We start from the raw sequence: 57,671 nt of genomic DNA on the forward strand, positions 1-57,671 counted from the left end.
AATGGGTTCCGATGGAACAAATACATGATTTTTATTCCCTCCGCTGGCAGATTGAAATTATCTTTAAAACTTGGAAATCCTTATTTCAAATTCATGATTTGCACAATGTCAAACGAGAGCGATTAGAATGCCACATTTATGGAAAACTCATCGCTATTTTTCTATGTTCTTCTACTATGTTTAAGATGCGACAATTGATTTTACAAAAGAAGAAAAGAGAATTAAGCGAATATAAAGCCATTGGAATGATTCAAGACCATCTATACATTCTTTATCAAGCTATACAGCAAAACACCCGAGAAATAACAAAGATTTTAATCCGCCTGTTCCATCTTCTACAGAAGAATGGACGAAAATCTCACAGATATGAGAAGAAGACTGTCTTTGATATTATGGGTGTTGTCTATGAATATAATGAATTGAGAAAACAAAAGAAAATTGCATAATTAAAAAAGTGAAACCCGTTAGGGTTTATTTGGTATGCGCATTTTTAAGAATATACTGCTATTTTAAGAATGTTTTAACCCGGCTGAACAAAAGTTCAGTCTGGTTACACTCTTAAGTTGATGGGCATGACTTTACACCCCTTTAATTGCCTTTTATTAAAAGAATATGATTAGAACGGTTCAATTAGTATCTAATTAGGGACTAGGGACTAGGGACTAGGGACTTGGATACTATTTCTGACTGCGCTGCTTTTCCTGCTTCTCCATATAACTACGCATCCGTCGCATATATTCAGGTGCGTCCATTGGATTCCCTGCGATCATTTCAATTATACAGAGTCTTTTGGTACTTTCCTTTTCAGCATGGATTATAGCCTGATCAAGCTCTCCATAGGTCCGGACCGTAACGGTAAACGCGTTACCTCCAAAAGCTTCGGCCAGCTTGGTGTAAGACCATCGAGGGATTTGGTTGTACTTTTGATCCTCTGTTTTGACATTTAAATATTTCTCGATTGTATAACCATCGTTGTTCAAAACAAAGATTATGGGCTTGCAGCCGTAATAGAGCATAGAACTGATTTCCTGTGCCGTTAGCTGCAGGGCACCGTCACCTGTAAACACCAATACTCGGCGTTCCGGCGCGGCCATAATAGCACCAAACGCCGAAGGGATTGCGTAACCGATGGACTGCCATCCACCTTGTCCAATATATGTTACATTGCCCGGCAGTCTGACCTCTCCCATTCCATAATAAAACGTTCCGGTCTCGGCGATTACAATATCCCCATCTTTCAGCATGCGCTGAAAACGCGGATAATAGCCGTCCGCCAATAGAGGTCCGTCGACATTAGTTGTTAATTGATCGTAAGGAAATGAATTTTTTTCTGTCAAACCTTTGCCCGTATAACTCAATTTCTGAACGGCAAGTAGCATGTCGGCTGCAAGAACATTCGGATATTCCGCCTCAGCGATTTTAACTATATCCGGTTGAATATTGACAGTTATCAGCGGATTCAGCTTTGCGGTAAAACTTGCGGTGTTTGTGTCCGCCCATACCATGCCAATCGCAATGATACAATCTGCATTCTCTACCGTACTTTGGACTTCAGTCCTCCCGAAAGAGCCTTGATACATTCCGATATAATTTGGATGGGTCTCGTCGAATCCTCCCTTCCCGTACATCATCGTTACAACAGGCACATTCATTGCATCGGCTAGCTGCTGAGTCGCTGTCTGAAGGCCGAATCGCATCGTTTTCACATCCACCAAGATAACCGGTCGGTGGGCACGTTCCAAAAGCGGACGGACATGATTCACTGCAGCCTGAAGGGTATTCGGATTGGATGTTGGACGTGGTGTTACCGGTTCTGCCCAGACTTTAATCGGCTTGGTCACTAAATCATTAGCCACAACCAGGTATACCGGCTTTTTCTTTTCCTTAGCAATGCGAATCGCAGTCTGAATTTCAATCTTGGCATTTTCCGGCGTAAGCACCGCGGTATATGCCGTAATCTGCTCATACACCTTGCGAAAAACGTCAAAATTCCCATCCATTAAGGTGTGATGCATAAGCTTATGCTCTTTTTGATCCTTCTCAGGAGGCGCACCCACAATGTGTATAATTGGCACATGCTCGCTGTTGGCTCCCGCTATCGCATTGCATGCGCTGAGCTCCCCGACCCCAAATGTCGTAATAAGAGCCGATATTCCTTTGATTCTTGCATAGCCATCTGCAGCGTAGCCTGAGTTTAGTTCATTTCGTCCTTCTATAAAACGGATGCCGTTATAACACTCCAAAGTATCAAGAAGTGTAAAATTATAGTCCCCTGCGACACCAAAAATTTCGGTAATGCCCTCGAGTTTCAGGCAATCGAACAAATACTGGCCAACCGTTTTTTGAGCAGGTCCCCTTTGTAAACCAAAGTTGGCCGAATTAATAATGTTGTCCATCGCTTGCTCACTCCTTATCTATTTCTTTGGCTTGTTCTATTTTATAGTACCCTTTTTGATAATTCCCTTTAATTAAACCGGTTATCCGTTGTGCAACAATTAATGGGGACGAAATGCTCCTTATCTATGGAGAAAGTCATAAAACAAGAGAAGGAGGAGAAACACTAAAACATTACAAGAATGTATTAATTAATCTTCTAATGTTCTTTTTAAATTGTTTCCCTTTAAAACATCCCATTTATCATGCTCCTCACTCTGTTTTGCAAAAGTCTAGCTTACTTTTTAAAATTTTGTAACAGAACCTTAAAAATAATAAAAACCCACGAAGAAAATGCATTTTCTTCGTGGGTTTAGTTATTTAAATGGACTTTCACCTACTAACTCAAGAAGCATCCGCACCTTCAAACTGACTATTATAAAGCGAAGCATAGAAACCATCAGCTTTCAATAACTCTTCATGATTACCTTGTTCTACAATATCTCCGTCTTTCATGACAAGGATTAAATCTGCATCACGTATTGTTGATAATCTATGAGCGATAATGAAGCTTGTTCTACCTTCCATAAGGTTTTCCATCGCTTTTTGAATCAGTACTTCTGTACGAGTGTCAATGGAGCTTGTTGCTTCATCGAGTATTAATATTTTCGGATCCGCTATAAGGGCACGTGCAATTGTTAGTAGTTGCTTTTGTCCTTGGGATACGTTGCTTGCTTCCTCGTTTAGTTCCATTTGATATTTATTTGGTAATGTTTTTACGAAGTTGTGAACGTGAGCTGCTTTCGCTGCTTCAATTACTTCTTCGTCTGTAGCATCGAGTCTACCGTAACGTATATTTTCCATGATGGAGCCGTTAAATAGCCAAGTGTCTTGAAGTACCATACCAAACATGTTGCGCAGGTCTTCTCGCGTGAAGTCTTTTATATCGTGACCGTCGATACATATTGCACCGCTGTTTATGTCATAGAAACGCATTAACAGTTTTACAATCGTTGTTTTACCAGCTCCGGTTGGTCCGACGATTGCTACCTTTTGTCCAGGTTTAATGTTAGATGAGAAATTATTGATGATGATCTTATCTGGATTGTATCCAAATTGAACATCTTGGAAGGTAACTTCTCCTTGAACTTTTTGCAGCTTCACTGGATTTTCTGCTTCTGGCACTTCCTCTTCTTCTTCTAAAAACTCGAAGACTCTTTCTGCAGCAGCTGCAGTGGATTGAAGTACGTTCGCGATTTGCGCTACTTGAGCTATGGGTTGCGTAAAGCTTCTAACATATTGCACAAAGGCTAAAATGTCTCCAACTGCGATGGTTCTCTTTACCGCAAGCCATCCACCTAAAATAGATACAGCGACGTAACCAATATTACCGATAAATGTCATAATCGGCATCATCATTCCAGATAAAAATTGAGATTTCCATGCGGAATGGTAAAGAGTATCATTTACCTTTTCGAATTTTTTTACTTCTTCTTCTTCTTTGTTGAAGGCTTTTACGATATTGTGACCACTATAAATTTCTTCGACCTGACCGTTTACGTGCCCTAAATATTCTTGCTGGGATTTGAAGTATTTTTGTGATCGTTTTACGACTGCCATGATGAGAATCATCGATACTGGCAATATTAAAAGCGCCACTAATGTCATTTGCCAGCTGATTGATAACATCATGATAAGTACACCTATGATTGTAATAACGGATGTGATGATTTGCGACATACTTTGGTTTAAAGTTTGGCTCACCGTATCTACGTCATTTGTAATTCTCGATAATACTTCGCCGTGCGTTGTTTTATCAAAGTATTTCAGCGGCATACGGTTAATTTTTTCAGCGATTTCTTTTCTGAAGTTATAAGATACTTTTTGAGCTACTCCAGAAATAATGTACCCCTGGATAATACCAAACACAGTGCTCAGTATATATAATCCAAGGAGTAAAATGACAATGTTTCCGATATAGGTAAAGTCAATGGCCGCACCGGGTGCTCCTGATACTTTGCTTACGAGTCCTTCGAAAAGTTTTGTTGTCGCGTTTCCTAAAATTTTTGGACCAACGATTGTAAAGGCCGCACTACCGATTGCGAAAAGGATAACGACTAAGATTGATAATTTATAGGGCTTCAAGTATTGAAGGAGTTTATTCATCGTTCCTTTGAAGTTTTTTGCTTTCTCAATCTTTCTCATGCCGCCGCCCATAGGACCGCCACCGCCAGGACCAGGGCCGCTTTGTTTTCTATTTTCTATTTTTCTATCACTCATGATGACAACTCCTCTCTTGAAAGTTGTGATAAAGCAATTTGCTTATAAACTTCACAGTTTCCCATAAGCTCTTCATGAGTACCAGTTCCAATTATTTTTCCTTCGTCAAGTACAATAATCTTATCGGCATTCATGATTGTACTGATTCTTTGGGCAATAAGTAAAATAGTACTTCCTGTAATCTCATTGTTTAAAGCTCTGCGCAATGCTGCGTCTGTCTTAAAGTCAAGAGCTGAGAAACTATCATCGAATATGAAGATTTCCGATTTTTTCGTAAGAGCACGCGCAATAGAAAGTCTTTGTTTTTGACCACCGGAAACGTTCGTACCACCTTGTGATATTTCTGTGCGGAAGCTTTCAGGCTTCGCGTTAATAAACTCCATAGCTTGCGCGATTTCCGCCGCTTTTTCGAGTTCTTCTTCAGTTGCTTCTTTTTTACCGTATTTCAAATTACTCTCGATTGTACCTGAGAAGAGAACTCCTTTTTGCGGTACATAACCAATTTTCTCTCTTAATTCCTTCTGAGATACTTCTCTAATATCCGTGCCATCTATTAATATTTGGCCGCTTGTGACATCGTAAAAGCGTGGAATTAAGTTGATTAATGTTGATTTACCACTACCTGTACTTCCGATGAAAGCTGTCGTTTCACCAGGTTTTGCAGTAAAGGTGATATTGGAAAGCACATCTTCTTCTGCACCTGGGTATCTAAAGCCAACATTTTTAAATTCAACGTAACCTTTCTTGTCTGAAGCAAATGTTTTCGGCTCTTTTACATCACTAATGGTAATGTCAGTATCTAAAACTTCTGCGATACGTTGTGCGGAAACTGAAGCACGTGGAACCATAATAGATACCATTGAAATCATTAAGAAGGCCATGATGATTTGCATTGTATATTGCATAAATGCCATCAAATCACCAACTTGCATATGTCCCATATCCACTTGGTGTGATCCAACCCAAATAATAAGTACAGTAACCGCATTCATGATAAACATCATCATTGGCATCATAAATGACATTAAACGGCTTACAAATAAATTTGTTTTTGTTAAATCTTGATTTCCTTTTTCAAATTTCTTTTCTTCATGTTTTTGAGTATTAAAAGCACGAATAACGAGCATACCGGTTAAAGATTCACGAGTGATTAAGTTAATTTTATCTACTAACTTTTGGATACGCTTAAACTTAGGAATCGCGATGCTAAATAAACCAATGACTAGGCTTAAAATCGCAATTACCGCAACTGCGATAATCCATCCCATTGAAAGGTCTGTAGTAAGTACTTTAATAATGCCGCCGATACCTAAAATTGGTGCATAGAATACAATGCGAAGCATCATAACCATAAGTGTTTGAACTTGTTGGATATCATTTGTACTTCTTGTGATTAGAGATGCAGTGGAAAACTTATCAAACTCCGCATTCGAGAAGTTTGTAACTTTCCGGAATACTTTCTTTCTAAGGTCTCTGCCGAGTCCTGCAGCTACTTTTGCAGCAAGTAAACTCACGATAACGGTAGCTGCCATACTTACTAAGGATAAAAGCAGCATTTTCCCGCCGGAAGTAAGGATAAAATTAGATTGAAGTTTATCAGTATTGATACCGATTTTCTTATACTCATTCTCAATGTATGAAACAGCTGATTGTGTTACCATGCTGCCTGGCATATTCTTAAACTTTTCATCTGCCTTTTCTTTCATTGCATTGATTTGATCTTGAGGAAGTTTCGCAATGACTGCAAAAGGATCTGTATTTGGCGGAAGTTTCGCTGGTGTGTTGTTGTTACCTGTCGCAGCAGGAGAGAAAGCAGATGAGCCACCTTTTTCAATTCCTTGTGTAATTAACATTGGTTTCCCAAAGATATCGTTAAGTTCGTTAATTATTTTTTTATCTTCTGTATGTAACTTATAAAGTGGCTCTTTATCAAGCTGCGGATAATCTTTTAAGTCATTTTTCAGTTCACTTTGAGAGAAGTCGTTCTTATCTAAAAGCACATAGTTGTCAGTAACTTTTTTCTTCTCGTTTTCATTCATAAAGAGCGTAAGTTTATCCATTTCACTTTTACGAATAACCTCAGGTACTGCATTTTCTACACCTTTTTGTTGAATCCCTACATTGACAATGTTAGACATGTAGTCTGGCAGTGATAGATCGCATACTGCCTGTACAGTTAAAAGACATACAACCGCAATGATGGAAGCAATAAATGGTTTTAAATGTTTGATGATCTTTAACATTTAGTTCATCTCTCCATTTTCTTTGTCTAATTTTTTTAGTTTTTACTCCGCTTCTCTCCTTTATTCTTCGTATTCTCAGTAATTCATTCTAGCAGCTCTTTACGTATTTTCGACTACAGATTAATTTTATGACTATATGAAGATATGATGCATCTTTTAGTGTGTAGATGTTGTTTTATAGGACTTAAATCCAAAAATAGAACGCACATGTTTCTTAATAAAACGATGACCTTGTTCCACTATATAATTAATATATCTAACTAATCTTTTCTGGCGGAAAACCAGAATTTCGTAAACTACCTGAATTGATTGATGAATATCGGATTAATATGTTTCCTGTAGTCTTAGGCAGTGGACTACCTTTATTAAAGAAATTACGGACAAAATCAATCTTAAACTTATAAAAAACAATACATTTAAAACTGGAGCGATTGGTCTTATTCACCAACCGGAGGAAAATGCTTGACTACTCGGCACTTCAACTATCGAGTGCTAATATTCAACAACGTGTACCGAAAATAATCAAACATATTTTATAAAAAGTGATTCTATAAAATATGTTTAGAGCCTATTTTGATAACTCTTTTTTTCAAAAACAGTTTTTTTATATTAGATAAATCAGCAGTAATAGACTTACCTTTGATCAAACATGTTTATAAACCAACATAACGTACAGGAAATTGACTTTTCTCTTACCGAAATTTACTTAGCATACAATGGTCATATATCTTCAAGAATAACGGAAGAATATACAGAAAATGCTACATAAACGTGAAGTTTGATCAACTTAGGGGGGACAACCTTGTTCAATCAAATAGTAAAAGCTGTACCCAATTTATTTACGATTGGAAATTTATTGTGCGGTGTTTTTTCAATTACCATGAATATGAGTGACTATTTGGAAGTAGCCTCCATTTTTATTTTCTTTTCAGCTGTTTTAGATCTCCTTGATGGAAGAATTGCGAGAAAATTAAAAGTGAACAGTGAGTTTGGTGTACAATTGGATTCCTTAGCTGATATTGTTAGTTTCGGAGTTGCTCCTGCACTTTTATTTCATTCGATAGCAACACCATCTATTTTAACTTCTTTGGCATTTATCCTTTTCCCAACGATGGGTGCTTTAAGATTAGCTAAATTTAGTGTAAAACCAACCATTGGATATTTTAAGGGATTACCTATTCCAGCTGCTGGATTACCATTGGCCGGTATGGGATTGTTTTCATATAGCAATGCATGGATTACATTAATCCTCGCTCTCTTAATGGTAAGTCCAATTAGGTTTAAAAAACTTTAATTGGGATCCCGTCTATCGCTTTAATTTCATTTGTGGAACGGTTCGCTAATATCCATCAAGTTGAGGGTTTTGATGTTATTCATCATTTTACGAATGCAGCGATGGGACAGGCTTTAAAGAACTTACCTATTGTAATTGCTCATAATAGATTGTGAAATTGAATAGCCTCCAGTTTTTGGGGCTATTGTTTATATTTCTGATATGTATTTTCGCCTCTATATTGAATGAATGAACGAACGAACGAATCAATCAATCTTTCTTCTCTAGTACCTCAAACGATAAAAATGCACTTCGTTGCTATAAAGGGCAAAAAATTTTCGTTTTGTGGATTATTTATTTTCTTAGCTTGATAGCGGTGTGGTGGTACCCCTTGTTTAAAAGAACTCCTACCGCCTAAATAACATAATAAAAAGATTAGGAAATCACTCCTAATCTTTTTTGTTTATTACTATTCCATTGCCCCAGCAACGTCATAATCATTTAAATCTAATTCAATTGGTTGTCCTAATGCCAGTTTAGCAAGTTGAGATCCTAAGTATGGTCCCGCAGTTAAACCTGAAGCACCTAATCCGTTCGCAATGAGTATGCCTTCAAATTTAGGGAGTGGGCCAATAACAGGTAAGAACCCTGGTGTAAACGGTCTAAAGCCAACTCTAGTTTCAATCATTGTACCATCTTCTAAACCGGGCGCTACTGTTAACGCTTTATGGAATACTTCATGTAAACCACCTGCAGTTACACGGTGATCGAAACCAGTATCATTCTCATGCGTTGCACCAATTACGACATGGCCATTGTCAAATGTTAAAATATATTGATCGTTCGGTGGCATAACAACTGGCATATTTTCTGTTGCTGTATTTTCCATTTGCAAATGAACAATTTGTCCTTTTTGGAACGTAACTAAGAAATTAATTCCTAATGGGTTCAAGATTTCGTTCGCCCATGCGCCTGCAGTTACCATTACCTTTTCCGCTACAATTGTTTCGTCATTTACTTTAACTCCCGTGATATGATTCCCTTCACGGACTAATACTGCATCACCTTTTATGAAAGTTGCACCATGTTTTTTCGCAGCGCTTATTAATGCGTTGCGTAATAATCTTCCATTTACTCGTGCAGCGCCACTAATATGAACAGAACTATATTCTTCCGATAATGCTGGGAATAATTTTTTCGTTTCTTCAGCTGATAAACGAGTGATTTCACCAATCTCCGGTGCATCTTCACGGCGTTTATACGCTCGCTCTTCCATTTGATCTAGTTTTTTCTCATCAGTATGTAAACTAATTGCGCCTACACGGTTGTAACCTGTATCCGTTTCACCGTCTTCTTCTAATTGCTGAATTAACGAAGAATAGTAACGTGCACCGCCTTTAACGATTTTATACCATGCTTTATTACGACGTTGCGACAGCCACGGACAGACAATACCTGCTGCTGCATCAGTTGCTTGACCTAAATCTTGACGATCTACAATAGTAACCTTCGCACCAGCCTTAGCAAGATGATAGGCAGTAGATGCCCCTAAAATTCCAGATCCAACTACAATATACGATTTCATTTCAAACACCTTTTCTCTTTTACTAATTATTTAAATATAAGAACATATTTTAGTATACTGAAAGGAATCCTCTTTTCAATGTACTCTTTGCAATTAATTGTTGCATCATTGTGACGTTCCTAATTATTATTTTTTCTTCTTACGGAATAATTCAATTGTTTTATAGCCTTGTGAAAGTATTTCAATCATTTTCTCAAGACGTTTATCGCGTGTTTTTTCTTGTTTCACTGAAAATAAATTACGTGCCCAATCTTTTTGATAACCAGGAGTTAAACTTTGATAAAACTTAAGTTCAGCTGGATGATTAGCCAATAATGCTTCGACATCTTGAATACGATCTGCATAATCAGCAACACATTGACTCGCTGCAGGTGTTTTCTTCGCTTTTTTCTTTTCACGTTTTAAACCTACAACTGTAAAGACATCATCCATACTTACCATTCGCGCAAATTTAATTTCGCTTTCCCCCACATATCCATCCTCTCCGACGTTTAATGCCGGAAACATCTCATCACGGTGAATAAACGTACTGTAACGAGAATTACCTTTTTTCGGATATGCGAAGAATATATAGCCTTTTTCAATTAGTAATTCTTCATTACTAATAATATAATTCGTTTGTTTCACCATTTCATCAAGTGTTTCAACAAAAATAAAAATGGCATCGTGTTCTTTTGAAAATGCAGTTTCTTTACCCGTAAAAATGTCATAATCACTTGGTTCGTTAATAACGACCATATTTGTATACTTATTTAGTTTCAATTTATCAATAACTGACATTATAATCTTCCTTTGCATCCAATATTCATTTTATATACTTCTTTATACTGTTCTAGTGTATTATATCTATTAAGAAAATTAAACTTGAAATCGTATCATTCTGTTTCAATAGACCATAATTTTTTACTATAAGGAGTGGTTTTATGCCGTATGTAATCCGAGATGAAGGGCTAGTTTTGCAAGGAGATAATGGAAAAGAGCCAGTCATTCATACATATGAAGAAGCTGAGGAAACTTTAAAAACACTAACTATACCGCAGTTTCCAAAACATATTAGAAGAAAACCTTTTAAACCAAAAATCATAAAAATAGCCGATTCTGAATAAGAACCGGCTATTTGTTTAGTCATAACTTAATAGCAAATAAAGTATATAAAAGCTCTTTATATTGATTTTCTGTAATTTCACGCTTCGTTTTTTCTCCATAAATGATTTCAGTTAAACTAGTATCCGTTAAAGAGACATGACCAGAGTTCGTCAACTTTGCTGCAATGGGTCCTTTATTGAAAATAGATTTCTCATCTTCTATCACTCTTTTTTGAACATCATTTACTACTGCCTCATCAATCATACGATTATAAAAAGCATGACAAACTTTCCACTCTCCGTTAGCATCTATTCTTTCTAGAACATAATTTCCTTTACTCGTATCTTTTCGTCTCACTCGATACGAACCATTTTTAGAAGAAACAGATTCACCAGTAAAAGGTACAGGAACGAGAGGTACTAATGAAGCAATACCTACATCAATTAAGTACCTTACGTTTTCGTAATTTAAAATAATTGTTATATGCCCATCTTCAAGTGCCCAAGCGTTTATATCATTTTTATATACGGTACCTAGTGCGAGTTGTACATCATAACCACTATCTTTTAAAAAATAGTAAAAAAGAGTATTTAATTCATAACAAAGCCCACCGCGCGAACTTGTTAATATTTTCTTCTGTAAGTTCTCTTTTGAAATTTCTTTTGCATTCCCTGCTATTACAACTAAATTCTCAAACGGGATTGTGTTGGCAAATGCAAAGAGTATTGTACTTAATTCTTCAAATTTTACTTCAGTACGGTTTTCAAGGTTCAATCTTGTAAAAAGTTGATCTTGTAAACTTGTCATATTCAGCACCCCTTAAAAATTATAAGTTAAACTAATATATGCTGATTGTAAATTTTATGAGGTACTGTATCCATGCACATTTACAATTACTGTACCGGTACAAATTTCAAAAACACATTTGTATCAGAATACAAATAAGAGGCACCATAACGGATGCCTCTTTCGAAATACACTTTATATCATTTACTTCAATGAGCTTAACTTTTCAATTGCTTGTTGTTCAGTTGCTAAGTAAAAAATATCATTTCCTTTATTACACTCATAAATGAAGTCTTTTAAGCTTTCACTAGCGTACATAGAAAAATCCCCAACGATAGCAATTTTCACGCTGTAATTAATAAACTTTTGAAGAATATCACCCGCAAGACGTGTTTTTAAGTCAAAGAAACTTTCACTTATTAATGATTTTTTGATAACAAGCCGCTTTGAATCCGCTTCATATTGAACTGTTGCCATGAGATCTAATGCAGATTGAACGTCGGATATTAATACTGTATCGTTTCTGACGACGGCAATATTTATTCCGCCAATTACTACTTTCTTTATTTCCATAGTCTCACCCCTCTATAATTTATAAAGTATATATTAAACACGCTGTGTAGATCTTCATTAACACACATAAATGATTTGCCCCTGGCTCAATATCCTTTATATCCTCGTAAATAAATATTGTTTTAAAACTTCTCATACGGTCAATGAAATTAAAGGTAATCTATCTTTTTACTATTTTTGAAAATTTATCTCTCCACAATAACTTAATAAATTATCAAAAGAAGTAATCTCGGCATATGGTTTAGTGTCGGTATTATTCTTAATCATATTAGGATTGAACCATATGCCCTTTATATTTGCATTTTGACAACCAGCAATATCCTTTTCTAAGTCATCTCCAACAAATAATACATCTTCTGATTGTACATTTAGCTTATTTAATGCTAGTTCGAATATACGTTTATCAGGTTTACTAAATCCCACTTCTTCAGAAATAATAATCGTATCAAAATACTCATTTAAACCCGTATTCATTATTTTAGCTTTTTGCCTCTGAGTTGAGCCATTTGTAATAATTCCAACTTTAAAGTGCCTCTTTATATGATTTAAGAAAAGAATAGTATTTTGGTCAATTGAAAAACATTTAGGCAAGTTTTCATTCCAAAAATCTTGGATATAATTGCGTGGCAATCTATATTTCGGCGCGAATTCATCAAATAATGATTCTAAAACTATTGTTTTATCACTAATGCCATATTCTCTTTTATCATATTCTTTGAATTTCTGTAACATATTGTTTTTGACTGTATCACTAACATCCTCATAACACTTCTCTAAAACTAATAAAAACAAGTTATCTACTGCCTTATCCCTATCAAGTAACGTATCATCTAAATCAAATAGCATAGATTTATAACTCCTCAAATAATTTCACAACCTTTCTCACATGATTTAAATAATCCCTTGTTCGCACCTTAGGCCTTTACTAAATTAGCAAAAAAACTACAAAGTTTGTGGCGTACGCTCTAGAATTTCGCTGGCTTCTTTTATATTTAAATTTATCTCCCTTTCCCCTTCTAGTAAAGTATCGAAAGTATATTTTCAAACAGTTAAAAAAGCCACATGCATTTTACATTATTATACATTGTTTTTTTGTAAATATTAATCGTTCATCTTTTTATATGATAAGTTTTTTCAAGCACACAAATATTTCTCCATAAAAAAGGAATATGGGTAATAATCCTTTTTTACGGAGAATACACAATCTTGAAAATGGAGTTAATACGTTAAACGTCCTATTAAGTTTCCTACTGTATCTCCACATAAACTCCAGATAGTAAGGCTATAATGACTACCAGAGGTGATATTATGAAAAACTATCATATTCTCGTGGTAGAAGACGATCAAGAAATTCAGGAATTAATTAAACAATTTTTAATGACACAACAGTATACAGTGGTAGTCGCATCAGATGGATTAGAGGGTATGACACAATTTAATAAGCAATCCTTTGATTTAATTCTTCTAGATGTAATGATGCCCAATCTTAATGGATTTGAAGTATCCAAGATGATTCGAAGTCAGTCAAACGTACCAATTATTATGCTAACTGCATTGGAAGAAGAGGAAGATCAAATGAAAGGGTTCGATCTTGGAATCGATGATTATATAACAAAACCCTTTTCGTTTCATGTTTTGATTAGACGAGTCGAAGCTGTACTTAGAAGAAGTTATGATAAAAATGTAAATAATCATTTGGTATTTAAAGAAGTGCGTATCGATGTTGATGCATATAGAGTATATGTAAATGACGTTGAAATTTTATTAACGACAAAAGAGTTTGAAATTCTACAACTACTATTTCAAAATGAGAGAAAAGTACTCACAAGAGAAAATATCGTAGAAAAAGTTTGGGGGTACGATTATTTTGGAGAAACACGAATAATTGATACACACATTAAAAACCTACGTAAAAAGTTAGCTATCCCTTACATTAAAACAATAAAGGGTATTGGTTATAAAATTGATGAATAGTATTGTGAAAATCATGAAGATGAAGCAAATTACTTATAAACTCTTTATGACTACCTCTCTCATTTTGTTATCCTTTGCAGTATTGATTTATTTAACTTTATACTTCTTTCTCCCTACGTTTTATGAGCAATACAAAACAGATCAACTTCAAACAGGGATAAAAGAAATCATTGATAAATCTAAAGATCTTACGTTTCAAGATGCGATACCACTTTTTGATGAATATGCAAAAAAAAATAATGCGATGCTTTATCTTCAAAATAATGAGGGAATAATTAAATACTCTCCTTCATTTTCTTTTACTCAAAATGGTTCGCAAACAACAGTAGTTACTAGAGCCACACGGTTCGAGAATGCAGGTACCCTTAGCAATTCATATAACGTTACGCAACCAATTCAATTCCAAGATGGTAGTTTAACGCTTATAGTCTTTGCTACATTTCAACCCATTGATGAAGCTTCACAGGTTTTAGTACGCTTTCTCCCCTATATTAGTATCATTGTACTCATAATTGGTGTAGGGAGTGCTTATTTCTATTCCAGGTTTATTACAAAACCACTTATTTATATTAATGAGGGTGCACAAAAGATGGCAAATTTAGATTTCTCCGAAAAAATTGAGGTTCGCTCTACAGATGAGTTAGGAGAATTATCTAATAGTTTGAATGACATGTCTATTAACTTACAACAAGCTATGTTTGATTTAAAAAAAGCAAATCAACAATTAAAAAATGATATTGAAAAAGAACGAGAAATAGAAACAAAACGCAGAGAGTTTTTTGCGATTGTAGCACATGAATTAAAGACCCCTCTTACTGTAATGAAAGGATACTTAGAAGGGATGATATACAATATTGGCCCTTATCAAAATCGTGATCAATATTTAAAGAAAAATCATCAAATTATTGAAAGTATGGAACAATTAGTTCGTGAAATTTTAAGCATGTCGAAATTAGAACAACACACCTTTAAACTAAAAGTAGAAGAAGTTAATCTTTCGAAGTTAATAGATACAATCACAAAAGATCTCGAATTTTTCGCTTCTCAAAAAAGCATCCAAATAATAAAAGAAATTGATTCTGATCTTTCTGTTTATACAGATCGTGTTCTTTTTGAAAAAGCATGTAAAAATATTATCCATAATGCAGTTATGTATTCACCACATAATGAAAAAGTCTATATAAAGTTAAGTGAGGATTCTAAACAAGGTCAAATCAAAATGCAAATTATGAATACAGGTGTCAATATTAAAGAAGAGGATATACAACAAATTTTCAAACCATTTTATCGAATTGAAAAATCAAGGAATCGAAATACTGGAGGAAGTGGTTTAGGGCTATATATTGTTAAACAAATTTTCGAAACGCTAGATATAAAATATTCTATAAAAAATATGGAACATAGTGTACAATTTTGCATGAACATTCCATTATCTAAACAAAAAACAAACAAACTCCCCTCTTAGTAGGACGAGTTTGTTTGTTTTTTGTAGTTTTAGTATTGATATTTTTCGAGTTACTTTTTAAGCAATATTGGGATTAGCTTTTTTACCAATCCACATACCTAAGCCCACCATGCCAAGCCAACAGCAAATTGCTAACATAAACATCAATCGTTGTACGGATAACCCTTCAATCTGCATTTGACCCTTCCCAACAATTGTTTGGAAAAGTTGCGACCATTCGACATCGTAAAACACTCCTACTCCCACAATCACAATCAATATAAAAAATTGTAAAAATATATTCCCCATATTTCTCCATGTTGTGTAAATGAGTAAAGAAAGCTCTCTATGTGTAGCATTCACCATATATACTTTCATATTATTTTGAGAAGAAATACTATTAATGGCATAGCTCCCAAATGTAACGCTAAGGACTATAAATATTGGAGAATAAAACCCGAATATCATGATTAAAGTACTTACTAAAAACAAATGGATTGGATTAACTTTCTTAGCAGCTTTGATATCTAAAAATATGGACATCAAAATCCCTAATAGGTATGGTCCAACTACAATGAAAATACAGGTTAACATGTTATAGAAAGTAAAACTATAAAAAATACCCATCAAAAATAAATATCCATTTCCTAATCCAAGTAAAAATGATTCTGCCTTTAAGCGGATTGGTAAAGAAGATGAAAGTTTATGAAAGAACTTTCCTTTCAACAAACTCAAAAACATGAAACAAATAAGCGCTATAGAAAGTAGAAAAAAATAAAAAATATATTGTTCATTATTTATGTTACGACTTGTTCGAATCAAAAGAATAAGCATTGAGACAAAAAGAAACTTTCCTACAACCGATACGATGGAGATAGGTAAAAGCCCTTTGGCTAACTCTGTTCTCGGCATTTTTTTTATAGCAAAAAGGATACTGATTAAACAAATCCCATATATGCATGTTATCAGCGGCGGCGATAAAAAACTAATCGCTAACAATACGATTATTAGTAAAAGAAAAACGATACAAATAATAATCGCTTGTTGATTTTTAGTATAAATCTTTCCCCCGCCTTCCACATGTAGAAACAATAAAGTACTCGTCATGGTAGAAATTGTACTAACTGCAAAACCAGAAAATAACGCACTTATTTCTAGCCATCTTAAACTCCAGCCAAGGAAAGTAACACTAAGTAATGATACTATCAGAATAGAAACAGTCCAATATAAGGAGCGGTGAATCCCAGCCTTATTCACAATAGGTATCCAGATAAACACACCGGTCATATAAGTTGTATAAAACAAGATTGATGGCCAGTATCCCTCAAAGCCTTTCGAAATCTGTAATCCATAAACAATGTAAATAAGCATGGGTGTAAAGATAGTCGTTATTAGTAGACTAAATGTAGTTATACTTTGCACCACAAGTCTTTTTTGCTTTGTCGTATGTATCGTATAACACCTCACTTAAAATGAAATCAGTAGTTGTTATTACTTATTCTGTCCGAAATGAGGTTGTTATATATGCGCAATCCGATTGAAATTCCCATTACGAGGTAAACTCAATCTAAATCCACATTAAATTAAGTGGCGTGCAAAAAAGGTGGATTTTGTGATTCTTATAAATAAAATTAATGGATATATTCAAAACCTTAATCATAAATGGAACAAATGTGTTACTTAGATTGTCTATTACATATAAAAAAGGTGCTTTTGGTAGTTCTCTCATTTTGTAATGCAAGAAACACAAGATGAGTGCTATCTGGTACATTTATTAATTGTATCGGTATGTAAAATACCTATACAAAATCCATAAATTCTTGAAAGAGGTTGAAAATGTATGATAGTTTCAAAGAAGTTTTTTCACATTTCGCATTATAAAAAGATGTTACCTGTAGTATTACTTTCATTTGTAACGCTTATAGGCTGTTCCAATAGTAATATTCAATCCGCACCACCGAAACAAACCAAACAAGAAAATACAAGTAATCATTCTTTTGTAAAGCTGGAAAAAGAATATGATGCTAAGCTTGGTATTTATGCATTGGACACAGGTACGAATCAAACCGTTACTTATCGTTCAGATGAACGGTTTGCATACGCATCTACCCACAAAGCCCTTGCTGTGGGAGCACTGTTACAAAAGAAATCAATAGAAAATTTAGATCAAAAAATTAAGTATACTAGCAAAGATCTTGTGAATTACAATCCAATTACTGAAAAATATGTAGATACAGGTATGACTCTGAAAGAGCTTGCGGATGCTTCCATTCGATATAGCGATAATACTGCACAAAATCTTATTCTTAAGCAATTAGGTGGGCCAAGTGAATTCAAAAAATCACTGAGAGAAATAGGAGATACTGTCACAAATCCTGAACGTTTTGAACCAGAATTAAACGAAGTGCAGCCAGGAGACACTCGTGATACTAGTACCCCAAAGGCATTAGCTACTAGTCTTCAAGCATACGCGCTAGGCGATATACTTTCCATTGAGAAACGGAACTTTTTAATAGATTTGATGAAAAGAAATACTACGGGGGACAACTTAATTCGTGCTGGAGTTCCAGGAGAATGGGAAGTAGCCGATAAGACCGGCTCTGGGTCTTATGGAACAAGGAATGATATTGCAATCATTTGGCCACCAAATAAAAAGCCAATTATTCTTGCGATACTTTCTAATCATGCGAAAGAAGATGCGAAATACGATGATAAACTTATTGCAAATGCAACTAAAATAGTGTTAGACGCTTTAAAAGTAACAAATAAATCATAGTAATGAATTTAAGCTGCTCCTACTTTACGGCACATATAGTTTTAAATACTTGTACTTATCTAAACGCTAAGAAATGTAAGCGTGTTTTCAGGCAAAGAAGGAGGCAAAAGCCTCCCTCTTCTCCTAATCGAACTCTCCTCCCATTCCTAAAGAAGACGACGCCACATCGTAGTGGTCTTTCAAGTTCGAATCTCCTATTTAGAGTTAATATTTTACGTTTCCTTTCATCTTCAACCATTCTAATGCTCAATCATATTACGCATATTTTTAGATTTTCCATTTGTAGCTATATTAATCGAGACATTTAAATCTAATTCTTTATTTTGAAGGGATATCCCCCCCTCTTTTTTATACTGTTTCCACAATTTAGAATTCTGCCGATATAAGGAATGTGATAACTGATACGTGTCAATCCCTCTTTCGATTCCTTTTCGGTACGTTTTTTTAATTTCTTTTTCAACTTGGTCCTCTGCAATTTTTTTAATATCATTTACAGGCATAGAATTTATTAATTGAAAAATATCAGCATCGAAATGGATGTTCATAAGTATACGTAATTTTCCATTTTTAATAACATGCTTTGTATCTATCTTTGGATTTTTTAATACTATATGTCCAATGATTTTCTTGTTAAATTTTAATAGTAATGGAGCTCGTTTGGTATTTTCATCCGTCCATCGAACCCCAGCAATATCATGGCTGTTTAAATGATTTATATAGGATTTATCGTTTATAAAACCATAACCACTAAATTTTAACATTGGAAATGATGTATGTCCTTTTTTCCAATATGTTTTAGTTGTAGCTAAGAATGGAATGCGAGTTGTCATCCCAGGTTCATAATAATTTCTTTGGAATTTATATAAAGGTAAAGGATCTATTATTGTATATTGCTTGGTTATCTCTTTTGGTAAATTAATGATTGTATATAATTGAGAAATATTTAATATATTATTGTTCGCTAATATATTTTCTAAAGGCTCCTTAGTTCCAAATATCCACATAGTATCTCGAAATTGAAAAAACCGAGAAAAAAAATCATTAAATTGATTTAAGTCACCATGTTTTAGAAATCTCTCTGTTACAACAATTGTTTTGAGATGCTCCCATGAGATTTCTTGTTGAGCACCCTTATAAAAATCAAATGCTGCCTCATCTAAAATGGGGCCTTTTCCCTTTCCGATATAGGCCTGGCTATAATTACGGGTAGTGCTCCCTTCTTGTTTAGCTATGTTAGAAAAATTAATAAATTGCGGACGGATGATATAGTTATTATCTTTAAAATCGATACCTAGACTATTTATATACAAAACGTGATGCAACTCTCTTTGATCCCAACACCCTGTTAGAAACGTACACATCATAAAAAGAAATATAACTATTCTTTTATTTTTCTTCATCGGTACTCTCTCTTTTCCTTGTATTATCTTGCGTATGCAATTCTTTAGGTCTTTTTTTCATATACGTGAAAGGAAGTCTAAATGTGGCTGCTAGCATACTTTTAAACACAGGGGGTGAATATGGTGTAAAGAATGGAACTCCAAAAGAGCGTAAATTTACTACATGTATCACCATCACAAGGACACAAAAGATAAATCCTACTATGCCTAATAAAGAAGATACTAAGAATACTACATACCGCAATATACTTATTATTCCTGTTACTGACTGATTAGTTAAAGCAAATGTCGAAACGACCGAGATTGCTATTATAATGACCATAGATGCTGAAACAATTCCTGCACTAATAGCAGCTTGTCCAATAATTAATCCCCCTACAACAGATAATGTTTGACCGAATACGGCAGGAACACGCAATCCTGCTTGTCTCAAAATTTCAAATAAGGTCATCATAATTAGCCCTTCTAAAGGAGCTGGAAAAGGAATCCCTTCTCTTGATAAGCTTAATGTAGCTAGCAACGTATAGGGAATCTGATCTGGATGATATGTAATTAGTGCTATCCAAATTCCTGGAAGAAATATAGAAATTGCTATCCCCAAAAGACTTACAAGTCGTACAAAGCTACCGAATATGTAGAAAAGATCTTGATCTTCAGATGTATTCACAAAAAAAGGAAATGTAACTGGTGCAATTGTCGCTGTTGGTGACCCTTCAACTAGTAAAATAAAACGCCCATATAGCAAACAATTCACAGCATAATCAGGGCGCCCAGTATATTCAACTAAAGGAAATACACTAAATTGATTGTTTGTAATTAATTCTTCAATTTGCGCACTTGAAACAACCCCGTCTATTTTAATTTTTCTTAATTTTAATCGAACTTGAGTAATGATATCTTGGGATGCGACATCTTTTAAATACAAGAGTGCTACTTTAGTTTGTGTTCTTTCTCCAATAATAAATTCTTCATAACTAAGAGAACTCGTTTTTAGTCTTTTTCTAATTAATCCTATGTTTGTGTTTAACTCTTCAACAAATCCATCACGTCCACCACGAATGGTCATCTCTGTATTTGTTTGTTCAACTGATCTGGTAGGTATTTGGGCAATATCAACTATATATCCATGTTTAGATTCTTCAAAAATAATAAGTAGGTTACCTTCAAATATAATCTGAGAGATAGTTTCATTCGAATTTACCATATCTAATTTCTGTACTGATAACTGGGGAATTAATGTTGAGAGGTTAAACTCTTCTATCGAATTACTTGAAAGCTCTTTGCAAACATGGGATGATGTGGCTTGTTTTAATTTTGTATTGTCAATTAAGTTTTGACAATAAATAAACAATACTGAATTCTTTTTTTCTTTCTCATCCAAATCACGCTTTATTACTTTTACATCGTTGCATCCTTCAAACCACTCTAGTGCTATCTTCTCATTTATTTCTAGTCGTTTGTTCATCTACGTTGTCTCCTTCAAACTCAGCAACCTTATATAAAATACATCCTCATACTCTTTTAAGAGCTTTTCTTAAATTTAGCAACCCATACAAACACTATTAGTAAGATAGAAAACAAAAATAGTCCTAATGCTGAAACTGGTAAAATAAATTGAGATACAAACCAATAGAAACTAGAGTCACTGATGGGTAGTATACTTATAAATAAAATACATGAAAGTATTGCAAACATAACCCCATTTCTCGTTTTCCGATTTGTAATTGATAACAAATCTGGAATAAGAAAAACAACAAGTGATAAACGAATAAAGATCCCTACAAGCCACTGATACACGGAGAGAAAGTCTAAATTTTCAATGTACCTTCCTATTGACACAAGTCTCCATTCTTCAAATGCTGGATACCGTTGGTTTGCTGCTACGAAAGGTCCAAATTCTATAATAGCTGCCATAACTGGGCCTATTGTGATACCAATAATAACCATTCCCAAAGCAATCAATTGATATAATTTTACTTTTGAACCAATGTGATGTTGTAAAAAAAGAATAAAAATTAACTCTAAAAATCCTGCTGCAGGATAAACCATCCCCTTAAATACTGGCTTCATTCCATTTTCCATTATTGGCTGAAGTAAAGAATAATCTTTATGCGGAACATTTGCAAACATTACAAAAAAACCAAGTAGGAATACAATAGGTAACAAAACACCTGTTGTAAGTGCAATAGATTGAATTCCTCTTGTAGCATTATAGAGACAAATCATTGAAAAAAGTATTCCTAATACAAAGTGAGGTGTTTCTGGTAAATAAAAAGAGAAAAAGGTTAATGTTTCTTTTAGTGCAACGACACCAATTGTTATTAAATAAATCACAACTATGAATATGATTGGATATACACTGAGTTTCCCAAAATTATTTTTTAACCACGAAAACAAGTGTTCATTTTTTATGTTTCTATATATGATGAATATTAATGAAATCCAACTCAAGTATATAATGCTTACTAATATGATAGAGATCCACGAATCTCTACCTGAGGTATCTAATAACATAGGAATCATAATGACATGATTAATTATCCCAATACTACCAATGAGTATCATAGAAACTTGAAATAAAGTAATTGTTTGCTTAGTCATACATACCACCATATTTTGTAATGAATAAATATTACATAGTATAACTGATACATTGCATCTTTATTCCAAATGGTTAGTGCTTAGAGCCATGGACAATTAAACGCTCTTATTTATAAAATCTATCACATGAGATGTAAGCTAGTTCCTTTTTACAAATAAATAATTAAACGGGACAGTATTTAGATCATACATCTAGATACTGCCCCATTTTTCACATGCAATTCTTCAATGATATAGTAAACCGATCATAACAAAAAGAACCTGTAGAATATACTACAAGTTCTTTTTCAAAAATTGTTAAAAAGGGATTAACAAACTATCTTAACATTCAATACAGGGAGACCATTTTGATTATGGCTTGGTTATATTGTATATCAAATATAAATATTTGAAGAAACTGATTTCGGAAATTATGTGAATTAAAAAACTAGGGTGTTTATATTAAATTTCGTTTACTACCAACTTCTTCTTACTTAAATAGACTGCACGGTCTGATTTTTTAGCAACTTCCTGTGAGTGCGTCACAACAATAATACATTTATTTTCTTTATGTGCAAGTTCTTGAAACAGTTCTATTATATCCATTGCCGTTTCTTCGTCGAGGTTTCCTGTCGGCTCATCCGCAATCAGTAAATCAACATTACAAGATAACGCTCGAGCGATTGCAACACGCTGCTGTTGCCCGCCACTTAGTTGCAGAACATTTCGTTTCGCTTCTACTTCTGTAAGTCCTACTTTCTCTAATAATTCTAATGCCCTTGCCGTTTTATTTTGCACTTTAACACCTGTAATTTCCATTGCTGTTAAGACATTTTGAAGAGCAGTCATATAGGTAATCAAATTATAAGATTGGAAAATTACCGATACATTTTGATTACGATACCGATCCAAACCAATTTTCCGAATATCCTTTCCATTAAATAGTACATAACCATTTTTAGGTATATCTAGCCCACAACCTAAGCTAAGTGTAGTGGTTTTACCAGATCCGGATGGTCCTAGAATCGTGTAGAAATGTCCTTTTTGAAAAGAAAAGTTAACATTTTCTAGTATCGATACTTTTTTTCCGTTACTTTCATAATAATAATCTAAGTTTTTAAATTGTAAAATCGTCTCCATATCGAGCCTCCTTATTCATCTTTTAAAAGAATTTGTTTTGGATTCAGGCGTAGAATAGATAATGCTGGAAGAAGCGTTGCTAATATAGCAATAGCTAGTCCAATCCCCCCCATTTTCCCTACATCTTCGCCTGTTACACTTACATTAATTTTATCAATTGGATCCTCTTTTTGATTTTGTACAGTTCCACCAGGTCCAGCTACCATTACAGTTCCATTTTGTGGGGTGTTTGTTTCTTCTCCTGCTGTAGCAATTTCACTCGAAAGTAAATTATTCCCTATGAATTGAGAAATTTTTGCTCCTGTTGTTATGGATAATCCAAATGCTAAAATAGCGATACATACTACTTCTACTACGAACTGCGCCATCAGTTTCCACTTTTTCTCTCCAATGGACAATAGAATCCCCATTTCCTTACGACGTGCTTTAATCGATAACATAATGATTAACCCTAAAATAATCGCACCTGCAATTGATACAATATAAATAATCATTTGAGAAGTAGATGAGATATTTTCGATAGGCCCAATCATTTGTTTGTACAACGAATCATGTGCATCTAATTTATAATAATTAAAATCAATATCAGATTTTTTTGCTTCTTCTTTAAATGCTTCAATGTTTTGTGGATCTTTCAAGAAATACACGACTTGAATGCTACTTATACCTTGATCTATTTCTAATTTTTTCATAGTTGAATGCGGCATATAAAGTTTATTAGCTGGATCCATTATAGGAGGAGCTTGTTGACCCATTGCTTGCTCATTCGTTTCGTAAATGCCGATAATTTCAACCTCGAGGGTTTCCTTCTTATCCCCTGATTGCACTTTAACTTTGTCTCCTACTTTCAAATTGTTTAATTCCGCTAATCGTTTTTCCATTAAAGCTACATTCTGATCTTTCATCTGTTCTGTAATTGGTTTCCCATCAATGATTTTACTTTTTCCATTCTTAAAGCTTTCTTGTAATGCAGTTTTGCGAACTCCCTCAATCATAAAAGAAGAATTCATATCTATTTCTGTACCGGAGCCTGAACCGCCTCGTACAGCCGCCATTCCCGCCTTACCTTTTCCTTCTTCTTCTCCTTCTGAAGCTCCTACTAGTTTAAGTCCGTCAGAAATTCCGAGAGTGCTAGTTATGTAATTATAGTCTTTTACATACTTTGACTTCGCTAATTGATCTGCTTCTTTTGTATTAAGCTTCGGTGGATTAGGCATCTCTCCAGTTTCCCTAGCTTGTTGACCTAATTTGTCAAAATCAAGACTTAAAGTAACATCTGCACCGAGTTTTTTTCTTGCTGCATCAGCAGCTTTTTTTGATGCATTTTGGATTGTGAATCCTGCCAACACTAAATTTGTAACAATTAGGAAAACTGCCATCAAAATTAATGATGTTCCTACTCTTTTTTTCATACTGAGAATTGCTCGTTTCATAAAGTTCATTTTTTCTTACCTCCTTGATAACTTGTATTCTATATAGGTTATCTAGAGTCTATATGGAGCTAATCGGTAGTTTATCTAGAGATATAAGGAGTTTATGTGTAGTTATTCATTGACCTGGTCAAGAAAGACCGGAACACATATTCAAAAACGTAATCGTTTTTGAATATTGGCAAGGAATATGGCTTTAGATAGCATTGAATGAGAGCATACAAATCCATGCTTATTACGTAATTTCTATACAACAAATAAAAACCACCCTATTTGGATGGTTATATGTGTACTTGTAAATATGAAAATTCATTAAAGAATATGGAGGTTTATTGAAGTTGGTCGGATTCTCTAATAATAATATTGTGTTAAAAAGCCTAACTTGTAATTTTATAAGTTAGGCTTTTATGCTATCTATAAGAAAAAGTTATAGAGACTCATAATATTTTATAATTTAACCTTTTGTATTTAAACAAGTAAAATAAAAGTAACAAGTGCATACATTAAGGAGGTTTTTTGATAGTGACAGAAACTATAACATTTAGGATTGCAACGGCAGATGATTTAGATGAAATTGTAAAAATGCTTGCTGATGATGTTTTAGGAAATAAAAGAGAGCGCTATGAAACACCACTCCCTGATAGTTATATAAGAGCATTTCATGCTATTGATTGTGATCCAAATAATGAGTTGATTGTAGCGTGTGATGGGATGGAGATTGTCGGTATTCAACAAATTACATTTACGCCTTACATTGTACGTCAAGGGGGTTGGAGAGCTACAATTGAGGGTGTACGGACAGCCTCATCAAAACGTGGTAAAGGTATAGGAAGTAAACTTATTAAATGGGCTATTCAACGTGCTAAATTACGGGGATGTCATTTAGTACAGTTAACAACAGATAAAGAACGACAAGAAGCTTTACACTTTTATAAGAAATTAGGTTTTAAAGATTCTCATGAAGGATTAAAACTCTTTCTCTAATGAATATAGCTATTCATATACCAAAAAGACGTATATTGTAAGGTTAATTAACTATAGGCTTCGAAAATTATGGTAACTATCACTGTATTAAATATACAAATTGACACATTGTCTTTCATATAAATTACGTCACTTCAAAAGGTGTACCTTTTGATACGAAAATAAGCAAGCTAATGTTCTCTTTTATGAATGAGAATATTAACTTGCTTTTTAGGTTTTTGTAAAAGATATTTATAGTTTTATTTTATTGATAGCTTTATAATATAATATACAAATTCCCCACCTGTTTTATAATTCAAGCATCTACTATTAGGAAAAGAGAATATTTTACAATTAATTTACAGCATAAATTTTGTCCATCTTTTAGACGATATGTATTTTGGAGGAGGTTAATTTGATTTTTTCAAAACTCATTGATCGATACGCCTTGTATGATTTGCACAAAAAAAGAAGTGTAAAGTTTCAGTATACTTCTCTTTCTAACACCTCACTATATATAAAGGACATAGAATTTTTTTATAAAGTAAAACCATCTCATATTCATTTTAACATTAAGCATTTAAAACAAGAAAAGGAATACATGGTTGGACAATTCAAATATAAAAGCTCGGTTCAATCTGGTGATTCACGCAACGATTCTGTCACTGGGGAATTATTTTTACATAAAAATGAAGATGCACCTCATGTCATCTTTGTTCATGGTTGGAGAATGGATTCTAACGAACGTGTAAAAAAAATATTCCACGACCATATGACCAACTTGAAGTGGAATATGTATTATTTCACTTTACCATATCATTTTGACAGAAAACCGAACCAATCCCTATATAGTGGAGAGTACATGGTAAGTGCCAATGTTGAACGAACTGTAGAAGCAACTAAACAAGCGGTAGCTGATTTACGAACTTTGATCAAATGGATTAAAGCAAATAAAAATGGTCCCTTGATTTTAATAGGAATCAGTTTAGGTGGAGTTATTACTAACTTAACATCTCTTGTTGAACCAGAAATTGATGTGTTAGCATCCATTTTCTACGCGAATCGACTCTCTTATTCAATTTGGAAGACAAATCCAGGTAAATTTATTAGAGAAGACTTGGAACATCATGGTGTTACGTATGATGATTTAATAGCTTATTGGAAAATCACTGAACCGAGTCAAGCATTACCAAAAGTAAAAAAAGAAAATATTTTATTAATTTCAGGCAAGCATGATCTTTATGTACATTCTGAGGATACGGACTATTTGTGGGAATCCTGGGAAAGACCTACGCGATATATTTATACATGTGGGCATGCCGGGATTGTCCTTAAACGTAAAAAAATTGCAACTGATACTATCAATTTTATTCAGAATCGATTGAACTCCCAAAACTTCCCCAAAAACATACCTTAAAGTGAGGGATTACTAAGTATAGAATCTTATACTTGTAATCTTTCATTTTATACCAAGTTCATTTCATATGGAAAAGGGTTACTCATCATTTTCACCAGGAGCTTATTTTTATGAAAAGAAATTATTGTTGTTTACCCTTTATATGCAATATTACATATAAAAATCTTTAATTGTTCTGTTATAATTTTAAGAGTAAATTATTCATCCATTAATTTACACCATCCATATCTACAGTTATGGAAACCCTAATTACACATAAAAAAGAGAAGAACCTTGGTGAGTTCTTCTCTTTTTGTTTATTAAATTGTAATATAATTACAGTATGTGAAATTATACTAAGTTAACTTTTAAAGCAAAGTGAAAACAACCGTCACTTCGCTTTTGCATTTATTTAATCGGTTTCTCTGTTTTTAAAACTAGTGAACTTAATGCAGGAACTTTAATCTTATTGTCATGGACAACGTAAAGTGTTTTACTTCCCGCCTGATTCCCGTTTACTAGCACTTTCCATGGACCTTTCGATGGAAGTGTTATGTCAACGGCTTCCCTATTTGCATTGTGAGCCACCATAAAGTATTCGCTTTTATTCCCACTTCCCTTTCCATCTATTGTATAAGCTACAACATTTTTTGGAACATCGATAAAAGCTACATACTTTTTAATTTGCTCTGCAGATGTCATTCGAAAAGCTGGGTATTTTTTGCGTAAATCTATTAAGCCCTTCATGTACTCTACTTCATTATTAAATGCTGCACGGCGTAACCAGTCCATCTGGTTAATTGAATCAGGAGATTTGTAACTATTATGATCACCATATTTTGTGCGCATAAACTCTTGTCCTGCATGTAAGAATGGAATACCTTGTGATGTTAATAAAATAGAAGAAGATAATTTATGCATTTGTTTTCGCATTTCTTCACTGTCACCTGAATTAGTCAACTCAAGTTTATCCCATAAAGTATGATTGTCATGTGCTTCCACATAAGTTAGCACCTGCTCCGGATCTTGATAAGTAGACGAATTTGTATCATAGTCAATACCGGCTGTAATGCCTTTTTTAATACGGTCTTCCATGTTTTGTTTTCCATTTACAAAACCATTTTCTTTCTCCTCAAATACACTACCTTTCAATCCATCACGTATATTATCGTTAAAATGAGCAATCCCTTTCATTTTCTCTGCATTTTTTTGATTTGCTTTCAATTCAGCCGCAAGAGGTGTATTTAAATCCCATCCTTCTCCATGCAGAATAATAGAAGGATCAATTTGATTAACAGCTTTACGTATCTCATTCATCGTCTCATAATCATGAATACCCATTAAATCAAAACGGAACCCATCTAAATTGTATTCTTTTGCCCAGTATGTGACGGAATCCACCATAAACTTCCTCATCATTTTTCGTTCCGAAGCGGTATCATTTCCTACACCAGTTCCATTTGCTAATGTTCCATCTTCATTGTAACGATAATAATAACCAGGAACTAACTTATGAAAATTAGATTCAGTGGCATTATACATATGGTTATATACTACGTCCATCACTACACGAAGATTATTATCATGCAGAACTTGAATCATTTGCTTTAATTCAGTTATTCGAACAGTCGGCTCATAAGGATTTGTAGAATAGGAGCCCTCTGGGACGTTGAAATTTTTCGGATCATATCCCCAGTTATATTGTGGTTCATTTAAAGTTTCTTCATTTACTGAAGCATAATCAAATATCGGTAAAAACTGAACGTGAGTAACACCAAGATCTTTCATATGATCAAGTCCTGTTTTTACACCTTCAGGCCCTTTTGTTCCTTTTTCTGTTACACCTAAATATTTCCCTTTTTGCTTAATACCACTTTCAGGTTGGATGGAAAGATCGCGTACATGCAATTCATAAATAATAGCATCTTCCGGATTTTTAAATTTTGGCTTTTTGTTTGCTTTCCATTTTTTCGGATTTGTTTCTTCTAAATCAACAACTGCACCTTTATCTCCATTTACAGAAGCAGCACGCACATACGGATCAACCGCTTCAGTCCACTTATCCCCAATTTTCACCTTATACGTATAAAAGAGACCTTTTTGGTTCCCTTTAAGTTCTGCTTTCCAAGTTCCCTTTTCACCTTGTTGCATGTTTATTTCAGTACCTATTTTATCGCTCCATTTTTTATATGTAACTAACTTCGCTTCACTCGCAGTAGGAGCCCATAAACGGAACTTTGTATGTTGCGGAGTATATATATTCCCTAAATCATTACCACCATAATAAAATAAATTATCAAATTCCTCACTACGAATGACTTTACCGATTTCAGTATTCGCATCAGCTAAGTTTGCTATTTTAACTTTGTATGTTTGTTTTAAATCAATTTTCTGTTCCGTAATTATTTTAACCTTATTAGTAATATCTCCACTATTTTTATCATAAGGACTAATTCCCTTAATTTTAACGCCTTCAATTTCAATTTTCTGTTCCTTACTATTAAACGGAACATTAGTCGTTACAGTAATTTCATTAAAACTATCAATAGTAGCTTTTTGAATTGAGAGATCCGAAGAAGGCTTAGAGTTATATACTTTTTCATCACCCGAAAGGATCCATACTTCAGCACGACCATCCCTTATATTTTCAACCCAGTGATCACCTCCATCTTTTTCCCATTCATTGGTACGAACTATAAATCCTACACGATTATAGTCACCATCTATTTTTATCTTAGCGTATTTTCCAAATTCATCTTCACCAGTAAATTCATAAGATTTACCGTTTGCATTTTCTCCCCATACCCAAAGATTCCAGTCTTTTGTATTTCCAGATTTCTCTTTGTAATGAATGATAACTTCAGTTGTTTTCGAATTTGAAACTGCCTTCACACTCTGAAAAGAGAAAACAGATGATAACATAACGATTATGGCAAGTAATAAAAATGATTTGTTAATTAATCTTTTTGTCATTTGCACCACATACACCCTTTCTTTATATAGTACGAGCTATTTATTATGCTCATACTAAATTACACTGCTTAAATTAATGTAGAAATCCCTTTTACTTCACCCCCATATTGACTATTTTCACGTATGTATTTCAATGATCTTTTAATACGAAAACGTTTGCATTAATGCTTAAAAAAATAGATTTTTTTGCCTTCATATAGTTGTAAATACTAAAAGATCAGGGAAATCATTTTAAAGCAATCGTTTGTTATCGCTTTCATTCTATAGCACTTACTATTAAGAGGTCAATATATTATTAATTTTCTGTTTTTACACCCTTGAAATCTTATATATTTGTCGTAACTTATTGAAGATAGATGCCTGATTATTGCTTAGTAATTTTATTTTCACTAATACATTGCCACGTAAAAAAACAGCTAATATCTTAATATGATATTAGCTGTTTTTTATAATGTATTAAGATATGAATAAAAACTATATTTCTAACTTACTTAATTTTTGCTGCATCAAATGCTTTTTGCACTGCTTGAACTTCAGCTGTATTCGCCCCATATTTATTAGTTGCCACTCGAATACATGCTGATTTCAATTCTTTGAAATTAGATGTCATGTTTAACTCATCTGTATTTGCATAATAGAAAATATCAAACATTTTATCTTCACCAATTCCTTTAACAGTTACTCCGTTATGAGTTCCGCCTTTTGCAATGAGATACGCAACTTTATTAATAATACTTGAATTAAAATGAACGCCACCTTGATCCCATCCATTAAAATCGTTAAATTCACTGTAATCATCTGGATACGGTACTCCAAGTGAAGATGGAACAGAAGCTGGGTTTTCCATATCACGGAAAACAGATCCAGTTTGTTCGCCCATTGTCCAGTTAAAGCTTCCATTATTTACGTATTTCTCAATAGATGTTCCCATAATATCAGATAGCGCCTCATTAATCGCACCAGATTCACCGTAATATTCAAGATTAGATTCGCTAGAAGTAACAGCATGTGTAAATTCATGTCCAGCTACGTCATATGCCTTGACAATAGGATCGCCATATACAAGCATACTTCCATTATTAGCACTTAATGCATTTTGCCAATTTTTCGGATCGTTCGTATCTTCAGAATCCCAAGCATGTACAACTGAAACTACCTTTTGTCCCTTATTATCAAAACTATTACGCTTATATTTATCTTTATAAAAATCAAATACCTTTGTTGCTAAGTAATGAGCACTTACTGCTTTTGAATCGTTAAATGTTGTTGAAGTGCTGGTTGCTAGTGTACCAGGATAATAGCTTTCTTCTTTAGTAATATCTCTGTAATTCACATCATATGTTTCAATTCCTTGCCCTCTTGTATAATCAGCAAGTGCATATTTGCCATTACTTTGTTTAGAAATACCAAATGAACGAGATATACCTAAATCATCTTTTCCTGTTCCAGTTAATGATGTAAGACTACTTTTTTTACTTCCCTTTAAAGCTCCAACTAGTTTTTCACTTGCTTTTAAGTTAGATTCTTGTACCATATTTTTTAACATATCACCATTTTGTGCATTTACTAAATAAGTTCCGGAAACATAGTTTGGTGTTGCCGCTTCAAAGGTAACTTGGTATGCATTGCTAGCTTGTCCATTATTTTCATCAACAAAAATAACTTCCTTAACTTCTGGCTCAGAAATAAACTTGATATCGTTCCCGTACTTCGTATAAATATATTGTTTCGCTCCATCTTTTGATAGATTAATAGGCTTTTTCAATTCTTCTTGTTTTAAATTTTGCGCGCTATCGCCTGAAACACTTTTAATAACACCCTTATTATCTACGTGTGCAGTTAATTGATGGCCATATACTTCTTTTCCTTCGTATGTTTGCTGCATACGCACAAGTGTTGTTCCATCATACGAACCACGTTTTTGAAGAACTTTATAATCTACTCCTGTTTCTCCATTGACTTGATTTGGAGAAAGAGCTTGTTCAGCTTTCTCCTTAAGAGCATCTTTTACTACATTCTCTGGTGTTTTTTGTGACGGTTGTGTAAGTTCACCTGAACGGAATGAGTCCTCCTGAATTTGAACTTGAAGTTGATCTGTTTCCTCTGCATGACCTATTCCGTATGGTGCCACAGCTGTTAAAGCTAATCCTGTTGTTAATGCTACCTTAGTTAATGTCTTTGTGTTTTTCATTTTTTTACCTCGTATAATTTTTGAAATAGAAAGCTTGTACAAAGTATACTGTCTACTTATGTCGAAAAAAAGAGAAAATACAAAATTTATGTAATATTATGCAAAATTACATATATGTGGTCGATAAAATAAAAAATGAGCCCTTTTAGGTGCTCATCCAATTGGTTAGTCGTTAATTATCTATATTCATTCTAATCAAAGTACACTTATATCTTATTAACAACATAAAAAACCACTCTTTACTATTTTAAGAATAGTAGATAAATACTTTAGTGAGGCAACGCATATACAAGTTAGATTTTTCAATATAATTTTGTTATTTATGTCTATAGCTGCATGGATTGTAACGTTTTGAGACTGCTGAAGTCTTATATGAGTTTCATCTTGTCAAAAATATCTTTCAAAGATAAATTTGTCTCCCCATTTAAATATAGAAAAGGACATATCTATTGCATGTTATTAACTTAAGGTATGTTCTTTTAAAGCATATTATAAATATACATAGTGAGAAATGAAACAATAATTATTTAAATGAAAAATCCCCTAAATCTTCAAAGCGATTCAGGGGATTTTTTACCGATGATTCTCTATATTTCCATACCGATCACAAACTTTTTTAGGTTAATGGTATGTCCAAGTTTAATAGTTTTTTGCACGAGAGCCATCTTTTTTATATTTATTTAATTATCCTACTAAGTTTTTTGTAAAATTCACCTTTTCTTTTTACATGATTAAACTGATTTGGATTAATATTAGCTTTTTGTGAGAGTGCTACAATCTCTTCTTTTGTAATTGAATCTTTAGTATTTATAGATGCTATATTTGTATATTTTCCATCTTCTGTTTTTGGGATTTCTAAAATCCCTTTATTTATAAGATCAACTACAGCCTTATGCTCTGAAGAATGTGTATCTACACCAGTAATTTTCCAATTATGCATAACTTTTGGCGTGTATACACCGTTCTTTACCTCTTTTAAATATGTAATAGCAAGGTTACGAATGGTTCCACCTGTTTCTCCGAATGCATTCTCTTGTTTAGATGACCAAGTTTGTTCAAATTTACGTCCCTCTAAAGCTCCCCCTTTTGCCTGAAGAGCCTCCATTCTATACGCATTCATTCCTAGCGTCATAACATCGCTCATTTTGATTGGTTTATTTGTACGAATAGAGCGTAAATTTGTAATTCTACTACCATATGGTTTTGTTAAGTCAATTTCGTATTTTACGCCTCCAAAGAAATCGTTCGTACTGTATTTAGACGCACGACGGTTTTTATCAAAGCTAACTGTTACATCTCCGGCACGAGATGAGTTAAAATATCCTGCTGCCCATTCCATATAGTCTTTTAAATCTTTTCCAGTTATCTTATATACTGTAATTTCTCCCAAAGCATATTGATAATTATAAGCAATATCTTTCTTCTTTATAGGACCTATATCCAAACGGGCATAATCATTATCAATTTGATGGGCTACTACATCCGCCTTGCTGTAATGGAGCATGACTTCATGAAAGAAATCTGATAAAGGTGTCTCTTGAATCTGCACACTTGGAATACCCTTTATTTCATTTTCAGGAACAAGGTTTCTACCCTTTAATTGAGCGACTACAACATTTGCATCTCCTCTCGCATACTCATGAAAAGGTGTTAGTGTTTCTTCAAGTGTAGAATCAGATAATACTGTAGTTCCATCAGCATTTTTTACAGGTATAGCGGTAGCTGTTTTATCTTTTAAAACAAGCTTCCCATCTTGCTTTGTAAAAGTAAGGTCAATACGTGAAATATGCGTTCCGTATTTATCTGGTTCTGTAATAATTACGCCATTTACAACTTCTTTTTTTACAAGTTTATGCATATGAGCCGCAAAAATAGCGCTTAGTTCCGGACAAGCATTCGCAATATCTTGAACACCAGTACCTGGGATTCCATTCTCATTTTCTAGTCCCATATGCATAACCCCTACCATTACATCTACTTTATCTTCTAATTCTTTAATAGCCTTTTTTGTCTCTTCTACTGGATTTTTCACTACTAAACCATCCAAATGATCTGTCCCTTTTTCAAAATCACTAATCATTGGTGTATTCATACCAATAATCCCGACTTTAATTCCACCTTTTTCAACAATCGTATATGCAGGAAGAAAACGCTCTCCATTTTCCTTATAAATATTTCCTGCTAACGTCTTTCCCTTGTATTGCTCACTAACTTTTTTCAATGTATCTAATCCAAAGTTGAATTCATGATTTCCAAATGCCCAGGCGTCATATCCCATTGTATTCATTGCTACCATCATTGGCGATTGTGGCTTATCGTTGAATAATTCTACTGAGTTTCCTTGAATTGTATCCCCGGCATCTACTAATATGGTATTTGGATTTTCTTGACGTACCTTCTTTATAACCGTATAAAGCTGCGTCAAACTTCCACTCATATTTGCTCCATCAAGCGCATAATCCCAAGGCATAAATCTACCATGAATATCTGCAGTACCTAACAATGTAATATTAACATTAGATTCCTCAGCCTTAGAAATAGCTGGTTTGACTGTTACTGCTGTTACAAGAAGCATAAGAATAATAAAATAGCATACATAGTTCTTCCATTTCGTTTTTTGCATAATATCAATATTTCTCCCCTTTTTGTACTGTCATAAAGTTGCTTGAACTTTAAAAATATAACTTGTTATTCAGAAAACTTCAACTGCAAAAATAAAGAGAATAAAATGCATATATCCCTTAATAGAATTGTATTTTATCGTTTTCTGACAAAATACTTATTCCTCAAACGCGTGAAAGGTGCTTACCCAATGGTAGGTGTAAGATTACTTTCAAAAATTTGGACATATAGCTCATTTCCGAAAATCATTATAACTTAAAGATATAGTGTGTAATGCTGATTACATTTTCGGATTTCATTGCCAATTTATTTCCTTCTAAATGAAAATGCTGAGATCACTTCCAAAAATAATAACCCCGCTCTTCATTTAAGACGGGGTTACACTTATACAGCAAATCGGATTCAGATTTTTTCGAATGTTCGTTTCCTCTTCAGGGGTAAGATCTACTAGTTTCGTAATTTCTTCAGCTTATTGGTTGCTTTCAACTAAATTCATCATAATTTTAATCAGGATTTCTATTTTATCACTCGAAAGCTTGATGCTATCCCAAATCGCTCAAAAAATAGATAATGATGTTTACTTTTCAACTCCACAAAGCAATTTTATCTCTTTAATTTGTTCTATATGACGCTGTTCATGCAAATAGATCAGTTCTATCCACTGATCAAGAAGTAATTCTCCAAGAGCTGGATGCGTCACTGATTTTTTCGCTAATATAGATTCATCTTCTATTGTACTCAGGAAACGCATCAATTCTTTTCTAGAGTCGTTTAACAAATCAACCATTTGCTGCACTTCAAATGGTTCTATACTTGGTTCAATCATTTCTGGGGCTATAAATTTTATCGATCTATCTAATAAAATAGTGTGAATTTCTTTACGCTCATTTAAGATACTATCCATCTTTTTTAATCCCGATGAAATAACTGTTATAACTCTCTCATCTAATAAAACTAAGTGATGACAAACTTGTGCTATACTCCATTTATCCTTATCTGGTTTCCTATTAAATTGAGCATCACTTAACAAAGTAATTTCCTCAAATAATTGATTTCTAGTTTCATAAAACTTGTCATTTACAAATGTATTCATGTGAACTCTCCTTTCATTAGAACCTACATACTTAGATTCCTACGCTAGAAATATTCTCTATGGAAAAAAGATTTTCCTTCACTATTATTCCAATCCAATCTTTTCTTTCTTTAGTAGGTTCTCTAATTCATGCTGAAACGTATGAGTTCTCTCAACATCCTTGAAGATTTCCTTGGGGTTATTATGCGCTACAGCTACATCATAATACTTTCCACGGAATCCCTTCAATATAACCACATAAAACGTTCCTAATTATCAATCTAGCATTAAATATATGTAAAAAATCATCCTATTCATTCATTTTTAATGCTTATGTATGTACATTTGTTAATTTATTAGTTATATTATGGGTATTGAATGATTACGAAAAGTCAATAAATCGCTTGTATAACACCTTATATTTTTATATCCGTGAAAACTACAAAATGTATAAAATTCCATTTGTCAAATGAATTTAATGCGGAAGGAGGTTTGTGGTTACTTCATCGGGATATAATAATCAGTTTTGAACTGATAAAAATATAGGAGGCGACATAATGTTTCGTACGATTTCAAATTTCATGAGAGTAGCTGAGATAAGAAACAAAATTCTTTTTACACTAGCGATGCTAATTGTTTTTCGAATTGGCACGTTTATTCCAGTTCCTCATACTAACGCAGAGGTATTAAAAGTACAAGATCAAGCCAACGTTTTAGGTATGCTAAACGTATTTGGCGGAGGAGCACTGCAACACTTCTCAATCTTTGCTGTAGGTATTACACCATATATTACAGCTTCTATCATTGTACAATTACTACAAATGGACGTTGTACCTAAATTTACAGAATGGGCAAAGCAAGGAGAAATGGGCCGTAAGAAATCAGCTCAATTTACTCGATACTTTACAATCATTCTCGCATTTATACAATCCATTGGGATGTCTTATGGTTTTAATAATATAGCAGGTGGACAATTAATTACAGATCAAAGCTGGACTACATACTTATTTATTGCGACAGTTTTAACTGCTGGTACTGCATTTTTACTTTGGTTAGGTGAACAAATTACCGCTAATGGCGTTGGTAATGGAATCTCAATGATTATCTTCGCAGGACTTGTTGCGGCGATTCCGAATGTCGCTAATCAAATTTATTTGCAACAATTCCAAAACGCAGGCGATCAGTTATTTATGCACATAATAAAAATGGTTTTAATTGGACTCGTAATTTTAGCGATAGTTGTTGGTGTTATTTACATCCAACAAGCAGTTCGAAAAATACCGATTCAATATGCAAAAGCTGTTTCAGGAAACAATCAATATCAAGGAGCAAAAAATACTCATTTACCTCTTAAAGTAAATAGTGCAGGTGTAATTCCTGTTATCTTTGCTTCAGCCTTTTTAATGACGCCGCGTACAATTGCGCAGCTCTTCCCTGATTCAAGCGTATCTAAATGGATAATTGCGAATCTTGATTTTGCACATCCATTTGGAATGACACTATATGTGGGTCTTATCGTTGCCTTCACATATTTCTACGCGTTTATTCAAGTAAATCCTGAACAAATGGCTGAGAATTTGAAAAAGCAAAACGGATATGTCCCGGGTATTCGCCCAGGTAAATCTACAGAACAGTATGTAACAAAAATTTTATACCGTTTAACATTTATCGGTGCGATTTTCTTAGGAGCAATTTCAATATTACCACTTGTATTTACAAAAATCGCTACATTACCACCATCTGCTCAAATCGGTGGTACAAGTTTACTAATCATCGTAGGTGTTGCATTAGAAACGATGAAGACGTTAGAAAGTCAACTTGTGAAGCGTCATTATAAAGGTTTTATAAAAAAAGTGAATTAATTACAAAAACACACTAGGATATAAAGACCTAGTGTGTTTTTTATTCTATAAAAATAAAACCCTCATTTTCTCGCTTCATATTTTTATCTTTATTTCATTACCATAAAAGTAGCTCCTTTCTCTCACCTTCAATATATCCCTCGGTGGTTATAAAAAGTCTCAGCATGAATTTATCTATAATTAAATAGTCTGGTACAAAATCTTTTAATGTTATTACTTGCTTTCTAACAATTCTTTTGTCACCTTTTATTCCAAAAACTTTAGCTTCTAAATAATCAATTTCACCTAAAAATAAATCTATCCCTTGATATATAGGGATTCCAACCAATCCTTTAACTTCTGGTTATATTGTGTAAGTTGTCTATTACTATCGTATAAAAAGAGATGTTGAAATTCATTAACAATGTAGTTTGTAGACACAGGTATCATATTTTTCTTTCAAAAAAACAGAGTGCCGCTCAACTAGCTCTCTGTTTTAAACTAATTATATTATTGCGTATGTAAAATACCTTGCAAAACAACTTCTAATCCCCAGCGGAATCGTTCTTCTCCACCAGATAACATATCTTCTTTTAGACTTACAATCATTGGATACCTTGCTGTATCTAAAGCCTCATACGAAGCACGAATTGGGTCAAGAGTGGTACCTTTTTCTTTGCGAGCTGTTTGTTCATATGCGACCGAAGCAGCATATAACAGTAAAATATCTACTCCCCATGCTGATGCTCTTGCATTCACTCCACCTTCATGTAATTGACGCAAAATCTGTTCAGTAAGGGCTAAAGAATTTGGCCCAATTGGAATTGTCATTAAAGCTAATTCTGCCATTCCAGAAGAGTCGAATAAAATTCGAAAATATGAATGTACAAGTGCAAATAGTTCTTTTTTCCATGGTTCATTTTTCTCATCCGTTATTTCAATTTTCCCTAGACCATAATCTAATACATACGCTCTTAATTCATCAGCATTTTTTACGTATACATATAAAGAAGACGGACCTGTATCTAATACTTTTGCAATTTTACGCATACTAAGGCCAGAAATACCTTCAGACTCTAATAGGTCATAAGCGGTCTTAACAATGATTTCCTTACTTAACGGTTCTTTTGCTGGTCGTGAACGACGACTAGTAATTGTATTCGTTTGTTCTTCCATAGTTCTCCTTTAGTAAATATATTTTTATTGTTGCTCATGAAGTTGATTCATAAGATTATACATTTTCATAGTAGCATCCTCTGAGAAACAAATCTCAAGATTATCATTTGACACTTCAGCGGATTGAGAAGAATAATCGTACATTTTTTCTTCGTAATTTCCAATTGCCTCGTTCAAATTATCATGTTTTACAATAGATAATGCAAGTTCTGCCGCATCACGCATCGCTAGATTCACACCTTCTCCAGCAAATGGAGACATTAAATGTGCAGCATCACCAATTAAAGTAACACCAGGCGTACTTTTCCAAGTTAGTCCAACAGGTAACATATAAATTCGTCTAGGAAAAATCGCACCATCTGCACATCTAATATAATTTTTAAGTGTTTCATCCCAGTCTTCGAAATATTGTAGAAGTTGATGTTTTGCTTCTTCTAAATTTTTAAATGGAATTCCACAATTATCAAGCCATTTTTTATCTGTTCTAAAACTTAAATACACGCGAATACTGTCATCTCCATTTAATTGCGCAAGAATTCCTTTATGCTCCGCAAGTGCAAATACTTTGCCACGTCGATTAAATTTCGCCATCTGAGGATGATTTTTCGTTACATTTTTCAAATTCAATTCTACCATGCTAATACCAGTATATTGCGGTATAGAATTTGTGACAAGTGGACGAATTCGAGAGAAGGCACCATCTGCTGCTACCACTAAATCAACAGTGTCTACATGTTCATTTTCAAAATGAAGTTCATGTATACCATTTTCTACAGGAATGGCTTTTGTTAAGTTATAGCCCCAATGTATACATTGCGGATCAACAGAATTTAAAAGTAACTCACGTAAAGTGCCTCGATCAATTTCCGGACGATCTCCGCCATTAGGATCCGCTACTTCATCTAAATATATTTTCCCGTTCTTATCACATAAACGAAAATCTTCTCCCTCATATCTAGCAAGTTCATTAAATTGTTCTAACAATCCTGCTTCTTTAAGCGCCTCTTGTCCGGAATCATGATGAATATCTAATGAACCTCCTTGTTGCCGAATCCATGGTGATGTTTCTCTTTCATATACGACACATTTTAAACCATGTTTCTGTAATATACGAGCTAATGTTAAACCTCCTGGTCCAGCACCTATAATTGCAATACGTTTTTCTCCTTTATTTTTTCTTTCCATCATTTATCACACCTTATATTTTATTGAATTACTTGTTTTATTTATAACATAACGTACACTGTTCGTAAAGTACATCGTTCGTTAATTACTAAGCAAATTATGTTAAACTTAATGTGTAAAAATAAAAAGCATGTTACAAGTCAGTAGTAACATGCTTTTTAAGTTGATAAAGTAATAAACTTTTATTAACTTAATAGTCCAATGATTCCATTTGTATTATTTACATTTCTTTCTTCAATAACTTCCCTTGCTTAAAATAAACGCCCAGCGTAGAACGATTTGCTAAAAATACACCAATCAAGATTAAACAAGCACCAATTCCCATTGCAGGATTTAATGGTTCTCCTAATACAAAATAACCTACAATAACAGCAATTAACGGAGATACATACAACCAAGTCGATGGAAATACTGGATTTGTTTTTGATAAAAGCCAGTAATATAAACCGTGTCCACCGATAGATCCTACAAATATAAGATATAAAATTGGCCATTGTACATTCCAAGATGTTAATACAGCTAAATTCGGCTGTTCCATTACAACAGATACAATTAATAGCAACACTCCTCCATAAAACATTTGAATGCCGTTAATGAGAAATGGTGATACGTTAGGTAAATCTGAAAGTATCTCTTTAGAACGAATAGAACCTATTCCATAAAACAACTCTCCTACTAATATAACAAGGCAAGCGATACTCCATATGAATGTAAGTTCTTGATGCATTCCAGGTAAAGAAATGCAAAAAACACCAAGGAGTGCTATAACTAAAGCGACAAGTTGTTCTTTTTGCAATTTTGTTTTATTTCTCTTTGATTGTAATAGCAAAATCATCATTGGGGCTGTTGCAGATAGAACTGCAGCTAATCCAGAAGAAATATATTGTTCAGCCCAGTAAAGGGTCGCGAATGTCATAAATGTTAAACAAAAACCAGCATATATAATACGTTTCGATAATAAGTAAGGCATAATATCCTTTCGCTTTAATTTAAAAATAATAATGAGAATAAGGCCCGCCAAAAAGAAACGAATTCCAGCTGAAAATAATGGTGGTGCCCCCGCTTCTATTCCAATTTTTATCGTTAAAAATGTCGTTCCAAAAATAATACATACTAAAATATAATTTAAAATGACCATTTTCCTTCCTCCTTTTTACTCTTGAAATGAGTATAGAGGATATGGTGTATAACAGTGTATCCACGCATATAACAGTTGAATAAAAATATAGTTGATTGTCAGACTGTTTTTCGCTTTAATTAAATTAAAAAGAAAAACAGGTGATTCTATGAAGATAGTACTGCGTAAAGAATCCAACATACCATATTACCAACAAATATATATGCAAATTGTTGAGAGAATTCAAAGCGGGATGCTTTCACATGGCGATTACCTCCCTTCTTTACGTTCTATGGCCGATGATTTACAAATTAGTTTATTAACTGTTCGTAAAGCGTATAAGCAGTTAGAAACGAAAGAATATATACGCATTGAGCAAGGAAAAGGTGCCTATATACATAAACGTGTGAATAAAGATTTCAAACCAATTCCGTATCAATGGCAAAAAACGAAATCCATTAATGTTATGCGTTCTCAATATGTAATGAACCAACACCGTAAATATTTCGATTTTTCACAGGCGGTCCTTTATCCACGTTTATTACCAAATCCGTTTCTTTCAGATGAAATGCACAAATTACTTAATAAGGATCAAATGATACTGGCAACATACGGACCTGTTCAAGGTGATAAAGAACTTAGAGTGGAAATAACAAACTACTTAAAAGAACACCAACAAGTAGTTACAGATCCATCTCAATTATTAATTACAAGCGGTGCCCAGCAAGGAATCGATTTAATCGCCCAAACATTATTAAAGCCTGGAGACATAGTGTTAGTAGAAAGTCCGTGTTATGGAGCGGCGCTTGATGTATTTGTTAATAAAGGAGTTCAAATTATCCCTGTTAGTCTTGATAACAACGGCATTCGCTTAGATTTAATCGATGATATTTGTCAAAGAAAGAATCCTGTTTTGTTATATGTGAATCCTACTTTTCAGAATCCAACGGGTACAGTAATGAGTAAAGAAAGAAGAATGGAACTTGTAGAACTAGCAGAGCTTTATCAATTTTTCATTTTAGAGGATGATTCTTTCGGAGAGATATATTTTGAGGATTTTAAAATTCCCCCTCCAATAAAAAGCTTTGATACAAATGGTCATGTTATATATTTAAAAGGATTTAGTAAAACGTTAGCACCAGGTCTTCGCATCGCGGCACTTATAGCTGAAGGTCCTATCTTTGAATGGTTATACGCCGTGAAGGCTTCGATGGATATTGGTAGTCCCTTATTGACACAAAAAGCACTACTTCCTTTTTTACGAGCGGAACGAATGAAAAATCATTTAGAAAAATTACGTACTGCTTTACAAATTAGACGCGATTTAACAATTGATATATTATCTCCATTAAAAGAATTAGAATTTGAAATACCTAATGGTGGATTTAACTTATGGGTTACACTCCCGCAGTCAATCGATCCTTTTACATTATTACAAAAAGCGAATGAAGTAGATGTTTCTTTTTTACCTGGAACAGCTTGTTTGTTAAGCCATGAAACTCAATATAATCATTTACGAATTAGTTATTCAATGTTAAATGATAAAGATATGTTGATTGGATTAGAAAGATTACATGATACAATTGCTAAGTTTAAATCAATGATTTAAACTCCAAAACAACAACTAACCTCTTATTCACACAATAAAAAACCAACACTTTAAAATTTTATTAAAAGTCAAGATATAAGCTGAACCTATTATTAATAGTGAATTCTTATCTAATTTCATACATTAGATTTATAAAAATTAAAAGGATAGAAGAGCTTGAATAAATTCGCCCTATCTATCCTCTTTTTAAACACAAATGACTAATCATAGCGGACTTCGCTGTCACCAGAACCCGTATTGCTCTATTGCTATGCTCAAACTTTTTATTACTACTTGTTCAATAAGAGGTGTTTTCTTCCTGCATAAAATTTATTTTATAGGGAATTCATTATACTTATTAAAACAACAACATGATATAGACAAAACCAAAGAATAAACATAATGGACTATAGAACCAAGTGTCATATCTAGCAAACTGCGAATGTTTAATTTTTTTGAAAAATCCAACAAACTTAAAATCACCAATTGCCCTAATAATGAAAACTAAAGCACAGACAATACTTCCGATTTTAGATAAACTATTTGCTTCGAACCCCTGCAAATAACCTACTTGAACAACAATAATGACACTAGCTAATAGAATAAGAATGGCTACGAATAATGTTCCCCATATTCTCGGAGTAAAAGCAGGCTTATGTTCTCCCTCTTTTACTGGGATAACAGCAGCAGAACCCCATCGACCTCCAAAAGCCCAATAAATATGTAAAAAACTGATAAACCACAGAAGCCCCACAGCTACTACTATTAATAGTAATTTCATTTATTCGCCCCCAATTTCGTAACTTCAAAGATAACATACGCTACCGTATGTTATAGTGAAAATTTTGTCCCTTCAGGTTTTATAACCATATTAGGGACATTTATTATCTAATAATCAATTATGCCTCAGCATAATTCGGTGACATCCGCCGGAGGCTTTCACTTCTTTCAGTGGATGTTTGGACACCCGCTGAAAGAAGTGAAAAGCTCAACCATTTTATCAATATCAAAATTAGGATTTGCTTCAAACCTTGTCATCCATCCTACATACGTTAAATAGGCAAGTCTCGCTCGATCAATTGATTCAGTTTCGTCTACGCCCATTTTTTGATACAATTTTGCAACACAAGAAATTCTTTGTTCTTCTATATCTACTAAACGTGTTGCCACAACAGGATCATATTTAGCCCAAGCATAAATACCATTCTCAATTTTTTTATCTCGATTAAAACTAATCTGTAATAGCTGTTCTAAAGAGGCATCCTGTTGCTCCATACTTTGAACAATCAGCTTTGTTGCATGTACTTCCCAAAAGTCGAGCATAGAATCTAAAAGCTCTTGATGGTCACGAAAATAGTGATAGAAGCTTCCTTTGCTTATTTTTAGCAATCGAGCAAGTGCTTCAATGCGAACTTTATGTATACCTTCATTAGCTAATTGTTGTAATCCTACTTTTATCCAGTCTTCTCTCGTTAATTGCATATTATCTCTCCAATAAAATACGCTAGCGTATGTTTTACGTTAGATTACTACTATTCTCATTTTTTGTCAATTATTCATTCTGTTTATTTTTATGAACTTTAACGTTGTTGTTAATCGTAATATTGATCGTCATCACCCTCGGTAAATTGGATAACACGAAAGTCCCTTCAGGGTTACTGAAGGGACTTTTACACGTTTGCGAAAAGTGCCTTTATGTACAAGAAGCACTTTTCAGTCTAAAACTATTTTTTCAGATTGCATTGCTCTAGAAGCTTTTCTAGCATTTCCAAAGTAACTGGTTGTGCCTTAGTAGTTAGTTGATACCCAATCCGTCCATTCGTTTCTACAGTTGCTTGTTGTAAATTCTTGATTTCATGTATACCTTTTTCTCTCAGATGCATAAATAATTGTTGTTCTGACATTTTCGCGCGTAATAAATTCTTTTTTAAGATTTCTCCGTTTTCTATAACAATAATGCTATTTCCATTTAGAAACTTTTCTACTTTTCGTGATTTCAATTCAAAAAAATGAATAATAAGTAAAACACCCGCAAAAATAAACGCAGCAAAAATAGATGGGCCTACTTTCCTACTTAATATAGGTTCTACAATAATACGTCCTATAGAAACCACAATAATAATTTCAGCTCTCGTCATTTGGCTAACAGATTTACTACCTGTCAATTTTAAAACAATAATTCCAGTGAGGATTAAAATAATGCTTTCAAAAAGTATATTCATTACAGCCCAATCCTTTAATAGTGAATGTTACTAGTATTCCCATTAAAGGATTTTTATGATATTTTAAAGTATCCATGCTCTTTACGTGCCTTATTCTTTGAGGCACCTCTCTCCCAGCTAGTACTGGTAAAGCATCAATTTTCTTCATTGCTTCTACTTGTGATTCGTTACGAATCATTGCATACACAGTATGACCTTCTGAAAACATTCCAAAATCATTACAAGAAGACATTAAGACCGATGTCGTCATTGACTTAGATACGGACTATATTTATATCCCTAATAGATAACAATAACCCAGTAAACTAAAATGGTTTAATGTAACTTACGATTCAGACAAGAATTTAATAAAATAAGTAATTGCCCAAATAGAAGTCGCGAATTGAGTGACAAAATACATTGTCCATTCGAAAGAAGTCAGTTTTCTCTCTCGTTTAATCTTCTTTAAGTATCTGTAAAATATTAATGTACTCAAAAACATAAGTAATAAAGAGAATTGTTGTAAATCATCGACTATACGTACCGCCATAGACTCCATCACCCTCCTATACAAAATATAGACTATACTTTAAGGATATCATTTTTTTGGTAATGATTCCCTATATATTTAATGAAGTTAAAAAATGTTTTATGCGATATATGTGTAAAGATAATAAAGTTGTTTAATTTTGTTCTTAGAAATACATTAATCGCCTACTCATAAATTTGATGGGCGATTATTATTTTTGTTTAATAATTGCTTTATTTCAATCACGACATTAATAATAGGTTTTGGTCTAAATGATTCTTACAAGGAATCTCCTAATCTTGGACTTACTGATTTGGAAAAATAAAATTATTATGATCGTCTCAATTACCATTATTTTGGAGAACAATGTGCTATTATATATTCGTAATCAATGAAATAATAAGAAAGAAGGGGCTGTTGTGGAAACAAAGATTATAGAAACAGAGAAGAAAATTGATTCAAAATCCCTTTTGGCTTTGGGATTATTAATTATTTCCGGGATTGTATATCAACTTTTCGCAGTGTTAGGAGATAATATACCTGAAGTATTGGGAATGATTCTTGAAGCTTTATGGAATCTTGTATTATGTGGAATTATAGGATACTATTTTTTAGGAAAAATATCATTAGAGCAATTTAAACATTTTAATATTAGGACATTACTTTGGGGTTTGCCTTTAACAATTATCGTAGGTATGGCTTCCAACTTAATATTCAGTTACATTTTTGAACCTGCAACTAAAAATTCCGTTGCTGAAGTAATAAGTATTTCTATGATTTTATTCCGTGTACCCTTTATGTTAATGGGTGAAGAGTTGATTTGCACTAATATAATTATCGCATTACAAAAATTAGGATTAAAATTTGGCACGGCATCATTAATATGTAGTTTGTTGTTCGCTTTGTGGCATATTCCAGCTTATGGTTTTGTGCCAATGCAGTTATTAATAACTATAATCCCAATTAGATTAGCACTAAATTATATATGGAAAAATTCAAAAAGTATTTGGGTAAGTTGGATTTGTCACTTTATTTTTGACTGTATTTCATTTGTACCAATGCTTTTTAAATAACTATTTTATCCCTCTATTTGTGGGCAGTAAACGCCCAATTGGTGAAGGCTAATAATCAGTGGAGAATGGACACCTCCACACTGATTAAAGTTTCACTTTATTTTTAAGAGGACTTTATTATTTATGTACAGTATAAAGAAAAAGAGCACTCAGCTATTGAGTGCTCTAAAAACATTAATTTTGATTCAAAACATTCTCCTCAAAATATTTCCCCCAATCTGGGCGTCTTCCATCCATATCTGTAAATCCATACTCTCTTCCTAATTCCCATGAACTTAACGCTCGTCCAGGTTTTTCATGAACAGTTGGATCACTTGCTAAAGATGCAATTGCTCTTCCAACAAAGAAAGGAGTTTCTGATGCGATAAAATGAGGGTCTTGTTTAGCTCCTTCTCGCCAATTCTCCTCTGTTACACCAAATATATCTAACATCGCTTCTGAACGAAGGAATCCTGGACTAACTGCGACAGCTGTAATATTGTGTTGTTCTAAATCTTTCGCCATAGCTTCTGCTAAATGAATTGTTGAGACTTTTGCTAAACTATAGTACAAATTACCTCGATATTGATAATCGACGCCATCTGTAATTTCAATAACAAGTCCCATTTTATTTTTCACCATTAATGGTACACCGTAATGGCTTGTCATTATATGAGAATGAACAGCTCTTTGTTGCATAAGTAGTCCGTTATGTAGGTTGTGTTCCCAGAAAGGTTTCTCCCATTCCGTTAAAGGATCGCCGCCCCAAACATCGTTTACTAAAATATCAAGCTGTCCATTTTGTTCTTCTTGAATCTTTGTAAATAAAGCTTTAATATCTTCTACTGTATGGTCAACACGAACTGCGATTCCTTTTCCGCCTTGCTTTGTAACAAGCTCTGCCGTTTCTTCAATCGTTTCAGTTCTCCCCATACAGGATAAATTCCCTTTTGTACTTCTTCCTGTTACATATACAGTTGCACCGGCTTCACCAAGCATCATCGCAATACCTCTTCCGGCGCCTCGTGTTGCTCCGGCCACAACTGCTACTTTACCTTGTAATGGTTTCATATCATTCTCCTTAATTATTTTTGGTACACTCTTATTATCATATTTTTTATATAGATTTCTCCATGTGGAGTAATAAATTTTAACGTAATTACACCACAAACACCATTATAAAACTGAAACTCACCTTGCATATTTGATATAGAGACTTCCTTATCTTTAAATGAGCTTCACATTTGATATAGGAATGTTGTTATGATCGACAATAACAGCCTTCGTATGAATTGCAACTGTTAAACATTCTTTACTTTTCTTATTATATATAGTAATTGTAATCACTCCAATGACTACAGCAACACATACATAAAGCCATTATTTTTCTATACACAACAAGACCCTTCATAAGCACTATTCTTTTTTGAACTGAAAATCTACACGGTTCATTCGCTTTATTTCCTCACTTACTTTGCGAATCCCTTCTTCAATCTTGTCTTCTTTTACATTTGATACGTTTAACTTTAACAATCTCTCTTTATGAAAGTTACTTAAATAATTTTTATCAATAGAATCTATGCTTATTTGACTCTTGCTTAAATTTTTAATAAATGTGTCCGTGACTATATTTCTGTTCAACTGTAAGCAAGTATGTATCCCGATTGGATCAACTGTTCTATAAGTAAACAAATGTGGATTTTCATTTTGAACACCTTCTACTACTGCCGCTAGTTTTTTTGACCTATTGTAGTAAGATGCTTTTATTTTATGTTTATGCCGATCAAACATTCCGCTCTTTATGTAAATTTCTAAAGCAGCTTGCGAAATCATAGGACTATCGATATCTAAAATCTTTTTATACTTATAAAAGGCATCTGTAATGGATTGCGGGATGACTGCAACACCGACTCGCAAGCCAGGAAAGATGATTTTCGAATAACTTTTTAAATATATAACATGATTACAATTATCTTGGCTGTAAAACGTATCTACTTTTGAATCAGTTTCTAAATCTGCTAAATAGTCGTCTTCCACTATAAATACATTATATTTCTTCGCAAGTTTAATAATCTTTTCTCTCTCTTTTTTAGAATACGAAGTTCCAAGTGGATGATGAAATCTTGGAGTTGTATAAAAGAATTTAATTTTTTCTGTGCTAAATATCCGCTCTAGTTCATTTAAATCTATCCCTTCATGCGTACGCTTTATTCCGATCACAGGGATCTTATTTATTTCTACATATTCAATATATAAATGATAACTTGGCTGCTCAATTAGTATCGTTTCGTTTTCATTCGGAAATGGTATTGAAGTTAATATAGCAAGCGCCTGCTGCACACCTGACGTTATAAATATATTATCTTCCTTTGTGAAAACTTGATAGTTTGCTAATTGTTTTTGCACAACCGAAATTAAAGATGGTAACCCTTTCGGTGTTCCGTATATAAACAAATCATTCTTATATGTATCAATCGCTTTATTAATGCAATGCTGAAAATCTAAGTATGGAAAAACATCTGGATCTGGGGCCGAAGAAGCGAAATCAATAATCTCGTTACTTTCTACGTAACTTCCAGATTTCTTAACAACGTAGTATCCACTTTGAGGTACAGAATAAATAATATGACGCTTTTCCAATTCATGCAGCGCTCGTATTACAGTCGCCTTATTACATTCATATTGTGTAACAAGCGACCGTATAGACGGTAATTTCTTTCCTTCTTTTATCTCACCATTTTGAATCATACTTTCTAAGTCGTTCAAAACATGTAAATATTTATACATCATTACACCTCCTATTTTTTGTACCGGTACAGTTTGCATTTGTTCACATTGTAGCACTAGATCATAAAGATTACTATGTACGTATACTGGCCAGTAAGAAATTAACTACTATGAGGTGAAATTATGAAAAATACAACAAAAGCATATTTATCAGCGTTACTCTATTCTTTAATTATTGGATTTTCATTTATGTTTGTGAAACTAGCATTAACCATTACGAGCCCTCTTGATACTCTTGCTCATCGTTTTACAATTGCTTTCATAGCAGCAAGCATTCCGATTATTTTCGGTTTTGTAAAGTTAAATATATCATTTAAAAACATACTTACACTTTTACCACTCGCAATATTTTATCCAGCATTGTTCTTTGCTTTCCAAGCATTTGGCTTAGTATATACAAGTTCATCTGAAGCTGGAATTATACAAGCAGCGATCCCTATATTTACGATGATACTAGCTTCCTATTTTTTAAAAGAATATACGAATACATGGCAAAAAACATCAGTATGTATTTCTGTCATAGGTGTCATTTATATATTTGTTATGAATGGTATAGGGGCTCATGAAACGAGCTTCATCGGTGTTATCCTCATTTTATTATCGGCATTATCATCTGCTTGCTATAATGTATTAGCTCGAAAAATGACAAAGAAATTCAAGCTAATGGATTTAACATACACAATGACAGCAATCGGTTTTATTAGTTTTAATTTCATCGCAATCATTGACCATATGAACAAAGGTACAATAACTGTATACTTTAAGCCATTTACGAATGGAACATTCCTTATCTCCATTTTATATTTAGGATTATTATCTTCCTTACTAACAGCATTGTTATTAAACTATTCATTATCTTATATTGAAGCAGCGAAAATAAGTGTTTTTAGCAACTTATCTACACTTATTACCATTATCGCAGGCGTTGTATTCTTACAGGAGCAAATTTCCTACTATCATATTGTCGGTACACTTATGATTGTTCTTGGAGTAATAGGCACAAATTTTCTAGGCAAAAAAGGAATCATAGCGAAAAAGAAGAATACCTCCTTGAGTAAATAAAAAGTGAGGGGTAAATAATGCAGAACTCTAATACGATCGATATCCGTAATATACATGAGCTAGAAAACGAATTGTCTACTTTATTAAGTAAACCCATTTCTTCAGGAGAAGATTTAGAAAATTGGCTGAAAATACAGTCGAAATTAATATGGGAAATCGAAGAACAATTAAGATCACACTATATTGACTTTCAATGTAATACAGATAACAAAGAAATAAAAGATACGTTTGAATATGATCAACAATATGTAAGGCCTCTTTTGAAACGTTATCAAAATTCATTTGATAATAAATATTTAGAGTCACCATTTCGAATGCAACTTGATCCAAAAACTTATAGCTTACTAGATAAAAAAATAAAAAATGCGCAAACATTATTTTGTGAAAAGAACATTGATTTAGAAGTAAAAGAAGACAAATTAGTAACCGAGTACTTCGAAATTACAGGCAGTTTGACTGCACTATGGGATGGCGAAGAAAAAACAATTACTGAACTACAGTCTTACTTACAAAATCCGAATCGTGATATACGAAAAAAAGCAAAAACGCTCATTTCCGAAAAATTTTTATCTGTTGAAAATAATTTACAACATATTTTAAATGAATTAATTGCAATCCGTCACCAAAAGGCCAAAAACATTCAATTAGATAATTATCGTGATTATATGTTTAAAAAATATGAACGTTTTGATTATACGGCTGATGATTGCTATGAACTTGCAGAATCCGTTCGTAAATACGTTGTGCCACTTATTGATAATATATTTAATGAGAAAAAAGCTGAACTTCAAGTAGATACACTTCGTCCGTGGGATCTAAAAGCAGCCGCACCAAATCAAAAAGTGTTAAAACCCATTGAAGACGAGAGTGATTTAATCGAAAAAAGTTCTCATATTTTACAAAAACTAGACCCAGAATTTTCTGCATTATTGAGCCGTATGCATAAAAATGATTGCTTAGATTTAGAAAGTCGTAAAGGAAAAGCACCTGGAGGATTTTGCGAACACTTACCTGCTTCTCAATTATCTTTTATTTTTATGAATCTCAATCATACACATTATGATGTTACTACTTTCCTCCATGAAATGGGCCATAGTATTCATAATGAATGTATGAAGCAGCTAAAGCTACAAAAATATTTAGAAATCCCTTCAGAATCAGCTGAGCTAGCCAGCATGACAATGGAATTGTTTTCGATGGAGTATTGGGATACATTTTATGAGAATACAGAAGAATTTATAAAAGCAAAATTAGATTTCTTTAAAGATATTGTTAAGTATTTACCACAAATGCTTATCGTTGATCAATTCCAACATTGGATGTATGAAAATCCAAATCATACTGCTAAAGAAAGAAATGAAAAATATTTAGAATTACATAACACTTACCAATCGAATGTGGTAAATATTGAAGGTTATGAAAACTGGATAGCAACTGGCTGGTTACCTGTACTACACATATTCGAAATACCATTCTATTATATCGAATATGCAATCGCGCAACTTGGTGCATTGCAAATGTATAAACAATATAAAGAGAATCCTAAACAAGCACTACAAAATTACAAACAAGCATTATCCCTAGGTAGCTCTGAATCCTTACCAGAGGTATATGAAGCAGCTGGAATTCGTTTTGATTTTTCTAGTGAGACAATAAAAGAATTAATGGCATTTGTAGAAGAAGAATTAAATTTACTTGAACAAATATAAGTAAAAAAGATGCACCTATACTTTTAGGTGCATCTTTTTTACTGTATTCTCTTCTAATTAGTTTCAATTTTCATCTCGCTTTATTAATAAGCTCTATATACTGTAAGTCCCCATATCCTATTGTTGGAAAAAGATTAAATAACCTTTTTAATAACTCTTGTGTTGGTAAATCTTTATTTTTGGAGATATACTTTACTACTACATTATTTTCTTTTAGCATTTCTAAATATAAATCTATCGCCTGATACATTACAGGTAGTACCTCATGAGATGGCTTTTTATGATTTACTAGAACTTCATTGTAAACAGAAAAATAGTTCCCTAATTCAAGTTCAATTTGACTAACTTTAAATTCATCTTCTCTGAAGCTATTTAAGTATACTTTTCCCTTATAACCAGACTGTTCAAGGTAAGAAAGTACTGTAAGTAGATTCATTTGGCAAAACATATCTTCACCGAACCATAAAACAATACATTTATACTCTTTCTTAAAAAGATTCTCTAAAGGATGAATAACCTTTTTCGTATAATTTTCTACAGTACCTTGGTGTCCTTCTGCCCTTGTTTTAATAAACTCATCATCAAAAATCTGTGCAGTAGTCGTATTTACACACATAGCTTCATTAAATGGAGCGTAATCAGACTCCCCCATTAGTTTTTCACTTTTAAATTCTTCATACATAAATTGACCATTTAATATATTTAGTACATCTTTATCAAACAGCTCACTCTTCGCATTTCGTAACTGATCAACTTCAATTTTTCTAGAAAAATTCATTCTATCCCACTCCTTTCCATCATTGATTGAGAGTTTAATAAATGATTGAACCGGTATTTTGTTAAGTTGGAATTTTCCTGGGGTTATACCAAAAACAGTTTTAAATGCTCTACTATAAGCCTCTTGCGAAGAGTAATCGTAATCAAATGCGATATCAATTATCTTTCTATCATTCGTCAAATCTTCCGTTGATAAATACAATCTTCTAAGAAGAATATATCGTCTAATACTTATCCCTGTTACTTGATGAAATTTAAACGAACAGAAGTAAGGAGAATATCCCATATAATTAGATAATTTATCTAATGAAAACTTCTTTTTTAAATTGCCCTCAATCCATTCAATCATTAGCTGTATATGTTCATTCATTTATCCCCCTCCTCACTAAATATTATAAGAAGTATCCACTTCTCTCTTTTGATATTTCTTGTGGTTTATAACATTAACCACCCTCTAGAACCTTTAAATATCATATGTAATTACTCATTTCATATTTTTTCAGCTATCTTATTTTTCCATACATTTACTTAACTTTCTAATAAAGTGAAACTTTAATCAGTGGGAAGTTTGTTCCTCCCCACTGATTATTATCCCATACTAATCGGACTTTTACGGGATAAATCTTTTTTAAAGGATTCTACCAAATAAAACACGAAATTTGTAAGTTAAGGAACTAGTAGTTTTGTAAGTGGAAAATTTATGTTTGGAAAGGAAGTTAAAATGAATAATATAGAAAAAGAGATACTTAAACTAATTAATAAACTATATCCATTGGATTTTATTGAAATGAAACCAATAACAAATGAAATGTATCAATGTCTCACAGCACAAAGTACTTACTTCGTTAGAATTACAAACTATAAAACATATGAAGAGCAATTAGCAGAAGTTACATATACGAACTTTTTATATCAAAAGGGCTTAGGAGTCCCTCTAATAATACCTTCTTTAAAGGCGAATTTAGTAGAGAAAATAACCTTAGACAAAGAAGTTTTTGCTGTATTATATAAAGCTGCTCCTGGTATACATTTACCAAGAAACGAATGGAATTCTAATGTATTTAAAAAGCTTGGTCAACAAATTGGTAAATTACATCGTGCATCTAAAAATTTTGAAAGTATTGAACCAGTAAAACATATAAACGACTGGTATGAAAATGAAGAGTATAATTTTCTTAACTATATCCCAAAAGAAGAGACTACTATAAGAGAAATTGCATCTGACGTTTTAACTTCTATAAAGGATATGCCAAAGTCCACTTCAAATTACGGCTTAATTCATGGAGATTTATGGTTAGAAAACATATTAGTGGACAATGATTTAAATTTAACAATGATTGATTTTCAAGACTGTGAAAAACATTTTTACATATTCGATTTAGCTGTTCCAGTCTATAGTGCGATAGAATATTCTTTCGTTGGGAATGGCAACATAGTCGACTATGAGGATTCTATTACAAAAGCAATAATCGACGGATACCAGGAGGAAAATGATCTACCTAAAGAAATGATAGAGCAGCTTCCATTGTTTATTAAATTAAAGGAGATATTCGAATATAGTTTAATGCATATGTATTGGAATAAAGAAGAGTTAACTGAGGAGCAAGTACGGATAATGAACCTTTATAGAATAAAGATTGAAAAAAGCCATTCTTTAAACACAGTTGGTTTCCTATGAAGTACACCCAATTGTTACATTCAGTTTAACAATTGGGTGTACTTTTCTATAGATAAGTTTTCTTCAAAAGACAAAATACAAGGAGCGAAACGATATTTAATCGTACAGTGGCACCTATTTTTCAATCCATTCAACGGATTTATCTAGCTTAATACCATCCTCGATATTACTTTCTTCCAAAGTATTTGCCCTAGCTTGAATACAAATAAAATAAAGAGGTTCACTTGAATTGTTACGCCAAATTCTTTCCCCCTCTTGTGCCACCCTTATGACAGTACCCTCTTTGATTTCAAGGATTTCATCATCAATCTTGAATTCCCCTTGTCCTTTGACGAAGATATACAGCTCTTCATTTTCTCTATGCTTATGATAAAAGGGCATTGAAATGCCTGGAGGGAAAACATTTAGTGAAGCTTCCATCCCTGTACATTGTAAGTCATCTTTAAGAAATACCTTTCCAGGAGCTTTAAATGGATTTCCATTTTTATATTGAAGCAGATCCTCCCACTTTCCTACTTGAACAGCACTAAAATTTTTACCTTCCATTGTTGAATTAACAAATTGACTCATTTGTATTCTCCTCTCATATTTATTTTCCATAATTTCACTTTTTATTCTCTAATAAATGAATAAATCCTCTCACAAAAAGAAACCGAATAGTCTCTTTTTTGCGGTAAAAAAACGGCTCAATTAGCCATAATATGTTATTAAGAAGTTTATTAGTAAAGATTGTTTTTTACATATTTATTTATCTCTACATTTATTTTATTTAGAATTTCTAAAAAACGAAGCAATCCAATTTTTATTAATTAATATTTATTTAAAATTGTAAATTATGGCCTCAGCAGCTTCCATCACAATCTCACTTAAAGTTAGTTGAGCATGTGGTGTTAATGCAATATCTTCAACTGTCATGCCTGATTCAATTGCTAAACCCATTTCGGCAATTATTTCTGATGCACCATTTCCCACGATTTGAGCACCTACTAATACACCATCTTCTTTACGCACCAATAGCCTCAAGAACCCTTTTCCTTCATTTGATACAAGTGCACGACCGTTTGCTGAAAATGGGGATTGAATCACTTTTACTTCCATGCCTTCTGCCTTTGCTCGCTCTTCAGTATAACCAACTGTAGCTAATTCAGGATTTGTGAAACAAACTGCTGGAATTGCCAAGTAATCAACACATGATAGTTCACCAGAGATAGCTTCGGCAGCTACTTTTCCTTCGTAAAATGCTTTATGTGCAAGCTGTGGACCAGCAATGATATCTCCTATAGCAAAAATATTCGGAAGGTTAGTACGACATTGTTGATCAACTTTTAATAAACCGCGGTCAGAAAACTCAATACCGATTTTTTCAAAACCCATATTTTCAGTATTAGGACGACGGCCAACCGTTACTAATACGTAATTAGCGTCAACTTTCTTTTCTTCACCACCAATTTCGTAGGTAACAATTACACCATTTTCAACTTCTTCTACACCTTTAGCGGATGCATCTACTATTACTGTAACACCTTTGTTTATAAGGTCTTCTTTCACAATTTGAGTCATTTGTTTATCGAAGCCAGTTAAAATATCTTTACCTCCTTCAATAATTGTTACTATAGAACCGAGGGAAGCGTAAGCAGAGCCCAATTCAGTACCAATGTAACCACCACCGATTACAACCAATTTACTTGGAACTTCAGTTAAACTAAGTGCACCTGTAGAGTTAATCACACGTTTTGTAAATTTAAATGTTGGAATTTCAACTGGGCGTGATCCAGTAGCTATAATTGCATTTTTAAATGTATATGTTTGAGTTGCATCTTTATTGGTTACTCGTATAGTGTTAGCATCCATGAAATAAGCTTCACCTTTTATCACTTCTACTTTATTGCTTTTTAATAACCCTTCTACACCACCTACTAATTTCTTTACAACGTTGTTTTTAAATTTTTGTACTTTTGCGAAGTCCACATTTACACCAGAAGAAAAAATCCCCATATTTTCTGAATGCTTTGTTTCCTCAAAACGATGACCTACAGAAATAAGTGCCTTAGATGGAATGCAGCCGACGTTAGCACATACGCCACCAAGATTCTCTCTTTCTATAATTGCCACTTGTTTCCCTAATTGTGAAGCTCTTATTGCAGCAACATATCCTCCAGGTCCAGAGCCAATTACGATTGTTTCTATTTCTCTCATATCCTTTTTCACACTCCTCCAAAAATTAGAAACAGGTAGGCCGAAATTGTTCATACTCTACACATTTTTCAATTTACTATTTTGTATTAGTACCATTCTTCTCTCATCCGTTTTTTCATAGTTCCATCATGGAATTTCTATTAAGTGATCACCCCCTCAAAAAAGAAACCGAACAGTCTCTTTTTTGCGATAAAAATTACGGCTTAGTTGGCCGTAATTTGTTTTTCCAATTCATCTAAAAGTCGTGACGATACTGTATCAATATAAACTGTATCTTGGTATAAGCGTGACAAGGCAAGTGCTCCTTCAAGAGAAGAAATCCAGATGATAGCAATCTGTTTTGCTTGAGTATCTGGTTTTAACTCTCCTTGCTCAATTCCATACGTAATAATCTTTTCAATTATTCCAAGTAATTGATTCATCGCTATCTGTGCTTGTACTGCCATGAGAGGATGGGAATCATCTGCTTCTAACGTTACGTTCATGATTGGACACCCTCCAGGAAGAGGATCATTATTAATGAGAGATGTAAAAACTGAAATAAAAGTTTTTAACTTATCCAACGTATTGGATGCTTTTTTTATCTCTTCGACATAACGCACTCCCATTTGTG

Annotated in this window: 49 protein-coding genes (1 of these 49 running past the window's edge); 15 read left to right on the forward strand and 34 right to left on the reverse strand. The window is 33.4% G+C overall.

Going from position 1 to position 57,671, the window contains the following annotated elements:
• Nucleotides 1-446: transposase (locus tag MR155_RS19995; protein WP_242310910.1), on the forward strand; the 446-nt coding region annotated here is incomplete at its 5' end.
• A 231-nt stretch (nt 447-677) separates the two neighbouring features.
• Here MR155_RS19995 and MR155_RS20000 read toward each other — a convergent pair.
• The 3 genes from MR155_RS20000 to MR155_RS20010 form a co-directional block, all read right to left on the reverse strand.
• Nucleotides 678-2,396, reverse strand: a complete 1,719-nt coding sequence (locus tag MR155_RS20000) for an alpha-keto acid decarboxylase family protein (RefSeq protein WP_242310911.1) — start codon at nt 2,394-2,396, stop codon at nt 678-680.
• Nucleotides 2,397-2,778: 382 nt separating this feature from the next.
• Nucleotides 2,779-4,653 carry an ABC transporter ATP-binding protein gene (locus MR155_RS20005; RefSeq protein ID WP_242310912.1) on the reverse strand — a complete coding sequence of 625 codons (1,875 nt, stop codon included), beginning with the start codon at nt 4,651-4,653 and terminating at the stop codon, nt 2,779-2,781.
• Nucleotides 4,650-6,896, reverse strand: a complete 2,247-nt coding sequence (locus MR155_RS20010; RefSeq protein ID WP_242310913.1) for an ABC transporter ATP-binding protein — start codon at nt 6,894-6,896, stop codon at nt 4,650-4,652. Before MR155_RS20010 ends, MR155_RS20005 begins: the two co-directional genes overlap by 4 nt.
• An 802-nt stretch (nt 6,897-7,698) precedes the next feature.
• On the opposite strand from MR155_RS20010, the gene pssA reads away from it, so the two are divergent.
• On the forward strand, nt 7,699-8,190 hold the full coding sequence (pssA, locus tag MR155_RS20020; RefSeq protein WP_002085344.1) for a CDP-diacylglycerol--serine O-phosphatidyltransferase: 492 nt from the start codon (nt 7,699-7,701) through the stop codon (nt 8,188-8,190).
• Between the two features lie 32 nt (nt 8,191-8,222).
• Complete coding sequence (locus tag MR155_RS31830) at nt 8,223-8,345, forward strand: hypothetical protein (RefSeq protein ID WP_277958725.1); 123 nt, start codon at nt 8,223-8,225, stop codon at nt 8,343-8,345.
• 293 nt (nt 8,346-8,638) lie between these two features.
• On the opposite strand, the gene MR155_RS20025 is transcribed toward MR155_RS31830, so the two are convergent.
• Nucleotides 8,639-9,754 carry an NAD(P)/FAD-dependent oxidoreductase gene (locus MR155_RS20025; RefSeq protein ID WP_219302391.1) on the reverse strand — a complete coding sequence of 372 codons (1,116 nt, stop codon included), beginning with the start codon at nt 9,752-9,754 and terminating at the stop codon, nt 8,639-8,641.
• Between the two features lie 126 nt (nt 9,755-9,880).
• Nucleotides 9,881-10,534 carry a YdeI/OmpD-associated family protein gene (locus MR155_RS20030; protein ID WP_242310914.1) on the reverse strand — a complete coding sequence of 218 codons (654 nt, stop codon included), beginning with the start codon at nt 10,532-10,534 and terminating at the stop codon, nt 9,881-9,883.
• A 143-nt stretch (nt 10,535-10,677) separates the two neighbouring features.
• Here MR155_RS20030 and MR155_RS20035 point away from each other — a divergent pair, with 143 nt between their 5' ends.
• A complete protein-coding gene (locus tag MR155_RS20035; protein ID WP_242310915.1) occupies nt 10,678-10,860 on the forward strand; it encodes a hypothetical protein in 183 nt (60 codons plus the stop codon).
• 19 nt (nt 10,861-10,879) lie between these two features.
• Here the strand turns inward: MR155_RS20035 and MR155_RS20040 are convergent, their stop codons facing one another.
• The 3 genes from MR155_RS20040 to MR155_RS20050 all read right to left on the reverse strand — a co-directional run bounded on the left by MR155_RS20040 (nt 10,880) and on the right by MR155_RS20050 (nt 13,045).
• Entirely contained in the window at nt 10,880-11,647 is a 768-nt protein-coding gene (locus MR155_RS20040) for an arylamine N-acetyltransferase family protein (RefSeq protein WP_242310916.1), read from the reverse strand.
• 183 nt (nt 11,648-11,830) lie between these two features.
• A complete protein-coding gene (locus MR155_RS20045; protein ID WP_242310917.1) occupies nt 11,831-12,199 on the reverse strand; it encodes a DUF4180 domain-containing protein in 369 nt (122 codons plus the stop codon).
• A 171-nt stretch (nt 12,200-12,370) separates the two neighbouring features.
• On the reverse strand, nt 12,371-13,045 hold the full coding sequence (locus tag MR155_RS20050) for an HAD family hydrolase (RefSeq protein WP_137077452.1): 675 nt from the start codon (nt 13,043-13,045) through the stop codon (nt 12,371-12,373).
• A 462-nt stretch (nt 13,046-13,507) separates the two neighbouring features.
• Between MR155_RS20050 and MR155_RS20055 the strand changes: the two genes are divergently transcribed.
• Nucleotides 13,508-14,173, forward strand: coding sequence for a response regulator transcription factor (locus MR155_RS20055; RefSeq protein WP_000800741.1), 666 nt, complete (start codon nt 13,508-13,510; stop codon nt 14,171-14,173).
• Complete coding sequence (locus MR155_RS20060) at nt 14,166-15,638, forward strand: sensor histidine kinase (protein ID WP_219303725.1); 1,473 nt, start codon at nt 14,166-14,168, stop codon at nt 15,636-15,638. Before MR155_RS20055 ends, MR155_RS20060 begins: the two co-directional genes overlap by 8 nt.
• A gap of 57 nt (nt 15,639-15,695) precedes the next feature.
• Here MR155_RS20060 and MR155_RS20065 read toward each other — a convergent pair whose 3' ends face one another.
• A complete protein-coding gene (locus MR155_RS20065; RefSeq protein WP_219303724.1) occupies nt 15,696-16,988 on the reverse strand; it encodes a hypothetical protein in 1,293 nt (430 codons plus the stop codon).
• A 469-nt stretch (nt 16,989-17,457) separates the two neighbouring features.
• On the opposite strand from MR155_RS20065, the gene bla reads away from it, so the two are divergent.
• On the forward strand, nt 17,458-18,393 hold the full coding sequence (gene bla, locus MR155_RS20070) for a class A beta-lactamase (protein ID WP_242310918.1): 936 nt from the start codon (nt 17,458-17,460) through the stop codon (nt 18,391-18,393).
• A gap of 239 nt (nt 18,394-18,632) precedes the next feature.
• Here the strand turns inward: bla and gerXC are convergent, their stop codons facing one another.
• The 5 genes from gerXC to MR155_RS20095 all read right to left on the reverse strand — a co-directional run bounded on the left by gerXC (nt 18,633) and on the right by MR155_RS20095 (nt 24,955).
• A complete protein-coding gene (gene gerXC, locus MR155_RS20075; RefSeq protein WP_002141901.1) occupies nt 18,633-19,793 on the reverse strand; it encodes a spore germination protein GerXC in 1,161 nt (386 codons plus the stop codon).
• On the reverse strand, nt 19,780-21,258 hold the full coding sequence (gene gerXA / locus MR155_RS20080) for a spore germination protein GerXA (RefSeq protein WP_242310919.1): 1,479 nt from the start codon (nt 21,256-21,258) through the stop codon (nt 19,780-19,782). The genes gerXC and gerXA overlap by 14 nt, the downstream gene beginning before the upstream one ends.
• 56 nt (nt 21,259-21,314) lie before the next feature.
• Entirely contained in the window at nt 21,315-22,394 is a 1,080-nt protein-coding gene (gene gerXB, locus MR155_RS20085; protein ID WP_242310920.1) for a spore germination protein GerXB, read from the reverse strand.
• 441 nt (nt 22,395-22,835) lie between these two features.
• Entirely contained in the window at nt 22,836-23,513 is a 678-nt protein-coding gene (locus MR155_RS20090; RefSeq protein WP_002085362.1) for an ABC transporter ATP-binding protein, read from the reverse strand.
• 11 nt (nt 23,514-23,524) lie between these two features.
• Nucleotides 23,525-24,955 (reverse strand): ABC transporter permease, encoded by a 1,431-nt coding sequence (locus tag MR155_RS20095; protein ID WP_002085363.1) that lies wholly within the window; start codon nt 24,953-24,955, stop codon nt 23,525-23,527.
• A 510-nt stretch (nt 24,956-25,465) separates the two neighbouring features.
• On the opposite strand from MR155_RS20095, the gene MR155_RS20100 reads away from it, so the two are divergent.
• Nucleotides 25,466-25,927 (forward strand): GNAT family N-acetyltransferase, encoded by a 462-nt coding sequence (locus MR155_RS20100; RefSeq protein WP_002085364.1) that lies wholly within the window; start codon nt 25,466-25,468, stop codon nt 25,925-25,927.
• A gap of 394 nt (nt 25,928-26,321) precedes the next feature.
• A complete protein-coding gene (locus MR155_RS20105; protein WP_242310921.1) occupies nt 26,322-27,323 on the forward strand; it encodes an alpha/beta hydrolase in 1,002 nt (333 codons plus the stop codon).
• 387 nt (nt 27,324-27,710) lie between these two features.
• Here MR155_RS20105 and pulA read toward each other — a convergent pair whose 3' ends face one another.
• The 5 genes from pulA to MR155_RS20130 form a co-directional block, all read right to left on the reverse strand.
• Nucleotides 27,711-30,281 carry a type I pullulanase gene (gene pulA, locus MR155_RS20110; protein WP_242310922.1) on the reverse strand — a complete coding sequence of 857 codons (2,571 nt, stop codon included), beginning with the start codon at nt 30,279-30,281 and terminating at the stop codon, nt 27,711-27,713.
• 481 nt (nt 30,282-30,762) lie between these two features.
• Entirely contained in the window at nt 30,763-32,466 is a 1,704-nt protein-coding gene (locus MR155_RS20115) for a M4 family metallopeptidase (RefSeq protein ID WP_242310923.1), read from the reverse strand.
• A 676-nt stretch (nt 32,467-33,142) separates the two neighbouring features.
• A complete protein-coding gene (locus MR155_RS20120) occupies nt 33,143-35,089 on the reverse strand; it encodes a bifunctional metallophosphatase/5'-nucleotidase (RefSeq protein WP_002085369.1) in 1,947 nt (648 codons plus the stop codon).
• A gap of 576 nt (nt 35,090-35,665) precedes the next feature.
• Nucleotides 35,666-36,181: a DinB family protein gene (locus tag MR155_RS20125; RefSeq protein ID WP_001091627.1), complete on the reverse strand. Its 516-nt coding sequence runs from the start codon at nt 36,179-36,181 to the stop codon at nt 35,666-35,668.
• Between the two features lie 84 nt (nt 36,182-36,265).
• Complete coding sequence (locus MR155_RS20130; protein ID WP_181777901.1) at nt 36,266-36,418, reverse strand: hypothetical protein; 153 nt, start codon at nt 36,416-36,418, stop codon at nt 36,266-36,268.
• 299 nt (nt 36,419-36,717) lie between these two features.
• Here MR155_RS20130 and secY point away from each other — a divergent pair, with 299 nt between their 5' ends.
• Nucleotides 36,718-38,022, forward strand: coding sequence for a preprotein translocase subunit SecY (gene secY, locus MR155_RS20135; protein WP_002069884.1), 1,305 nt, complete (start codon nt 36,718-36,720; stop codon nt 38,020-38,022).
• Nucleotides 38,023-38,119: 97 nt separating this feature from the next.
• Here the strand turns inward: secY and MR155_RS20140 are convergent, their stop codons facing one another.
• The 4 genes from MR155_RS20140 to MR155_RS20155 all read right to left on the reverse strand — a co-directional run bounded on the left by MR155_RS20140 (nt 38,120) and on the right by MR155_RS20155 (nt 41,500).
• Nucleotides 38,120-38,350, reverse strand: a complete 231-nt coding sequence (locus tag MR155_RS20140) for a hypothetical protein (protein ID WP_242310924.1) — start codon at nt 38,348-38,350, stop codon at nt 38,120-38,122.
• 161 nt (nt 38,351-38,511) lie between these two features.
• Nucleotides 38,512-39,177: a TetR/AcrR family transcriptional regulator gene (locus MR155_RS20145; RefSeq protein ID WP_219302369.1), complete on the reverse strand. Its 666-nt coding sequence runs from the start codon at nt 39,175-39,177 to the stop codon at nt 38,512-38,514.
• Between the two features lie 24 nt (nt 39,178-39,201).
• Nucleotides 39,202-40,365: an FAD-dependent oxidoreductase gene (locus tag MR155_RS20150; RefSeq protein ID WP_242310925.1), complete on the reverse strand. Its 1,164-nt coding sequence runs from the start codon at nt 40,363-40,365 to the stop codon at nt 39,202-39,204.
• Nucleotides 40,366-40,582: 217 nt separating this feature from the next.
• Nucleotides 40,583-41,500, reverse strand: a complete 918-nt coding sequence (locus MR155_RS20155; RefSeq protein ID WP_219302365.1) for a DMT family transporter — start codon at nt 41,498-41,500, stop codon at nt 40,583-40,585.
• A gap of 148 nt (nt 41,501-41,648) precedes the next feature.
• Between MR155_RS20155 and pdxR the strand changes: the two genes are divergently transcribed.
• Nucleotides 41,649-43,088, forward strand: a complete 1,440-nt coding sequence (pdxR, locus tag MR155_RS20160; protein WP_242310926.1) for a MocR-like pyridoxine biosynthesis transcription factor PdxR — start codon at nt 41,649-41,651, stop codon at nt 43,086-43,088.
• A gap of 337 nt (nt 43,089-43,425) precedes the next feature.
• On the opposite strand, the gene MR155_RS20165 is transcribed toward pdxR, so the two are convergent.
• The 5 genes from MR155_RS20165 to MR155_RS20185 form a co-directional block, all read right to left on the reverse strand.
• Nucleotides 43,426-43,848, reverse strand: coding sequence for a DUF3995 domain-containing protein (locus tag MR155_RS20165; RefSeq protein WP_002085376.1), 423 nt, complete (start codon nt 43,846-43,848; stop codon nt 43,426-43,428).
• Between the two features lie 167 nt (nt 43,849-44,015).
• Nucleotides 44,016-44,549: a TetR/AcrR family transcriptional regulator gene (locus tag MR155_RS20170; RefSeq protein WP_002032294.1), complete on the reverse strand. Its 534-nt coding sequence runs from the start codon at nt 44,547-44,549 to the stop codon at nt 44,016-44,018.
• A 242-nt stretch (nt 44,550-44,791) separates the two neighbouring features.
• Nucleotides 44,792-45,289: a DUF421 domain-containing protein gene (locus MR155_RS20175; protein ID WP_002085380.1), complete on the reverse strand. Its 498-nt coding sequence runs from the start codon at nt 45,287-45,289 to the stop codon at nt 44,792-44,794.
• Complete coding sequence (locus MR155_RS20180) at nt 45,273-45,539, reverse strand: hypothetical protein (RefSeq protein ID WP_002085381.1); 267 nt, start codon at nt 45,537-45,539, stop codon at nt 45,273-45,275. Before MR155_RS20180 ends, MR155_RS20175 begins: the two co-directional genes overlap by 17 nt.
• A gap of 75 nt (nt 45,540-45,614) precedes the next feature.
• On the reverse strand, nt 45,615-45,818 hold the full coding sequence (locus MR155_RS20185; RefSeq protein ID WP_000290880.1) for a hypothetical protein: 204 nt from the start codon (nt 45,816-45,818) through the stop codon (nt 45,615-45,617).
• A gap of 398 nt (nt 45,819-46,216) precedes the next feature.
• Between MR155_RS20185 and MR155_RS20190 the strand changes: the two genes are divergently transcribed.
• The gene (locus tag MR155_RS20190) at nt 46,217-46,870 is read left to right on the forward strand and encodes a CPBP family intramembrane glutamic endopeptidase (RefSeq protein WP_219302362.1); all 654 of its coding nucleotides are present in this window, start codon (nt 46,217-46,219) and stop codon (nt 46,868-46,870) included.
• 174 nt (nt 46,871-47,044) lie between these two features.
• Here MR155_RS20190 and MR155_RS20195 read toward each other — a convergent pair whose 3' ends face one another.
• On the reverse strand, nt 47,045-47,920 hold the full coding sequence (locus MR155_RS20195; RefSeq protein WP_242310955.1) for an SDR family oxidoreductase: 876 nt from the start codon (nt 47,918-47,920) through the stop codon (nt 47,045-47,047).
• A gap of 345 nt (nt 47,921-48,265) precedes the next feature.
• Entirely contained in the window at nt 48,266-49,636 is a 1,371-nt protein-coding gene (locus tag MR155_RS20205; protein ID WP_242310927.1) for an aminotransferase-like domain-containing protein, read from the reverse strand.
• 123 nt (nt 49,637-49,759) lie between these two features.
• Here MR155_RS20205 and MR155_RS20210 point away from each other — a divergent pair, with 123 nt between their 5' ends.
• Together MR155_RS20210 and MR155_RS20215 are read left to right on the forward strand one after the other, a co-directional pair.
• Nucleotides 49,760-50,698: a DMT family transporter gene (locus MR155_RS20210; RefSeq protein WP_219302358.1), complete on the forward strand. Its 939-nt coding sequence runs from the start codon at nt 49,760-49,762 to the stop codon at nt 50,696-50,698.
• 17 nt (nt 50,699-50,715) lie between these two features.
• Nucleotides 50,716-52,407, forward strand: coding sequence for a M3 family oligoendopeptidase (locus tag MR155_RS20215; RefSeq protein ID WP_215556433.1), 1,692 nt, complete (start codon nt 50,716-50,718; stop codon nt 52,405-52,407).
• Nucleotides 52,408-52,477: 70 nt separating this feature from the next.
• Here the strand turns inward: MR155_RS20215 and MR155_RS20220 are convergent, their stop codons facing one another.
• Nucleotides 52,478-53,554 carry a helix-turn-helix domain-containing protein gene (locus tag MR155_RS20220; protein WP_016091399.1) on the reverse strand — a complete coding sequence of 359 codons (1,077 nt, stop codon included), beginning with the start codon at nt 53,552-53,554 and terminating at the stop codon, nt 52,478-52,480.
• Between the two features lie 330 nt (nt 53,555-53,884).
• On the opposite strand from MR155_RS20220, the gene MR155_RS20225 reads away from it, so the two are divergent.
• Nucleotides 53,885-54,862: a phosphotransferase enzyme family protein gene (locus MR155_RS20225; protein ID WP_242310928.1), complete on the forward strand. Its 978-nt coding sequence runs from the start codon at nt 53,885-53,887 to the stop codon at nt 54,860-54,862.
• A 114-nt stretch (nt 54,863-54,976) separates the two neighbouring features.
• Here MR155_RS20225 and MR155_RS20230 read toward each other — a convergent pair whose 3' ends face one another.
• From MR155_RS20230 to MR155_RS20240, 3 genes are all read right to left on the reverse strand, one after another.
• The gene (locus MR155_RS20230; RefSeq protein ID WP_219302350.1) at nt 54,977-55,432 is read right to left on the reverse strand and encodes a cupin domain-containing protein; all 456 of its coding nucleotides are present in this window, start codon (nt 55,430-55,432) and stop codon (nt 54,977-54,979) included.
• A 246-nt stretch (nt 55,433-55,678) separates the two neighbouring features.
• A complete protein-coding gene (gene lpdA / locus MR155_RS20235; protein ID WP_242310929.1) occupies nt 55,679-57,058 on the reverse strand; it encodes a dihydrolipoyl dehydrogenase in 1,380 nt (459 codons plus the stop codon).
• Nucleotides 57,059-57,261: 203 nt separating this feature from the next.
• Nucleotides 57,262-57,671 carry the 3' portion of a TetR/AcrR family transcriptional regulator gene (locus MR155_RS20240; protein ID WP_063218834.1) on the reverse strand. The gene runs 187 nt beyond the window's last position, so the window shows 410 of its 597 coding nt (coding positions 188-597); its start codon lies off the right edge, out of view — the gene reads right to left on this strand; the stop codon is at nt 57,262-57,264.

Origin of the sequence: Bacillus cereus group sp. BfR-BA-01331 (assembly GCF_022663915.1) — a bacterium.
Classification (GTDB): domain Bacteria; phylum Bacillota; class Bacilli; order Bacillales; family Bacillaceae_G; genus Bacillus_A; species Bacillus_A mycoides.

What these genes read in the sequence shown, in the direction of transcription:
- MR155_RS20225 (WP_242310928.1), top strand. Translation starts at nt 53,885, where the DNA reads ATGTTTGGAAAGGAAGTTAAAATGAATAATATAGAAAAAGAGATACTT.
- MR155_RS20205 (WP_242310927.1), bottom strand. Translation starts at nt 49,636, where the DNA reads ATGTATAAATATTTACATGTTTTGAACGACTTAGAAAGTATGATTCAA.
- MR155_RS20060 (WP_219303725.1), top strand. Translation starts at nt 14,166, where the DNA reads ATGAATAGTATTGTGAAAATCATGAAGATGAAGCAAATTACTTATAAA.
- MR155_RS20170 (WP_002032294.1), bottom strand. Translation starts at nt 44,549, where the DNA reads ATGCAATTAACGAGAGAAGACTGGATAAAAGTAGGATTACAACAATTA.
- MR155_RS20055 (WP_000800741.1), top strand. Translation starts at nt 13,508, where the DNA reads ATGAAAAACTATCATATTCTCGTGGTAGAAGACGATCAAGAAATTCAG.
- MR155_RS20185 (WP_000290880.1), bottom strand. Translation starts at nt 45,818, where the DNA reads ATGGCGGTACGTATAGTCGATGATTTACAACAATTCTCTTTATTACTT.
- MR155_RS20155 (WP_219302365.1), bottom strand. Translation starts at nt 41,500, where the DNA reads ATGGTCATTTTAAATTATATTTTAGTATGTATTATTTTTGGAACGACA.
- MR155_RS20125 (WP_001091627.1), bottom strand. Translation starts at nt 36,181, where the DNA reads ATGAATACATTTGTAAATGACAAGTTTTATGAAACTAGAAATCAATTA.
- MR155_RS20230 (WP_219302350.1), bottom strand. Translation starts at nt 55,432, where the DNA reads ATGAGTCAATTTGTTAATTCAACAATGGAAGGTAAAAATTTTAGTGCT.
- MR155_RS20210 (WP_219302358.1), top strand. Translation starts at nt 49,760, where the DNA reads ATGAAAAATACAACAAAAGCATATTTATCAGCGTTACTCTATTCTTTA.
- lpdA (WP_242310929.1), bottom strand. Translation starts at nt 57,058, where the DNA reads ATGAGAGAAATAGAAACAATCGTAATTGGCTCTGGACCTGGAGGATAT.
- MR155_RS20025 (WP_219302391.1), bottom strand. Translation starts at nt 9,754, where the DNA reads ATGAAATCGTATATTGTAGTTGGATCTGGAATTTTAGGGGCATCTACT.
- MR155_RS20165 (WP_002085376.1), bottom strand. Translation starts at nt 43,848, where the DNA reads ATGAAATTACTATTAATAGTAGTAGCTGTGGGGCTTCTGTGGTTTATC.
- pdxR (WP_242310926.1), top strand. Translation starts at nt 41,649, where the DNA reads ATGAAGATAGTACTGCGTAAAGAATCCAACATACCATATTACCAACAA.
- MR155_RS20115 (WP_242310923.1), bottom strand. Translation starts at nt 32,466, where the DNA reads ATGAAAAACACAAAGACATTAACTAAGGTAGCATTAACAACAGGATTA.
- MR155_RS20065 (WP_219303724.1), bottom strand. Translation starts at nt 16,988, where the DNA reads ATGCTTATTTACATTGTTTATGGATTACAGATTTCGAAAGGCTTTGAG.
- MR155_RS20045 (WP_242310917.1), bottom strand. Translation starts at nt 12,199, where the DNA reads ATGGAAATAAAGAAAGTAGTAATTGGCGGAATAAATATTGCCGTCGTC.
- MR155_RS20050 (WP_137077452.1), bottom strand. Translation starts at nt 13,045, where the DNA reads ATGCTATTTGATTTAGATGATACGTTACTTGATAGGGATAAGGCAGTA.
- MR155_RS20195 (WP_242310955.1), bottom strand. Translation starts at nt 47,920, where the DNA reads ATGAAACCATTACAAGGTAAAGTAGCAGTTGTGGCCGGAGCAACACGA.
- MR155_RS20175 (WP_002085380.1), bottom strand. Translation starts at nt 45,289, where the DNA reads ATGAATATACTTTTTGAAAGCATTATTTTAATCCTCACTGGAATTATT.
- MR155_RS20145 (WP_219302369.1), bottom strand. Translation starts at nt 39,177, where the DNA reads ATGGAAGAACAAACGAATACAATTACTAGTCGTCGTTCACGACCAGCA.
- MR155_RS20220 (WP_016091399.1), bottom strand. Translation starts at nt 53,554, where the DNA reads ATGAATGAACATATACAGCTAATGATTGAATGGATTGAGGGCAATTTA.
- MR155_RS20035 (WP_242310915.1), top strand. Translation starts at nt 10,678, where the DNA reads ATGCCGTATGTAATCCGAGATGAAGGGCTAGTTTTGCAAGGAGATAAT.
- MR155_RS20095 (WP_002085363.1), bottom strand. Translation starts at nt 24,955, where the DNA reads ATGAACTTTATGAAACGAGCAATTCTCAGTATGAAAAAAAGAGTAGGA.
- MR155_RS20030 (WP_242310914.1), bottom strand. Translation starts at nt 10,534, where the DNA reads ATGTCAGTTATTGATAAATTGAAACTAAATAAGTATACAAATATGGTC.
- gerXB (WP_242310920.1), bottom strand. Translation starts at nt 22,394, where the DNA reads ATGACTAAGCAAACAATTACTTTATTTCAAGTTTCTATGATACTCATT.
- MR155_RS20010 (WP_242310913.1), bottom strand. Translation starts at nt 6,896, where the DNA reads ATGTTAAAGATCATCAAACATTTAAAACCATTTATTGCTTCCATCATT.
- gerXA (WP_242310919.1), bottom strand. Translation starts at nt 21,258, where the DNA reads ATGAACAAACGACTAGAAATAAATGAGAAGATAGCACTAGAGTGGTTT.
- secY (WP_002069884.1), top strand. Translation starts at nt 36,718, where the DNA reads ATGTTTCGTACGATTTCAAATTTCATGAGAGTAGCTGAGATAAGAAAC.
- MR155_RS20120 (WP_002085369.1), bottom strand. Translation starts at nt 35,089, where the DNA reads ATGCAAAAAACGAAATGGAAGAACTATGTATGCTATTTTATTATTCTT.
- bla (WP_242310918.1), top strand. Translation starts at nt 17,458, where the DNA reads ATGATAGTTTCAAAGAAGTTTTTTCACATTTCGCATTATAAAAAGATG.
- MR155_RS20040 (WP_242310916.1), bottom strand. Translation starts at nt 11,647, where the DNA reads ATGACAAGTTTACAAGATCAACTTTTTACAAGATTGAACCTTGAAAAC.
- MR155_RS20215 (WP_215556433.1), top strand. Translation starts at nt 50,716, where the DNA reads ATGCAGAACTCTAATACGATCGATATCCGTAATATACATGAGCTAGAA.
- MR155_RS20000 (WP_242310911.1), bottom strand. Translation starts at nt 2,396, where the DNA reads ATGGACAACATTATTAATTCGGCCAACTTTGGTTTACAAAGGGGACCT.
- gerXC (WP_002141901.1), bottom strand. Translation starts at nt 19,793, where the DNA reads ATGAAGAAAAATAAAAGAATAGTTATATTTCTTTTTATGATGTGTACG.
- MR155_RS20180 (WP_002085381.1), bottom strand. Translation starts at nt 45,539, where the DNA reads ATGACGACATCGGTCTTAATGTCTTCTTGTAATGATTTTGGAATGTTT.
- MR155_RS20005 (WP_242310912.1), bottom strand. Translation starts at nt 4,653, where the DNA reads ATGAGTGATAGAAAAATAGAAAATAGAAAACAAAGCGGCCCTGGTCCT.
- MR155_RS20090 (WP_002085362.1), bottom strand. Translation starts at nt 23,513, where the DNA reads ATGGAGACGATTTTACAATTTAAAAACTTAGATTATTATTATGAAAGT.
- MR155_RS20150 (WP_242310925.1), bottom strand. Translation starts at nt 40,365, where the DNA reads ATGATGGAAAGAAAAAATAAAGGAGAAAAACGTATTGCAATTATAGGT.